This is a genomic window from Flavobacterium sp. KMS, assembly GCF_000813005.1.
In the GTDB taxonomy this organism is placed as follows: domain Bacteria; phylum Bacteroidota; class Bacteroidia; order Flavobacteriales; family Flavobacteriaceae; genus Flavobacterium.
Genome location: NZ_JSYP01000025.1, coordinates 1 through 53,934, shown reverse-complemented (window position 1 = coordinate 53,934; position 53,934 = coordinate 1). Strand labels below are relative to the sequence as shown.

Annotated in this window: 49 protein-coding genes; 27 read left to right on the top strand and 22 right to left on the bottom strand. The window is 32.2% G+C overall.

Annotation, left to right across the window (positions count from 1 at the left end; genetic code table 11):
- Positions 1 to 290: 290 nt before the first annotated feature.
- The 5 genes from OA93_RS20765 to OA93_RS20745 form a co-directional block, all read right to left on the bottom strand.
- Positions 291 to 1,460, bottom strand: a complete 1,170-nt coding sequence (locus tag OA93_RS20765; RefSeq protein WP_039115930.1) for a DUF1501 domain-containing protein — start codon at positions 1,458 to 1,460, stop codon at positions 291 to 293.
- 12 nt (positions 1,461 to 1,472) lie between these two features.
- On the bottom strand, positions 1,473 to 2,870 hold the full coding sequence (locus OA93_RS20760) for a DUF1800 domain-containing protein (protein WP_039115928.1): 1,398 nt from the start codon (positions 2,868 to 2,870) through the stop codon (positions 1,473 to 1,475).
- Positions 2,871 to 3,263: 393 nt separating this feature from the next.
- Positions 3,264 to 5,663, bottom strand: coding sequence for a ribonucleoside-diphosphate reductase subunit alpha (locus OA93_RS20755; RefSeq protein WP_039115926.1), 2,400 nt, complete (start codon positions 5,661 to 5,663; stop codon positions 3,264 to 3,266).
- Between the two features lie 281 nt (positions 5,664 to 5,944).
- The gene (locus OA93_RS20750) at positions 5,945 to 6,922 is read right to left on the bottom strand and encodes a ribonucleotide-diphosphate reductase subunit beta (RefSeq protein ID WP_039115924.1); all 978 of its coding nucleotides are present in this window, start codon (positions 6,920 to 6,922) and stop codon (positions 5,945 to 5,947) included.
- Between the two features lie 342 nt (positions 6,923 to 7,264).
- Positions 7,265 to 7,834, bottom strand: coding sequence for a DUF3109 family protein (locus OA93_RS20745; RefSeq protein ID WP_039115922.1), 570 nt, complete (start codon positions 7,832 to 7,834; stop codon positions 7,265 to 7,267).
- 374 nt (positions 7,835 to 8,208) lie between these two features.
- Between OA93_RS20745 and OA93_RS20740 the strand changes: the two genes are divergently transcribed.
- From OA93_RS20740 to OA93_RS20730, 3 genes are all read left to right on the top strand, one after another.
- Positions 8,209 to 8,787 carry a MarC family protein gene (locus OA93_RS20740; RefSeq protein WP_039115921.1) on the top strand — a complete coding sequence of 193 codons (579 nt, stop codon included), beginning with the start codon at positions 8,209 to 8,211 and terminating at the stop codon, positions 8,785 to 8,787.
- A gap of 127 nt (positions 8,788 to 8,914) precedes the next feature.
- Complete coding sequence (locus OA93_RS20735; protein ID WP_039115920.1) at positions 8,915 to 9,118, top strand: hypothetical protein; 204 nt, start codon at positions 8,915 to 8,917, stop codon at positions 9,116 to 9,118.
- A gap of 1 nt (position 9,119) precedes the next feature.
- Entirely contained in the window at positions 9,120 to 9,725 is a 606-nt protein-coding gene (locus tag OA93_RS20730; protein WP_039115919.1) for an FAD-dependent oxidoreductase, read from the top strand.
- A gap of 417 nt (positions 9,726 to 10,142) precedes the next feature.
- Here the strand turns inward: OA93_RS20730 and OA93_RS20725 are convergent, their stop codons facing one another.
- From OA93_RS20725 to OA93_RS20705, 5 genes are all read right to left on the bottom strand, one after another.
- Positions 10,143 to 10,454, bottom strand: coding sequence for a hypothetical protein (locus OA93_RS20725; RefSeq protein WP_039115918.1), 312 nt, complete (start codon positions 10,452 to 10,454; stop codon positions 10,143 to 10,145).
- A 45-nt stretch (positions 10,455 to 10,499) separates the two neighbouring features.
- Complete coding sequence (locus OA93_RS20720) at positions 10,500 to 10,865, bottom strand: nuclear transport factor 2 family protein (protein WP_039115917.1); 366 nt, start codon at positions 10,863 to 10,865, stop codon at positions 10,500 to 10,502.
- 17 nt (positions 10,866 to 10,882) lie between these two features.
- Entirely contained in the window at positions 10,883 to 12,460 is a 1,578-nt protein-coding gene (locus tag OA93_RS20715; protein ID WP_039115916.1) for a S41 family peptidase, read from the bottom strand.
- Positions 12,461 to 12,540: 80 nt separating this feature from the next.
- Positions 12,541 to 12,975, bottom strand: a complete 435-nt coding sequence (locus OA93_RS20710; RefSeq protein WP_039115914.1) for a dCMP deaminase family protein — start codon at positions 12,973 to 12,975, stop codon at positions 12,541 to 12,543.
- 3 nt (positions 12,976 to 12,978) lie between these two features.
- Complete coding sequence (locus OA93_RS20705) at positions 12,979 to 13,572, bottom strand: HupE/UreJ family protein (RefSeq protein ID WP_039115913.1); 594 nt, start codon at positions 13,570 to 13,572, stop codon at positions 12,979 to 12,981.
- A gap of 194 nt (positions 13,573 to 13,766) precedes the next feature.
- Here OA93_RS20705 and OA93_RS20700 point away from each other — a divergent pair, with 194 nt between their 5' ends.
- Positions 13,767 to 14,198 (top strand): TerB family tellurite resistance protein, encoded by a 432-nt coding sequence (locus OA93_RS20700; protein WP_035617301.1) that lies wholly within the window; start codon positions 13,767 to 13,769, stop codon positions 14,196 to 14,198.
- 171 nt (positions 14,199 to 14,369) lie between these two features.
- On the opposite strand, the gene fbp is transcribed toward OA93_RS20700, so the two are convergent.
- Positions 14,370 to 15,377 carry a class 1 fructose-bisphosphatase gene (gene fbp / locus OA93_RS20695; RefSeq protein ID WP_039115912.1) on the bottom strand — a complete coding sequence of 336 codons (1,008 nt, stop codon included), beginning with the start codon at positions 15,375 to 15,377 and terminating at the stop codon, positions 14,370 to 14,372.
- A gap of 174 nt (positions 15,378 to 15,551) precedes the next feature.
- On the opposite strand from fbp, the gene OA93_RS20690 reads away from it, so the two are divergent.
- Both OA93_RS20690 and OA93_RS20685 read left to right on the top strand, forming a co-directional pair.
- A complete protein-coding gene (locus tag OA93_RS20690; protein WP_039115911.1) occupies positions 15,552 to 16,031 on the top strand; it encodes a GNAT family N-acetyltransferase in 480 nt (159 codons plus the stop codon).
- A 33-nt stretch (positions 16,032 to 16,064) separates the two neighbouring features.
- A complete protein-coding gene (locus tag OA93_RS20685; RefSeq protein ID WP_039115910.1) occupies positions 16,065 to 17,324 on the top strand; it encodes an aspartate kinase in 1,260 nt (419 codons plus the stop codon).
- A gap of 71 nt (positions 17,325 to 17,395) precedes the next feature.
- Here OA93_RS20685 and OA93_RS20680 read toward each other — a convergent pair whose 3' ends face one another.
- Both OA93_RS20680 and OA93_RS20675 read right to left on the bottom strand, forming a co-directional pair.
- Positions 17,396 to 17,743, bottom strand: coding sequence for a helix-turn-helix transcriptional regulator (locus tag OA93_RS20680; RefSeq protein WP_039115909.1), 348 nt, complete (start codon positions 17,741 to 17,743; stop codon positions 17,396 to 17,398).
- 100 nt (positions 17,744 to 17,843) lie between these two features.
- The gene (locus OA93_RS20675) at positions 17,844 to 18,191 is read right to left on the bottom strand and encodes a helix-turn-helix transcriptional regulator (protein ID WP_039115908.1); all 348 of its coding nucleotides are present in this window, start codon (positions 18,189 to 18,191) and stop codon (positions 17,844 to 17,846) included.
- 151 nt (positions 18,192 to 18,342) lie between these two features.
- On the opposite strand from OA93_RS20675, the gene OA93_RS20670 reads away from it, so the two are divergent.
- The 7 genes from OA93_RS20670 (at position 18,343) to OA93_RS20640 (ending at position 26,276) form a co-directional block, all read left to right on the top strand.
- A complete protein-coding gene (locus OA93_RS20670) occupies positions 18,343 to 19,122 on the top strand; it encodes a hypothetical protein (RefSeq protein WP_039115907.1) in 780 nt (259 codons plus the stop codon).
- A 55-nt stretch (positions 19,123 to 19,177) separates the two neighbouring features.
- Positions 19,178 to 19,750: an SdpA family antimicrobial peptide system protein gene (locus OA93_RS20665; protein WP_039115906.1), complete on the top strand. Its 573-nt coding sequence runs from the start codon at positions 19,178 to 19,180 to the stop codon at positions 19,748 to 19,750.
- Entirely contained in the window at positions 19,743 to 20,663 is a 921-nt protein-coding gene (locus tag OA93_RS20660) for a hypothetical protein (protein WP_039115904.1), read from the top strand. The genes OA93_RS20665 and OA93_RS20660 overlap by 8 nt, the downstream gene beginning before the upstream one ends.
- Positions 20,638 to 20,865: a DUF5808 domain-containing protein gene (locus OA93_RS20655; protein WP_039115902.1), complete on the top strand. Its 228-nt coding sequence runs from the start codon at positions 20,638 to 20,640 to the stop codon at positions 20,863 to 20,865. The genes OA93_RS20660 and OA93_RS20655 overlap by 26 nt, the downstream gene beginning before the upstream one ends.
- 101 nt (positions 20,866 to 20,966) lie before the next feature.
- The gene (locus OA93_RS20650) at positions 20,967 to 24,398 is read left to right on the top strand and encodes a hypothetical protein (RefSeq protein ID WP_039115901.1); all 3,432 of its coding nucleotides are present in this window, start codon (positions 20,967 to 20,969) and stop codon (positions 24,396 to 24,398) included.
- A gap of 64 nt (positions 24,399 to 24,462) precedes the next feature.
- Positions 24,463 to 25,044: a hypothetical protein gene (locus OA93_RS20645; protein ID WP_039115899.1), complete on the top strand. Its 582-nt coding sequence runs from the start codon at positions 24,463 to 24,465 to the stop codon at positions 25,042 to 25,044.
- 164 nt (positions 25,045 to 25,208) lie between these two features.
- Complete coding sequence (locus tag OA93_RS20640) at positions 25,209 to 26,276, top strand: glycosyltransferase (RefSeq protein ID WP_039115897.1); 1,068 nt, start codon at positions 25,209 to 25,211, stop codon at positions 26,274 to 26,276.
- A gap of 29 nt (positions 26,277 to 26,305) precedes the next feature.
- Here the strand turns inward: OA93_RS20640 and OA93_RS20635 are convergent, their stop codons facing one another.
- The 3 genes from OA93_RS20635 to OA93_RS20625 form a co-directional block, all read right to left on the bottom strand.
- On the bottom strand, positions 26,306 to 27,622 hold the full coding sequence (locus OA93_RS20635; protein ID WP_039115896.1) for a porin: 1,317 nt from the start codon (positions 27,620 to 27,622) through the stop codon (positions 26,306 to 26,308).
- 170 nt (positions 27,623 to 27,792) lie between these two features.
- The gene (locus tag OA93_RS20630) at positions 27,793 to 28,872 is read right to left on the bottom strand and encodes an ATP-binding protein (RefSeq protein ID WP_039115894.1); all 1,080 of its coding nucleotides are present in this window, start codon (positions 28,870 to 28,872) and stop codon (positions 27,793 to 27,795) included.
- A gap of 73 nt (positions 28,873 to 28,945) precedes the next feature.
- Positions 28,946 to 29,629, bottom strand: coding sequence for a response regulator transcription factor (locus OA93_RS20625; protein ID WP_035617332.1), 684 nt, complete (start codon positions 29,627 to 29,629; stop codon positions 28,946 to 28,948).
- Positions 29,630 to 29,862: 233 nt separating this feature from the next.
- Here OA93_RS20625 and OA93_RS20620 point away from each other — a divergent pair, with 233 nt between their 5' ends.
- The 4 genes from OA93_RS20620 (at position 29,863) to OA93_RS20605 (ending at position 35,540) form a co-directional block, all read left to right on the top strand.
- On the top strand, positions 29,863 to 32,652 hold the full coding sequence (locus tag OA93_RS20620) for a TonB-dependent receptor (protein ID WP_039115890.1): 2,790 nt from the start codon (positions 29,863 to 29,865) through the stop codon (positions 32,650 to 32,652).
- A 181-nt stretch (positions 32,653 to 32,833) separates the two neighbouring features.
- Positions 32,834 to 34,027: a hypothetical protein gene (locus tag OA93_RS20615; protein WP_039115889.1), complete on the top strand. Its 1,194-nt coding sequence runs from the start codon at positions 32,834 to 32,836 to the stop codon at positions 34,025 to 34,027.
- Between the two features lie 107 nt (positions 34,028 to 34,134).
- Positions 34,135 to 34,473, top strand: a complete 339-nt coding sequence (locus OA93_RS20610; RefSeq protein WP_039115888.1) for a T9SS type A sorting domain-containing protein — start codon at positions 34,135 to 34,137, stop codon at positions 34,471 to 34,473.
- Between the two features lie 86 nt (positions 34,474 to 34,559).
- Positions 34,560 to 35,540 carry an acyltransferase gene (locus OA93_RS20605; protein ID WP_039115887.1) on the top strand — a complete coding sequence of 327 codons (981 nt, stop codon included), beginning with the start codon at positions 34,560 to 34,562 and terminating at the stop codon, positions 35,538 to 35,540.
- Positions 35,541 to 35,611: 71 nt separating this feature from the next.
- Here the strand turns inward: OA93_RS20605 and tyrS are convergent, their stop codons facing one another.
- On the bottom strand, positions 35,612 to 36,904 hold the full coding sequence (tyrS, locus tag OA93_RS20600; RefSeq protein WP_039115885.1) for a tyrosine--tRNA ligase: 1,293 nt from the start codon (positions 36,902 to 36,904) through the stop codon (positions 35,612 to 35,614).
- A gap of 231 nt (positions 36,905 to 37,135) precedes the next feature.
- On the opposite strand from tyrS, the gene OA93_RS20595 reads away from it, so the two are divergent.
- Positions 37,136 to 38,389: an outer membrane beta-barrel protein gene (locus OA93_RS20595; protein WP_052259551.1), complete on the top strand. Its 1,254-nt coding sequence runs from the start codon at positions 37,136 to 37,138 to the stop codon at positions 38,387 to 38,389.
- 134 nt (positions 38,390 to 38,523) lie between these two features.
- Positions 38,524 to 39,525, top strand: coding sequence for an NAD-dependent epimerase/dehydratase family protein (locus OA93_RS20590; RefSeq protein ID WP_039115884.1), 1,002 nt, complete (start codon positions 38,524 to 38,526; stop codon positions 39,523 to 39,525).
- A gap of 4 nt (positions 39,526 to 39,529) precedes the next feature.
- Here OA93_RS20590 and OA93_RS20585 read toward each other — a convergent pair whose 3' ends face one another.
- The 3 genes from OA93_RS20585 to OA93_RS20575 are packed head-to-tail and all read right to left on the bottom strand — an operon-like array spanning position 39,530 to position 42,089.
- On the bottom strand, positions 39,530 to 40,006 hold the full coding sequence (locus OA93_RS20585; RefSeq protein ID WP_052259550.1) for a DUF4296 domain-containing protein: 477 nt from the start codon (positions 40,004 to 40,006) through the stop codon (positions 39,530 to 39,532).
- A 3-nt stretch (positions 40,007 to 40,009) separates the two neighbouring features.
- The gene (locus OA93_RS20580) at positions 40,010 to 41,350 is read right to left on the bottom strand and encodes a dihydroorotase (RefSeq protein WP_039115883.1); all 1,341 of its coding nucleotides are present in this window, start codon (positions 41,348 to 41,350) and stop codon (positions 40,010 to 40,012) included.
- Positions 41,351 to 41,363: 13 nt separating this feature from the next.
- Positions 41,364 to 42,089: a polyprenol monophosphomannose synthase gene (locus OA93_RS20575; protein WP_039115882.1), complete on the bottom strand. Its 726-nt coding sequence runs from the start codon at positions 42,087 to 42,089 to the stop codon at positions 41,364 to 41,366.
- 105 nt (positions 42,090 to 42,194) lie between these two features.
- Here OA93_RS20575 and OA93_RS20570 point away from each other — a divergent pair, with 105 nt between their 5' ends.
- The 3 genes from OA93_RS20570 (at position 42,195) to OA93_RS20560 (ending at position 44,360) form a co-directional block, all read left to right on the top strand.
- Positions 42,195 to 42,863 carry a DUF4271 domain-containing protein gene (locus OA93_RS20570; protein WP_039115880.1) on the top strand — a complete coding sequence of 223 codons (669 nt, stop codon included), beginning with the start codon at positions 42,195 to 42,197 and terminating at the stop codon, positions 42,861 to 42,863.
- Between the two features lie 15 nt (positions 42,864 to 42,878).
- Positions 42,879 to 43,628 (top strand): uroporphyrinogen-III synthase, encoded by a 750-nt coding sequence (locus OA93_RS20565; RefSeq protein WP_039115878.1) that lies wholly within the window; start codon positions 42,879 to 42,881, stop codon positions 43,626 to 43,628.
- Between the two features lie 261 nt (positions 43,629 to 43,889).
- On the top strand, positions 43,890 to 44,360 hold the full coding sequence (locus OA93_RS20560; RefSeq protein WP_035617352.1) for an Lrp/AsnC ligand binding domain-containing protein: 471 nt from the start codon (positions 43,890 to 43,892) through the stop codon (positions 44,358 to 44,360).
- Between the two features lie 35 nt (positions 44,361 to 44,395).
- Here OA93_RS20560 and OA93_RS20555 read toward each other — a convergent pair whose 3' ends face one another.
- Positions 44,396 to 46,762, bottom strand: coding sequence for an MMPL family transporter (locus OA93_RS20555; RefSeq protein ID WP_039115876.1), 2,367 nt, complete (start codon positions 46,760 to 46,762; stop codon positions 44,396 to 44,398).
- 198 nt (positions 46,763 to 46,960) lie between these two features.
- On the opposite strand from OA93_RS20555, the gene OA93_RS20550 reads away from it, so the two are divergent.
- The 5 genes from OA93_RS20550 to OA93_RS20530 all read left to right on the top strand — a co-directional run bounded on the left by OA93_RS20550 (position 46,961) and on the right by OA93_RS20530 (position 53,395).
- A complete protein-coding gene (locus tag OA93_RS20550; protein WP_039115874.1) occupies positions 46,961 to 49,231 on the top strand; it encodes a cation:proton antiporter in 2,271 nt (756 codons plus the stop codon).
- Between the two features lie 3 nt (positions 49,232 to 49,234).
- Positions 49,235 to 49,564 (top strand): multidrug efflux SMR transporter, encoded by a 330-nt coding sequence (locus tag OA93_RS20545; protein WP_035617362.1) that lies wholly within the window; start codon positions 49,235 to 49,237, stop codon positions 49,562 to 49,564.
- A 4-nt stretch (positions 49,565 to 49,568) separates the two neighbouring features.
- On the top strand, positions 49,569 to 50,327 hold the full coding sequence (locus OA93_RS20540; protein ID WP_039115872.1) for a histidine kinase: 759 nt from the start codon (positions 49,569 to 49,571) through the stop codon (positions 50,325 to 50,327).
- A complete protein-coding gene (locus tag OA93_RS20535; RefSeq protein ID WP_039115869.1) occupies positions 50,293 to 51,012 on the top strand; it encodes a response regulator in 720 nt (239 codons plus the stop codon). Before OA93_RS20540 ends, OA93_RS20535 begins: the two co-directional genes overlap by 35 nt.
- Before the next feature lie 112 nt (positions 51,013 to 51,124).
- The gene (locus tag OA93_RS20530) at positions 51,125 to 53,395 is read left to right on the top strand and encodes a cation:proton antiporter (RefSeq protein WP_039115868.1); all 2,271 of its coding nucleotides are present in this window, start codon (positions 51,125 to 51,127) and stop codon (positions 53,393 to 53,395) included.
- A 329-nt stretch (positions 53,396 to 53,724) separates the two neighbouring features.
- On the opposite strand, the gene OA93_RS25530 is transcribed toward OA93_RS20530, so the two are convergent.
- On the bottom strand, positions 53,725 to 53,934 hold a 210-nt coding region (locus OA93_RS25530), incomplete at its 5' end, for a DUF2931 family protein (protein ID WP_039115866.1).

Sequence of the window (53,934 nt, the reverse complement as noted above, 5' to 3'; positions counted from 1 at the left end):
GCTTTTTTATGCAAAGGATGAGTTTTGTTTTTCACCTGTTCATATTCTTTTATTAAAAAACGATACTTTTCTAAATAGTTTCGCTCTAAAGTGGAATCTTGACTATTATTTCTCATCGTAACAAAATTTATTAAAGTTAAATTTTGTTACCGAAATATCTAACATTTACAATTTCGAGGAACGAGAAATCTCCGCAAGAAGCTCGATAAAGATTGACGATTCTGCGAATGGAGTTACTTGTGGAGATTTCTCGTTCCTCGAAATGAAATATTGTGGACAGAAAATAAAACTTACGAGAACAATCCGCCAACAGGCTTATTATTTATTCCAATTTTAGAATAATCAAAATTCATTTTTTGCTGTAATAAGGAAGCATATACACTTCTAAAATCAATTTCATATTTTAAGTCCCCGTTATCCAAATTAGACAAATCTGGATTGTTCCCTAAAATTGTTCCTTTATTATTCCCTCCTATAATAAACATCGGCGCTGCTGTTCCGTGATCTGTTCCATTTCCGTTGTCTTTTACTCTTCTTCCAAATTCCGAAAACACAACAACCGTAACATTTTGAAGTAATTGTGCCTGTTTTAAATCCTGATAAAAAGCATACAAAGCATCATTCAAATCGGATAATTTTTTCTCATGAATAGCAAGCTGATTATCATGTGTGTCAAATCCACCAAGTGAGGTATAATACACTTTTGAATTTAAATTTCCTTTTATTAATCTACCAATCCATTCTAGATTTTTAGACAATTCTGTTTTAGGATAACTTATTTCCGTTTTAGATTTTGCCAATGCTTTCTGAATTTCATCAGATCCTTCAATAACTGAATTAGCTATTTTTCGAACAAAATCTAATTGCGGATTATTCGACAATGTTACATTCTCTTCTTTATCTGATTTTACCTTAAATCGGTTTGGATCTTTAACTGTGATTGAATTGGGCTCTACTCCTTTCAAAGCCAGATTATCTATTGTGTCAAGATTAATCCCAGCCGTTGCCTGATGTTCTTTACATTGCAAATCCAAATATCGTCCCAACCATCCTTCATTTATATATTTATTAGAATCTGTTGCTGTTTGCCAAATTTCCTGACTACGAAAATGCGACCGAATTGGCTCTGGATAACCTACATTCTGAATTACTGTTAAATCTCCATTTTGCTGCATTTGAGCAAAATCTTTTAAAGAAGGATGAAACGCCATTCCTTTATTTTTTCCTATCACAACATCTTTACCCAAAGCAATTTTTGTTCTCAAATCATAATACAACGGATTATCGTACGGAATAAAAGTATTCAATCCGTCATTCCCTCCATTAAGCTGGACAAATACAACACATTGTTCCCCAATTACCAAATTATTTTGAGAGCCATAAGCATGCAAAAAATCAGGAAGCAAAAGCATTCCACCAGTAAACGTTCCTGTTATCGATATAAAATTCCTTCTGTTCATAACTTTAAACTTCTAGATTAATTGATATTCTGGCAACTTTGTAATGTAATTAAACAGTCGGATTACTGCATAATTGGCATGAGAATCCTTTGGATCAAAATCATATTTAAGTAAATCCTCCATGTCTTTTTGTACCGATTCATCTACTTTAAATAATAACCTGTTAGACAATTCGGTGATAATTGTTTTATTACTCCCACTAGAATCAAAATCAATTTTGACATCAATTTTATCAAATTCTGCCTTCGGCTTCTCACTTTCACCACTCATTGTATTCAGTACTTTTTTCGTAATACTTCTTCCGCTACAAAGTAAATCTGAGGTGTTGTTTCGTTGCAAATAAACTTGAGAAGTCAGCCATGAATTTCCGCCATCCCAACCTTTTACATTCACCTGATTATATAAATCCATTCCTTGCTGTTTCAGAAAAAACATAACCATACCGTCATCGAGATCATCAATATGCAATTCTTCTAGGAGTTGTAAAATATATACTAACGGATCTTTTATTTTGGTTCCAGAAACATCTTTACCATATTCTTCGGTAAAAATTTTAGTTAGCAACGGTTCTATTTCAAACTTCACTTTCCTAAAATAATCGCCATAATAGGTCACTAATTCTTCTGACGGATTATCATAAATAAACCATTTCAGAATTTTTCGGGTAATTAAATACGGAATACTTTTCTGCTCAAAAATTATATCAACTAAATCATCTGCTTTCCAATTTCCCGTTTTTCCAAAATACGTCTTATCGGTATCATCTTCTGCAAAGCGCCTGTAAACTGCACCATCATCTCCATAATTAAGTCCAGCCAAAGCTCTTGCTCCGTTTTTAACATCATTTTCAGAATAGTTTCTAATTCCAATTGTAAACAATTCAAGTAATTCACGACTTAGATTTTCGTTGTATTTCCCTTTTTTATTATCAACATTATCCAAGTACCTCACCATTGCATTCGATTTTATGATTTGCTTAGTGAGTTCTTTGAAGTTCCCGAAAGCATGCTCACGCAAAATCATATTGTGCTGGTAAATCCAATAATTAACTTTTACTTTTTGAGAAGTAGATACGAAGTGATTGTGCCAGAAACAAACCATGTTTTCGCGTAACGGAAATTCATCGTTTCGCATTTTGGCAATCCACCATTTTTTTAATTCAACAGCCGAATAGATTTCTTTTTTAAGAGCCTTCTTTTTAGCTTCTGAGTCAGCTGTTTTTATAGATTCGCGTAGTTCTTTAAGTTCTACAAGTGTTTTGGGATCATCGTCTAAAAAAGCAGGAAGTTGTTTGTCGAATTTTGAATCATAGGAATGCTTTAGAAATTTTTCTAATCCTAGTTTTTCAATCTTATCGGATTCTTTACCTGAAAAACCCAATCGTAACGACCAAACATTGCTTTTTTTCATAACGCAGGAATTTATTTGAGAATAAGACTTTGTTTTTAATTAAAGGTTTAAAAGGGAGGTTCTGAGATTCTTAGTTGCTAAGGCTCTAAGATTAAAAACGCTATTTATAGATTCAATATTGCCCTTGAGAAAATTGAGTATTTACTCTATATTTATTGATACACTCTACAAGTTTGCCTTTCTTCTGGCATGGAGTTATTTCGCAAAGTTTTTTCTCAATCTTGTCTTTCCTGACGATGAAGGACAAGATTAGCGAGCTACTCGTGGAGATCTCTCATTCTTCGAGATGGCAAGTTTGTGCAAAAAAAAGCAGCTATCATAATGATAACTGCTTTCTATTAACTAAGAATAAATCTTTTCTTTTTATTCTATTTTCTATCTTCTAAAAAAAGATTAAGAACCACACATTTCACAATCGTCTGGATCTCCTGCTTGTGCTTTTAGCAACATTGCTTTGTAATCCTCAACGCTTATTGATTCTGTTTCCGGAACCAAAGCTGCTGCTGGTGCATCTTCTTCTTTTTTATCGTTGTTTAATGTAAATTTAATTGCATCTACAGCCGATTTGGTACGTAGGTAATACATTCCTGTTTTTAAACCTGATTGCCAAGCGTAAAAGTGCATTGACGTCAGTTTAGAATAATTCGCATCTTGCATAAACAAGTTTAATGATTGCGATTGATCTATAAAATATCCTCTTTGGCGTGACATATCGATAATATCTTTCATCGACATTTCCCAAACAGTTTTATAAAGATCTTTTAAGTCTTGCGGGATAATATCAATGTTTTGAACTGATCCATTATGACGCATGATTTCTTGCTTCAATGTTTCGTTCCACAATCCAAGTTTTACTAAATCTTCTAGCAAGTGTTTGTTTACAACGATGAATTCACCAGATAATACACGACGAGTGTAAATATTAGATGTGTAAGGCTCGAAAGCTTCATTGTTTCCTAAGATTTGTGAAGTCGAAGCTGTTGGCATCGGAGCAACCAATAATGAGTTACGAACTCCATGTTCCATTACTTCTTTACGTAACGAAGCCCAGTCCCAACGTCCTGATAACTCTTCGTCTTTCATTCCCCACATATTGTATTGAAATTCTCCTTGTGACATTGGAGATCCAGCAAATGTAGAATATGGTCCTTCTTCCTGAGCCATTTCCATAGATGCGGTTACAGCTGCAAAGTATAATGTTTCGAAAATCTCTTGGTTTAATTTCTTAGCCTCATCACTTGTAAACGGCATACGCAACAAGATAAAAGCATCTGCTAATCCTTGCACACCAAGTCCTACCGGACGGTGACGCATATTAGAATTCTCAGCTTCTTTTACTGGATAGTAGTTTCTGTCGATTACTTTGTTTAAGTTACGTGTTACACGTTTTGTAACGTTGTAAAGCGCTTCGTGATCAAATTTTCCGTTCTCGATAAACATTGGCAACGAAATAGAAGCCAGGTTACAAACTGCGATTTCATCTTTAGATGTGAACTCCATAATCTCAGTACACAAGTTTGATGAACGAATTGTTCCTAAGTTCTTGTGGTTAGATTTACGGTTTGCTGCATCTTTGTACAACATATACGGTGTTCCGGTCTCGATTTGTGATTCAAGAATTTTCTCCCATAATTCACGAGCACGGATTGTTTTTCTTCCTTTTCCTCTAAATTCATAGTCAAGGTACATTGTTTCGAATTCTTCTCCGTAAACATCATATAATCCAGGACATTCGTTAGGGCACATTAATGTCCAAGAAGCATCTTCTTGCACACGTCTCATGAATAAATCAGAAGTCCACATGGCGAAGAATAAATCTCTCGCACGCATTTCTTCTTTTCCTGTGTTTTTCTTTAAATCCAAAAATTCAAAGATATCTGCATGCCAGGTCTCGATATAAATCGCAAAACTTCCTTTACGTTTTCCTCCTCCTTGATCTACATAACGTGCTGTATCGTTGAATACTCTCAACATAGGAACAATCCCGTTTGAAGTTCCGTTAGTTCCACGAATGTAAGAACCTGTAGCACGTACATTATGAATAGAAAGTCCGATTCCTCCAGCCGATTGAGAAATTTTTGCCGTTTGTTTCAACGTATCGTAAATTCCATCGATACTATCGTCTTGCATTGCAAGAAGGAAACAAGATGACATTTGAGGTTTTGGAGTTCCTGCATTAAATAATGTAGGCGTTGCATGGGTAAAGAATTTCTTCGACATTAAGTCGTATGTTTCCATTACCGATTTTAAATCATCAAGGTGAATACCTACAGACACACGCATTAACATATGTTGTGGTCTCTCGACAATCTTACCATTTATTTTAAGCAAATACGAACGCTCCAGGGTTTTAAAACCAAAGTAGTCGTAATTAAAATCTCTTGTGTATATGATATGCGAATCTAAAAACTCAGCATTTTCCTGAATTACTTTAAATACTTCATCCGAAAGAAGTGGTGCTTCTTGACCATTTCTTGGATTTACGTAGTTATACATATCCTTCATCGTTTCAGAGAACGATTTTTTAGTATTAGAGTGTAAGTTTGAAATTGCAATACGAGCAGCCAATTGAGCATAATCCGGATGTGCAATCGTCATTGAAGCTGCAGTTTCGGCAGCAAGATTATCTAGTTCCGAAGTCGAAACACCATCATACAATCCCTCGATAACGCGCATAGCTACCTTAACAGGATCTACAAGTTCATTTAACCCGTAACACAATTTTTTGATTCTTTCTGTAATCTTATCAAACATTACGGGCTCTTTGTGGCCATCTCTTTTTACTACATACATAAGCTTACCTTTATAATTATTATTGAAAAAATGAAAGCATAGAGGACGAGCCTCTATACTTAAACATTGCGTGTTTTTATATTAATTTGGAAATTAGTAGATTTCCAATAGTTACCCTCTCCCCAACCTGGTATATAGGCTGAAAATTAGTCAGTGATAGTGTCGAATCTACGATTTGGGGGAAATCAGATTCAACTTTTAAATTGTCTAGTTATAGAAACCTTCGTTTCTTAATTTTTTGTTTTTTGAGCGTCGTGGTAATCGCTAAAATGCTTTGTTGTCTAAAAATCTGCATCGAATGAAATTTTTTGAGCATCACTATCTGTGTTCATCACACCTGATTTTTGATACTCTGCAACACGTTTTTCAAAGAAATTGGTTTTTCCCTGAAGTGAAATCATATCCATAAAGTCAAACGGATTTGCTGAACCGTAAACACGGTCACATCCTAATTCAACAAGTAGTCTATCGGCAACAAATTCTAAATATTGTGTCATTAAGACAGCATTCATACCGATTAAACTTACTGGAAGAGATTCTGTAACAAACTCTCTTTCGATGTTTAAAGCATCAACGATAATTTCTTTAATTCTATCTTTAGGAACTTTGTTAATTAAATGGTGGTTGTGTAAATGCACTGCAAAATCGCAATGAACTCCTTCGTCACGAGAAATTAACTCGTTTGAGAAAGTTAATCCTGGCATTAATCCACGTTTTTTCAACCAATAAATAGAACAAAAAGCTCCTGAAAAGAAGATTCCTTCTACAGCTGCAAAAGCAATTAAACGCTCTGCAAATGAATCTGATTCAATCCATTTTAAAGCCCATTTTGCTTTTTTGGCAATTGCTGGAAAAACATCTAATGCATTAAATAGATCATCTTTCTCTGCTTCGTCTTTTACGTAAGTATCAATTAATAATGAATAAGTTTCACTATGAATGTTTTCCATCATAATTTGGAATCCGTAAAAAAACTTTGCTTCTGCATATTGTACTTCGTTTACAAAATTCTCAGCAAGATTTTCGTTTACGATTCCATCAGATGCAGCAAAGAATGCTAATATATGTTTGATAAAGTATCTTTCGTCGTCAGATAACTTATTATTCCAATCATTTAAGTCTTGGTGCAAATCAATTTCTTCAGCAGTCCAAAAACTAGCTTCCATTTTTTTGTACCATTCCCAGATATCATGATGTTTGATAGGAAAAATTACGAAACGGTTCTTATTTTCTTGTAAAATTGGTTCGACTTGTGACATTATAGTTGTGTTTTATTTTAAATATTTTCAATAGATTTTCATCCATTTCTGTAGACTACAAAGATTGTCATTTGTTGGCTAAAATAAAAGTCAAACTTATTCACAATCGAGTCTAGTTTTTAACAAAGGGACAAAAACAGAATAATTTTCATACAATTACTAACATTCTGAAAATTAGACAGTTAAATCTGTCCAAATTCACGTTAGCAAGCGTAAAATATAGGATTTTTGAAATAAAATGCAAGACTTTTTTATAATTTTTAAAAATCTTTTTTCAGATCATTTGCAATAATTTTTACTGCAATATCAGCATTGTTTCCTTGTAAAAAAAATGGGATGTTTTTAAGAGCGTTTCATGTCTTGTGCAACTTTATCAAGTTCCATATACCAATCTTCTCCAAACTTGCGAATTAACGCTTCTTTTACAAATTTATAGACTGGAACTTCAAGTTCCTGACCTAAAGAACAGGCAGCATCACAAATATCCCATTTGTCATAATTAACTGCTGCAAACTCGGTAAAATCTTTTACTCGGATTGGATATAAATGGCAAGAAACTGGTTTTTTCCAGGTTACGATTCCCTGATTATAGGCTTGCTCGATACCACAAAGCGCAGTTTTACCATCAAAGATTACATAGGCGCAATCTTTATTATCAATTAATGGTGTTTCCAGATCACCATCTGTACCTTTTACCCAAGTTCCTTGCGCTTCGATTGCTGCAATTCCTTCTTTGCGTAAAAACGGCTTAACTTTTGGGTATATTTCTTCTAATATCTTTGTTTCTTCTTCGCTTAGCGGAGCCCCAGCATCACCATCAACACAGCAAGCACCTTTACAAGCTGATAAATTGCAAACAAATTCTTTTTCAAGAATATCTTCCGAAACGATGGTTTTCCCTAATTGAAACATGATAATAAAATACTGAAATTTATAAAGTGCAAAGATAGGCAAAGAAAACAGATGAAATGAGATTAAATTTTTACTGCAGAATGTGTTGAAATTTAACCCCAAAGTTTTTTTTTCGTCAACAAAAGCAACGAAAAATTAAATTTTAGAAGACATATCGAAACCTTTTCAAAACCCTGCCAGCCATTTTCGCTCATGAGTTTACTAATAATCTTTGCGAATCCTTGAAGTAAAAACAAAATTTTGTTATAAAAATCATTATTTTACACAACAACACGTGTTTTTATAACAAAAATACACTATTGCTAATTTCTTATGAAAAAGCCCTAACTTTATTATCTAACTTTGCACATCTTTAAACACTAAATCAAAAAATTATGCTAGAAATTGATTTTAAGGAAATTATCACTGTCGGGATGGTGTTATTTGCAGTAATTGATATTGTGGGTTCTATCCCAATCATTGTTAATTTAAGATCAAAAGTCGGGCATATCGAATCTGAAAAAGCCTCAATAGTAGCTGGTCTTATCATGATTATTTTCCTTTTTATCGGAGAAGGTTTTCTTAAAATAATTGGTATCGATGTTCACTCTTTTGCTGTAGCAGGATCTTTTGTTTTATTCTTCTTAGCCTTAGAGATGATTCTTGGTATACATATATATCGCAACGAAGAAGCAAGCTCTGCATCAATCGTTCCATTAGCATTTCCGTTAATTGCCGGAGCAGGTACAATGACAACTTTATTATCCTTGCGTTCTCAATTTCATACTATAAATATAGTTATCGCAATTATACTGAATATTATCTTGGTATATATCGTTTTAAAATCTTCTTCTAAAATCGAAAAATTACTTGGTGAGAATGGACTTGGCGTAGTTCGTAAGACTTTTGGCGTAGTCCTTTTGGCCATTGCTGTTAAATTATTTGCAGCTAATGTTAAAGGTTTGTTTGTCTAAAATTAATTTTCATAAATTTACCCCCTCAGAAATACTTAAATACCAGAATATTCGTTTTAGGGATCCAAAAAACAACGTTTCAGTATTTATCTATTTCTCTTAATAGTTAGAAATAAATAATTGTCCTATGAAAATTTTTACTTCCATATTAGTGCTTTTAGCATTAGCTTTGATTATTTTCAATATTACTTTGCTTGACTTTCAGAATCCTTTACAAGGAGATAGCATGGTAGCTTTTATTGGAATCGCTGCTTCATTTTGCGCTGTACTAATTCTTTTAATTTTTAGAGTTTCTAAAAAAATAGAAGAAAAGATGAACGATCAACAATAATATGTTTGACGTTTTAATTATTGGCGGAGGGGTATCAAGCATGTCCTGTGCACTTGTTTTAGGATCTGCACAAAATAAACCTTTTGCTATTGACAAAAAAATTGGGGTTTTTACTCACCAAAAAAACTCTTCTCTTCAAGAAGCTCTTTTTAATAATGCTTATGGTATTGCTCCTGGAAAATTAGGTTCTGAATTATTATCTGAAAGTACCGAACATTTAAGCCAAGCGTATCCGCATATTGAGCAAATCCCAAATGAGAAAGTAATAAAAATAGAAGGTGAATATCCTGAATTTTTAATTACTACAAACAGAAGCTCTTATAAAACCAAAATGATAGTTGTAGGGATTGGTTCTGCAAATACTTTTGCTATCGAAGGCTTGATACAATATATCGAACCTCATAAAAAAGCGCTTCCCGAAAAACAACGAATTCAGTTAAAAAACATCGACCATAAAGTTGCTGAAGGTATTTATGTAATTGGTACTCTGGCTGGCTGGAGAAGCCAACTTGCAATTGCTGCAGGAAGTGGAGCTGCCGTTGCAACGGATATCTTAACGGTATGGAATAACGGCGTGCAAACTCATGTACACGACAGTACTCGATAACTTTTAAAACATCAATTTTTTTCATTTTAAACCATTAAGAAATTAAGAAGAATTAAGTTTTAGACACTTTACAAACTTAACCCGTTGGGTGCAATTACTGCGTCTATTCGCTTCGCTCGGGTCGTGAAAAAAATATTTAACGCATAGAAACATAGCTTTTATGTGTAAAAAAGAGAACAAAAAGAAATACATTCCTTTCACATAGCTAGCTATGTGCATTTAAAAACAAGTGAAACGCCTTTTTTGTGCGTACAAGACCTATGTTTCTATGTGTTAAAATTAATTGCACCCAACGGGTTAAACTTAATCTCTTAAATAGTAAAAAAAGAAAAACCATTAGACTAAGCTTAATAAACTTAATGTCTTAATGGTTCAAAAATCTTAATATTTCAACAATTTTAATGCTTTAGCATTAACTTATTTTACAGAAACAATCTCTTTTACTTTTATATGTTTCTCGGTATCAGCTTTCCAGATTTCTCCTTTTAAAGAAACCTCATCTCCTTCTTTTAGTTTCTTATAATTTTCAGGACCGCCCACATTTACAATGCTTATTGTAGCATAGTAAATTTCGTTTTTCTCCGTCTTTACTTTTGCAGTATAACCGTCTTTACCAAACTCGATAGATTCTACTTTTCCTGAAATCGTATTTTTATCTTTCATACATGCACAAGAAATTACAAAAACCATTAAGACCAACAAAAAACTTATTCTTTTTAAATTTTTCATGTTTATTATTTAACTGTGAAGTTCGCTAAGTTAAACTCATTAATTCTATTTTAATTGTATGCAGCTCCCTGCAATAACTTTTAAATTGTCATCGAATTGTTTCCAAACTCTTATATATCTAAAAACACCATCTATAGGATCATTATCATATTTCCCTTTTAGCAAAATAGTAACTCCAACAACTGCTGAATCATCAATTACATTAATAATTTGATCTGAAGCTTCCAGAACATCTATTTTAATTTTACCTGAGCGATAGGTATCTAAATCGAATTCCTTGGTAATCGTTTGCCCATCTGGTAAGTTAAACAATAAATCATCATGTAGAATCTTTTCCAGAGCTAAAACATCTGCATTTTTAATAGCAGCTAAAAGCTCAATTTCGGCATTTACAATAGTCTTTACTTCCATTTTGATAAAATTTAGCGTTATTTCTTCTGATTTAAAACAGCCTTAATCATTGCATCATTTTTAAGAATCACATCGTAATAGTAAATTTCGCCATACAATTGTCGAGCAAATTCAGCTGTAATATAACGACTAATGATTGCTTTATTTTTATCTAATTTTAAATCTAATCCGTTAATAGAAAGATATTTTTGAAACGATTTAAAATAATCATCCGTCGCATGCATTTTGGCGATAAATTCTTTATAATTCAATCCTGTGAATGCTTTTCGGTTTTTATCCAACTGCTCAAAAACAAAATGCCCTACGATACCAGTTTGTAGTAAATAAGCCGAGCCTTCGCTACCATGTTCCATTTCGATAGGTACAAAAACATCTGGCACTATACCTCCACCTCCGTAAACAATTTTACCTTTTGGTGTTTTATATTTTAATGTATCAACAACCTTAATACTGTCTTTACTATATAACTCTCCGTTATTAAAACGGGAATCTGATTCTTTAAAGTAATCTTCGTTTCCGTGGCTATATGGCTTCTGGATAGAACGACCTGTTGGTGTGTAATATCTTGCAACAGTTAATCGTACAGCAGAACCGTCATTAAAATCCATTTCGCGTTGCACCAATCCTTTTCCAAAAGAACGGCGACCAATTATATTTCCTCTATCATTATCCTGTATTGCTCCTGCCAGAATCTCACTTGCCGAAGCACTATTTTCGTTGATTAAAATAGATACTTTTCCGTTTTCAAAACTTCCGGTTCCTGTGGCATAGGTTTTCTCTGTTTGTCCATTTTTATTTTTGGTAAAAACAATCAGTTGTTTGTTTTTCAGGAATTCATCTGCAATCGCAACTGCTTCTTCCATATACCCTCCACCATTATCACGAAGGTCGATAATAAGCGACTCAATTCCATTTTGTTTTAATTTGGTTAAACCCGATTTAAACTCCGCAAAGGTGGTCTCTGCAAAACGATTGATTTTTATATATCCAGTATTTTTATCTAATAACATCGAGACATCAACACTTTTTATCGGAATAACGTCTCTCTTTATTTTGACTTTTAATTTCTTTTGTTCTGATTTTCTATAAACTGTCAGCTCTATCTCTGTTCCTTTTTCTCCTTTTAATTTAGCAAATAGACTATCTGAAGGAAGTTTTCGACCAAACAATTTTGTTTTTCCTACGTATAAAATCCTATCACCGGCTAGAATTCCTGCTTTTGCCGAAGGGCCATTTTCTACTGGTTTTATAATCGCAACGGAATCTCTATACATATAAAAATTTACACCAATGCCTACAAAATCACCTTTCATACTTTCGGCAACTTCTGCTTGTTCGCTTGGCGGGATATAAACAGAATGGGGATCTAGCTTTGATAATATATTATCTACTGTAAGGTTTACAATAGAATCGGTATCTACACTATCTACATACTCATTATTGATGAAATCAATTAATTTGTTGAGTTTGTTCTTAGAGTTGGTTTTAGCCAAAAACTGATCCTGTACCGGAGCGTTTAACATACCTCCAAGGACAGTTCCCAGAGCTAAAGTTACTCCAATAACTATTGGCAAATATTTAGGATTGAATTTCATATGTAGTTAATATTTAATTTATGAGAACAGATTATTGCTATTCTTCATAAGTAACCGTGTATCTTGAAATTACTGTAACTTTATTCTTCTTCTAACACAGGAATATGTTCTACCTCTACGCCTGCTTTTATTAAGAATTGAATACCTGCATCATCACGATATCCGTTTTGGTAAACAACTCTTTTTATCCCCGATTGATGAATTAATTTACTACATTCTTTACATGGAGAAAGCGTTATATACAACGTTGCTCCTTCGCAAGATTGAGTAGATCGCGCTACTTTTAAAATAGCATTTGCCTCGGCATGCAAAACATCCCAGCGCGTTAATCCTTCTTCATCTTCACAACAGTTCTCAAACCCAGATGGTGTACCGTTATAACCATCAGAAATAATCATGCGGTCTTTTACGATAATTGCACCAACTTGCTTGCGCTTGCAATACGACAACAAACTCCATTCTTTAGCTATTCGCAAATAGGCTTTGTCGTATCTATTTAATTTTTTCTTTTCCATTTTTTATCTGCTCCATATTTCGCTCTCAATAACCATCGGGATTACAACACCTATTATAAATGCCGACATCGCCAAAGTCCAGTCACGTTTTGAAAAACGAAAAATAGTCTGTACAATATATGAGATTATTAAAACTACAAAAACCACAATAATTTGAGCTGCCTCAATCCCTAATGCAAATTCTCCTAATGGTAATAATTTTGATGATGGACTACCTCCTAATATTGTTTTAAAATAATTAGAGAATCCTAAACCATGAATTATCCCAAAGAAAAGTGTTATAAAAAACACTAAATTAATACTCTCTGTCTTGGATGATTTTCCTGCTGTAAAAAAATTAAAAAAGGCTGTTATTAAAATAGTTATCGGAATTAAAAATTCGACAATATTTACTTTAATAGTAACGATTCCGTAAACCGAAAGCAACAATGCTAATGTATGCCCAACTGTAAAAATAGTTACAAGAAGCAAAATTCTTTTCCAATCCTTAAATGCATAAGGAATGGTTAAAGCCATTAGAAACATTACGTGGTCGTAAGCATGAATATCTAGAACGTGTTTTAATCCTATTTGAAAATAAATCCAAAAATCTGACATGGGTAATTTAATTTAAAATTGATAAAGGGTGTGTAAACTTACGATTAATTTTGAAAATGGTAGATTGCTATTCTAAAATCATTAAATAAAAATAAGTTAAAATTGTAGTTTCTCCAATTATAAAAATTATGAGAAAATTAAAATTAATAATTTAAAAATAGATTTATCTTTGTGATACAAAAAACCAATTAATTATGTCATTTTCAGATTTATTTGATAGCGAATTTAAACTAAGAAATAAAGGTCATTTTTCGGCTATTGTTCGCGTAGCTCTTGCAGACGGAAAAACAAATCAGGAAGAAAAAGCTTTTTTAGACAAGCTAGCTTCTAGATTAGAAATTTCAGACGAAGAGTATAAAGAGATTCTTGCAGATCCATTGAAGCATCCTATAAATGCGCCTTATTTGTATTCTCAACGTTTAGAGCGTTTATACGATTTGGCTCGTATGGTACACGTAGATCACCACATGGGAGATAGTCAGGAAATCATGTTAAGAAGACTTGGACTAGCACTAGGATTTACTCCAGGAAACGTAAACTACATTATTGCAAAAGCACTTTCATTAGTAGATAAAAAAGTAGATTTAGATACTTTTACTTTCGAAATGCAAAATATGAATAAATAGAAGTATTCAGTATTCAGTTTACTAACTAAGACTAAAAACTGAGACTAATATTAAAAAAGTTTGCAGTCGCAGTATTCAGTTTACAAACTGGTACTAAAAACTGAGACTGAAAACTAAAACTGGTACTAAAAAAACAAAACCCGACTATTTATTAGTCGGGTTTTATTTTTATTACTTCGCTTTAAGCATAAACTCTTCTGCTTTTTCGACCATATTATAGCTTCCGCAAAAGAACGGAACGCGTTGGTGTAATTCGGTTGGGTTAATTTCCATGATTCTATTAAAACCATCAGATGCTTTCCCTCCTGCTTGCTCTGCTACAAACGCCATTGGATTACATTCGTACAATAAACGAAGCTTTCCTTTTGGTGCTTTACTGCTCGTAGGGTATAAATAAATTCCTCCTTTAATCATATTTCGATGAAAATCAGAAACTAAACTTCCAATATATCTTGAAGTATAAGGTCTATCATCTTCTTCATGCTGGCAATATTTAATATAATCTTTTACTCCTTGAGGAAAATGAACATAATTCCCTTCATTTACAGAGTAAATATTTCCATCTTTAGAATATTTCATATTCGGGTGTGACAAATAGAATGTTCCAATTGCAGGATTCAGTGTAAACCCGTTTACACCATGACCTGTTGTGTAAACTAACATAGTCGAAGTTCCATAAATTACATATCCAGCCGCAACTTGATTAACTCCTGGTTGTAAAAAATCTTCGAGTGTAACCGGAGTTCCTATTGGTGTAATTCTTCTATAAACTGAAAAAATAGTTCCTACAGAAACATTTACATCAATATTAGAAGATCCGTCAAGAGGATCCATTAAAACTACATACTTGTTGTTATGACTATTATCACTTCCTTGAACAGTAATAAAATCATCGTTTTCTTCTGAAGCGATTCCGCAAACAATTTCACGATTAATTAAGGTTTGAATAAAAACCTCGTTTGCATACACATCTAGTTTTTGCTGATCTTCTCCTTGTATGTTTTGCTCTCCTGCTGCGCCAACGATGTCGACCAAACCAGCTTTGTTTACTTTATAATTAACGACTTTGGCCGCCAATCGTATAGAGTTGATAATTCGGGAAAGCTCTCCCGACGAATACTGAAATGCTTTTTGGTTCTCAATAATAAACTCTCCTAGTGTTTTATTGCGTTCTTCCATTATACTATATCGTTGTAGATTTTTTTTTGAAGTCACAAATATCGCCTTTTTTGTGAAATTGATTTAAAAATTATTTAGTTAGTTTGTCCGTATTGTATATTTGTTAATCAAAAGTAAAAATTGAGTTCAAAAAAACCATTATTTTAGATATAAATACATTAATAATAAGAATTTATGAATATTAGAAAAGGAAACCCTGATGATATGAAAGCTGTTTTAGGCTTGATTCAGGAACTAGCCATATTCGAGAAAGAACCAGACGCTGTTTTGATTACAGAAAGTGATTTAGTTCGTGATGGCTTTGGAGAAAACCCTCTTTTTCATGTATTTGTAGCCGAGGTAGATGCTGAAATAGTGGGGATTGCTTTGTACTATTACCGATTCTCGACCTGGAAAGGAAAAACAATACATTTAGAAGATTTGATTGTAAAAGATAAAATGCGCGGATCTGGTTTAGGTTTTGCTTTATACTCCGAAATAATGAAGCAGGCCAAAAAGGATAAAGTAAAAAGAGTTGAATGGAATGTACTCGATTGGAATACTCCTGCGGTTAAATTCTATGAAAATTCTGGGGCTAAAATTATCCAAGAATGGCGTGTTGTACAAATGGACGAAGCTGGAATAGATACTTTTTTAGAGAAAAACAAAAATTAAAAGACAATAGATAATATTAAGATATAATAAATAATGAGAGTATTCAAATTTGGTGGTGCCTCAGTGAAAGATGCTGAAGGAATTAAAAACGTTTATGACGTTTTACAAAAAGTAGGTTATGAAGATGTATTGCTTGTGGTTTCGGCCATGGGAAAAACCACAAACGCTCTTGAGGTTGTAATAAAGAATTATTTCGAAAAATCTTCTGAGTTAAGTTCATCTGTTCAAGAAGTAAAAAAATACCATAACCAGATATTATTAGATTTATTCGAAAATGAGAAACATGAAGTTTTTACTGCTGTAAAGGCATTATTTTCGGAGTTAGAATACTTTCTTGCTCATAACAAATCTCCTAATTACAACTTTGTTTATGACCAAATTGTAAGCTTTGGAGAGTTAATTTCGACTACTATCTTAAGTCATTTTATGAATTTTATGGGCATCCAAACACAATGGATTGATGTTCGTAATTTTATAAAAACCAACGCTAATTACAGAGATGCCGAAGTTGATTGGGAATTAACTCAAAAAAATATTGGTAATAATGTTAAGCGAAAAATGCTAAACATTACTCAAGGATTCTTGGGTGCCGATGAAAACAACTTCACTACTACTTTAGGTCGTGAAGGTTCAGATTATACTGCTGCAATTTTTGCTTATTGCTTAAATGCCGAAAGTGTTACCATCTGGAAAGACGTTCCCGGAGTTATGAATGCTGATCCACGTTATTTTGAAAATGCAAGTTTACTTAATCAAATTTCATATCGTGAAGCTATCGAATTAGCCTTTTACGGAGCAACAGTTATTCACCCTAAAACATTACAACCTTTACAGAAAAAAGAGATTCCGTTGTATGTAAAATCATTTATAAACCCATTGCTAAAAGGAACAAGTGTTTCTAAAGGTGTCGATTTAGAACCATATTTGCCTTGTTTTATCGTAAAAAGAAACCAACTTTTGATTTCTCTTTCATCGATAGATTTCTCTTTTATCATGGAGGAAAACATCAGCGAGATTTTTGCTTTATTCCATGAATTTAAAATTAAAGTAAATTTAATTCAAAACTCTGCGATTAGTTTTTCTGTTTGTGTAGAAGATAAATTTGAGAATTTCAATGATTTGAATGCCATCCTTTCTAAAAAGTTCAAAGTTGATTTCAGCGAAAATGTAACTTTATATACAATTCGTCATTTTGATGATAAAGCTGCCGAAACTGTCGAAGAAAACAAAGTAGTTTTACTAAAACAAGTAAGCCGCGAGACTATGCAAATAGTAACAAAGGAATCTAATTAGTTTTTCTATAAAAGTTAATTACAAAATTCAATATAATAAGAAAGGCTCCATTTTTTAAGTGGAGCCTTTCTTTATGGTTTCTGTTTTCTTTTTAAATCTTTTATTATCTGCTTCAATTCTAAAATCTCGACTTCATATTGTTTTATTATTTTTCTATAAACACTAAGTAGCGCAATTTCCGTCAAACGTTCCATAAATTTTTTATCATCAAATACTTTTGGATTTGGGTTTTCGAGAAAATAATTGAACTCTACATCTAACTCATTACAAATCTTATCTATTAACAAAAAGTCTATTTTTTTATTTTTTCCACTTTCAATATCACATAATGCTGTCAGGCTAATCCCTAATCGGTTTGATAATTCAAATTGTGATAACTTTTTAATTTTCCTTAACTCCATAATTTTAGCACCAACCATAGAAATTTTATTTAAGTGTTACTAAATTGTTTTTATAAAAATTAATTGTAATTCGTAAAAAACCATAAAAAATTTCGTTAATAAATGAATTTCTTTGTATTTACTCTCCTTCATTCCTTTTTAGATCTTTAATTATTTTTTTCAACTCTTTTATTCGTGCTTCATATTGTTCTATTATTTTATCTGACAATTGATTGATAATAAAACTTTCATTTAAATTATTACTCTCTTCCTTGTTCAGTCGACTTTCATTCATCATCAATTCGGCTGGGGTTATTTCGAAAAATTTACATATTTTACTAATATGGCTCGCCCAAGAACTACTCTCTCCTCTTTCTATCCTCGCATACGCAGACTGAGATATACACAAACAATCTGCCGCTTGCTCTTGCGACATATTCTTGCTTTTACGTAGCTGTTTTAGCTTATTTCCTACGATTACATTCATAATTTAACTTTTATACCGATTCAAACATAAGAAATATTTTACAACAATATAAATTCAGGGTAGAAATAACCGATTTTCGCATAAGAGTCGTTTGAAATCACGTGTAGATTTGTCATCAAATAAGTTATTACTAATCATTAAACTATGCATTATGAAAAAAATTAGAGAATTCGTTATAAGGCACCACATTTTTACTTTAGTTGCTTTTGTATTTATTTTTTTTAGTTGTACTAAGGATGAAATAGGTCGTGAAAGTAAGATGTCAAATATTGATAAAAACAATGCGACTAATTCTTTTACTGACGAAGATGTGTTTAAAGGGATTATGTTTCTTGAAGGTCCTCTAGCTAATAAATTAGATGATTTTAAAGATTTAAATTTTCGAACATTTATTAATGACAAAGCTCAAATGGATGAAATGTTAGTCCTTCAAAATAAAATTATAGAAACCATTAAGGAATCCAATCCAGAGTTTTTATCAAACTTTAGAGCAAAAATAGGATCAGGCGATTTTTATCAAGTAAAATATGGTATTGTAGATGCTGCTAATAAAATATCAGATGCTGCCTTTGGATTATTAAATGAAAGTAAAAAAGGAGGCACCGAGAATGACATGAATAAATTTATCAGTTTATTCACTTCAAAATATAAAATTAATGAACAATCTACAAAAGAAGAATTGCTTAATGCTATTCAGAGTATGAAATCAGACAAAAACACCAATAAAGTCGTATATCCAGCGCCTTACTATTCCGTTGCTGTTTGGTTATTAGCCGCAGCTGCAGCCGTCATCGTAATTGTCTTGTTTTTGCAAGAAGCACCACTACCACCATCACCTGATTTTTATGAGGATCCTGGTTACATAGATTCTGAGGGATACTTAATTGAAAAATTCCAGTCAGATGTCACTATAGAATTTACTGGTATTTAATTAAATATGGCAAGTTATTATCAAAGTGACTTGCCTATTTTAATAATTCACAACCATGAATAAAACATCGAAACCATCACTGATAGCGTTTTATAGTTCAGTTAGTATTGTTCTTGTAATATTTTTTACTATTCTTTCCATTTATTTTGGAAACAATCCTCTTAATAATAGTTATACTGCTAAATCAAAATTTATTTCTGCATTCCCACAAGGCTGGGCTTTTTTTACAAAAAGTGCAAAAGAACCAGAATTCTATATTTTTGAATGTTTTAATGGTAAAATTGAAATGAAAAATTTAAGAAATTTTTCTAATGATTATTACTATGGCCTTTCAAGACACAATAGAATATTGACTATAGAAGCAAGTACAATTTTAAATAAAATAAAGTCAGATTCAATAACTGGTTACAGATTAACAGCGAAAATAGCAGAAAATATAACTGAAAAAATAAATTTGGACACATTGAAATTTAATAAAATTAGTGTGTTTAAAAAAAATGTTCCCGATTTTAAAGGTAAATATTTATTTGTTAGTAAACATGCATTGCCTTGGTCATTATTAAATCAAAAACCTGATTATCCCTCATCCTTTATTGTATACGCTATAAATATTCACCAAGATGAATAAATTTATCTCTCATTTAGAACAAAAAATCATTTTTGATAATCGATTGATTTTTGTCAGATCTTTGCTAGCTTTTGGGGCTTTACTTACTATATGCTTTAACGATATAGATGAAGTAACAAATATGAATCTATTAATTCATAATGAAACCTCTTTTAAATTAGACGTTTTTCTTCAACATATTAGTCTTTTCAACTTGTTTAGTTCCTCGTTTGCAAAAACAATTTCAATTTCAATTTTATTAATAGTTTTTACTGGTTATTTCCCACAGCTATTTTCTTTATTGCAAACTTGGGTGCATGTTAGCATTTGTAATTCTTTTATTGCAATTGAAGGAGGTGACCAAATAGCATCCAATTTAAGTATGTTACTTATCCCTATTTGTATTTTTGACAATCGAATCAATCAGTGGAGCAATAATAAATTAATTATAACAAAAAGTAGAAAAGCAATAAATGTGTTTTTTAATACTTATTACTTTTTGATATTATTACAGGTGGCTATTATATATTTGCATGCTGGAGTGGGGAAAATATTTAATGATGAATGGAAAGATGGTACTTGTATTTATTATTGGTTTACTAATAATATTTTTGGAGCCCCTCTATGGCTGCAAAAAATATTATCCATTATTACACTTAGTCCATTTACTCCCCTAATAAGTTGGTCTGTAATAATTCTTGAATTAGGATTATTTGCCTGTATTTTAGCTACAGATAAACTGATTAAAAAATTGTTCTTGACTTTAGGTGTTTTTTTTCATTTAAGTATTGTGCTGACCCACGGTTTAATTACGTTTTTCTTTCCTATGACTGCAGCCCTTATTCTTTATCTAGATAATGAAAATAGTATTTATCAATATTTTGAAATGAAAATTAAAGCAATAAATTATGGAAAGAAACAAGAAACCAAGTAAAGAAACCAAAGACAACTGGCATAATGATTCTAACAATTGGATTTGGGGAATTTTTTATTACAACAAAGAAGATAAGAGAATGTTTCCTCCCAAAAGAAATAAGCTAATGGGATGGACAACTAATTTTGCAAATCCTAATTCTGTATTCATATTAATTATTATAATTGCAATACTATGTGTCTTGGGAAAATACATAAAGTAGTTTTCTTAAATTCAATTACATTTGATAGTAAAACTAAAATTCCAGTCGCAACATTTCACAATTATAAATACTACTTTTGACGTTTTGGAGTTAAAGTATTTATGTTTAAAAAATTACTCTTTTGGATTGTAATTCTTTTTTGTTCTGGACTTCATGCCCAGGAAATAAACACGCACTATAAAACCAAAAAAATTGGTGTCTCCAGAGATACTGTTCACCTTGAAAACGTTAGTATCAATTCGAGTTTTTTCAAATTATACGACAACAATAAACAACCTATTGATAGCAGTTTCTACAAAGTAAATTTCCAGAAAGGAACATTACTTTTAAACGAAAAAATGATTTCGAATACTGATTCCCTAACAGTTGAGTATTTAAAACTTCCAGATATTTTAACCAAAGAGTATAAAATTTATGATTCTGACCGAATCGTAAGTAATGGTGTAACCTCTGAATCTCTATATCAAATACAACCTAAAACCAATAAAACTGTAACTCCTTTTGACGGATTAAATACTTCAGGGAGTATTACCCGAGGGATTACCATTGGTAACAACCAAAACACAGTTTTAAACTCTAATCTTGACTTACAGATTACAGGAAAAATATCTGAAAAAGTAAGTCTTCGTGCATCATTACAAGACAATAATATTCCGTTGCAAGATGGTGGTTACTCCCAAAAACTAGATCAATTCGATAATATATTTATTGAGCTTTTTAGTAATGATTGGGCATTACGCGCGGGAGATATTTTTCTTGAAAATAAAAAAACACAGTTCCTAAATTTCGACAAAAAGGTTCAAGGTCTTGCCGTTAATTTTAATTTTGGTGATGAAGATAGCAAAACCAATGTATTTGCTTCTGCCGCATTGGTAAGAGGGCAATATGCAAAAAGTAACATTACTGGGCAGGAAGGAAATCAAGGTCCTTATAAATTAACAGGTCAGAATGGTGAGTTATACATATTGGTAATTTCGGGTTCTGAGCGGGTATATGTAAATGGTGTTTTATTAAAACGAGGTGAAAACAAAGATTATACTATCGATTATAATGCTGGCGAAATCACTTTTACATCTCTTTTTACCATTACCTCGGAGATGCGTATAAGTGTTGAGTACCAATATACAAATCAAAATTATACTCGATTTGTAACGTATGCCGGAGTTACTCATGAAAATAAAAAATGGAGTTTTGGAGGGTATCTATACTCTGAAAATGACTTAAAAAACCAACCGTTACAACAAAATCTAACCAAAGAACAGGTAGAAATATTAAGTAATGCGGGAGATGATACAAATGCCATGATTGCTCCTTCGGCTTACGTTGATTCTTATTCGGACAATAAAATTCTTTACCGAAAAATAATGATAAACGGAACGGAAGTTTATGAATTCTCCAACGATCCAAAAGAAGAATTATACAATGTAAGATTCAATTTAATTGGTGCAAAGTCTGCCAATTACATTCTTAGAAACGTAAATACAATTGATCGAATTTATGAATATGTTGCTCCTATAAATGGTATTCCGCAAGGAAATTATGCTCCAATTATTAAACTCGTTGCTCCAATAAAACTGCAAGTAGCTACTTTTTTGGGTAAATATAATCCAACCGAAAAAACAAGTTTTGATTTTGAAGTTGGTGTTAGTAACAATGATGCTAATTTATTTTCGAGCATACAAGATGGAAACAATAAAGGAATTGCATCCAAAATAAATGCTAAGCAACGTTTATTTACCAGAAGTTGGAATCTGGATGCATTTGTAAATTATCAATTTATTCAGGACAATTTTAAATCGGTAGAACGCCTTTATAACATCGAGTTTGATAGGGATTGGAATCTTCCTGCAAATCGATTTGGGAATCAGAGTTTATTAATTTCGGGATTAAATTTTGATTTATTTCCTCAAAAAAAGACCTCAGATATAGGATTACTAACCTATCAATTTGAAAACTTAGATTTTACCGAAAATTATTCTGGAAGCCGACATACCGTTAATGGTCTTTTTAAAGTAAAAAACTGGCTGATTCAAAACCAAGGTAGTTTACTAAATAGTAACAGCACAATATCGACTTCTAAGTTTTTAAGAAACCAAACTCAAGCCCGTTATCATTTTAATAAAAACTGGGTTGGTGGTACAGTACAGCTTGAAGATAATCAAGAAAAGAATAAAGAAACCAATCAGTTTTCGGCTTTAAGCCAAAGATTTAATGAATATGGTTTATTTATAGGTCGTGGTGATAGTACCAAGGTTTTTGTAGAATTAGGCTTTTTAAAACGAAGCAATGATAGTTTACAAAACGGACTATTACAACGTGTAAACAACTCACAGACTTATTATTTAAGATCTAAATTAATCCAGACTACCAAAAGTGATTTATCTGTATATGCGAGCTATAGAGTATTGAATTTTGAAGATGTGACTAAAAAAAGAGAACCATCACTAAATTCCAGAATTCTTTATAATGATCGTTTTTTCAATCAATTTATCCAAACTACTACTGCCTACGAAACCAGTTCGGGAACAATGCCGCAACAAGATTATACCTATGTAGAAGTTCCTGCAGGACAAGGAGTTTACACCTGGAACGATTACAACAATAATGGAATTCAGGAATTACAGGAATTTGAGGTAGCTGCATTTATTGATCAGGCAAAATACATTCGTATCTTTTTACCTAACCGGATTTATATTAAAACAAATCAAAATAAGTTTTCTCAATCGGTAACATTAAACCCAAACCAATGGTTAAATGAAACTGGAATAAAAAAGGTTATATCTTATTTTTATAACCAGACCTCGTTTATATTAGATAGAAAAGTAAAAAGTGATGGTGATCGTTTTGAACTTAATCCTTTTAATTCTTCAGATGAAAATGTGCTGGGGCTAAATTCCAGTTTCAGAAACAGTTTATTTTATAATCGTGGTAAACAAAAACATTCTACAACTTATACCTATTTACAAAACAAAAGCAGAAACTTACTTACAATAGGATCGCAACAGGCTAAAAATAGTTCGCATCAATTACAATATTCTCATTTGTATGATAAAAGTTGGTTATTCGGATTTTTTACCAAAACCATACAAACTGATCTTATCTCTGAAAGTTTCCCAGAAAAAAACTATAAGCTAACAGGTTATCAACTTGCTCCAAAAATTAGTTATTTGTTTTCTAAAAGTACAAGTTTAGATTTCTTCTATGAAATTCAGAACAAAGACAATCAAATTGGAGAGGAAGAAACGTTAGAACAAAGCCGATTAGGAACATCTTTTTCTTATGCTGGTGATAAAAAAATCACATTAAATGGTGAGTTTTCATTTTATAAGAATAAATTTACAGGCAATGAATTTTCATCTGTAGGTTTTCAAATGTTAGAAGGTTTACAAACAGGACAAAATTTGGTATGGAGATTGCTATTGCAAAAAAACATCACTCAGTTTTTGGATGTTAATGTAAACTATCAAGGAAGAAAAGGCGAAACCGGACCAACTATCCATACAGGAAATGTTCAGCTAAGAGCTTATTTTTGATACATTTTCGAAAACATTACAATAAATTGATTAATTTTATTATAAAATTTAACACTTAAAAAACATGAAAAAATTATTATTACTTTGTTTTATGTTAGTTTTCTCAAGTAATTTTTACGCACAAGAAACTGCTGTAAAGACGACTAAAACCAAAGCTAAATCAGAAGCAACTAAAGAAAAAAAGACTGCTACTAAAAAGGCTACCGACACAAAAACTGCTACAGAGAAAAAAGCAACTAAAGAAAAAACATCAGCAACTAAAAGTGTAGAAGATAAAGCTACAAAAACTAAAAGCGATGCTAAGGCAAAAACCACTAAAGCAGAAGAGTCAACTACAAAAAAAGCTGCCAAAGTAAAAACTGATGCTAAGACTGCAACTGATGATGCTACTAAAAAAGTAACTAAAGCTAAAGCAGATACAAAAACTGCTACTGAAAAAGTAGATAAAGCTAAAGCAGATACTAAAGCAACAACTAAAAGCACTGCTAAAACTGCTACAAAAACAGTTAAAGAAACTAATGAAAAAGCACCTAAAGTAGCAGATAAAGTTACCGGAGAATATAATGGCAAAAAAGTATATACGGGACCTAGAGGTGGTAAATACTACATTAATTCTAACGGAAACAAAACTTATATTCAAGACTAATCAATTTTTCCTGATACAATTAAAAAGGCTAGACTTCTTATAGCGTCTAGCCTTTTTGCTTTTACTAAAATAATAACTTAATATTTTAGTAATCATTTATAAATAAGGAAAAGACTTACTGTTTGTAACTTTCGCAGGGTTAACTTAACATAACCCAATTCTATATGAATTTAGATTCAACTAATAAAACTATTTTAATTGCTCCATTAAATTGGGGTTTAGGTCACGCCACAAGATGCATCCCGATAATTAAAGCATTACAGGAAAACAATTACATCCCAATAATTGCCTCTGATGGTATTGCTTTAGAGCTATTACGAAAAGAATTCCCATATATCCAAACACTCGAATTACCTTCTTACCAAATAGAATATGCCAAGAATGGCAAAAACTTTAAGTGGAAATTAATCAAAAATTGTCCTAAAATGATTGAAGCCATTTTGGACGAAAAAAAAATGGTAAAATCCTGGATTAAAAAATATGGTATCGACGGGATTATTTCTGATAATCGTTTGGGTGTTTACAGTGATAAGATACCATCGGTTTTTATTACGCATCAATTAAATGTAATGACTGGAAACACGACTTGGTTTACCAGCAAATGTCATCAATATTTTATAAAGAAATATACTGAATGTTGGGTTCCCGACATAAAAAAGAATCCTAATTTAACTGGAGAATTAGGCCATTTAAAAACAAAAAAAATCAAGTTAAGATACATAGGTCCTATGAGCCGAATGCGCAAGAAGGAAACGCCTAAAGTATATGATTTAATGGTTATCTTATCTGGACCAGAACCTCAACGTGGTTACCTCGAAGAGAAATTAAAACAAGAAGTTATTCGCTACGACGGAAAAGTAGTTTTTGTGAAAGGCATTGTCGAAAAAGACCAAAAAAAGGAAATCATCGATAATGTTACGTATTACAATTTCATGAATACACGCCAGCTAGAACAAACTTTTAACGAAAGTGAACAAATTTTATGTCGCTCAGGCTATACAACCGTAATGGATTTGGTAAAACTAGAAAAGAAAGCTTTTTTTATACCAACTCCTGGTCAATATGAGCAATTATATCTTGCTGAGAAACTACAGGAAGAAGGCCTTGTTCCTTACGCATTACAAGATGATTTTAAGATTGAGGATATTGCGAAAATTAAAGAATACAAAGGATTACCTCAATATAAAAAGAAAGCAAAATGGAGTTCATTATTTTCTGTTTTCGAAAAATAATAAACTCCATCCTATATGTTTTTTATGTTTTAGAAATTAAATTGAGCTTGTAATCTCAGTAAATTTCCTTGTTGGCGATTAATTGGTAATGCGCTATCTTCAAAAGTTCTATCGGCAATAACATATTCGGCAGTAAACTCTAATGCTTTTAGGGGCTGCCACTCTATTCCAATTTCATAATCTCTAACTACATAACTTCTGGCATCTTTTTCATATTTTTTTCCTCCGTCATAATATTGAAATTTTGCAAAAGGATATAATAGTTGTTTTCCTAAATCTAACTTATAATTTAATAAAACATAACCTCCATTTATATTTGTAACATCGACACTATTAGTAGTCTTGTCATAACGAGGTCCTTTACCTATGTTATACTCCGTTTGTATCCCAAAAGGTCTAGGGTATAATACAAAAGTTGCTCCTACTCGCTGATCTTTTACATATTGTTTGTTATCTATAGCAACTCCAGTTGAAATTTCGTTGGTAAATGCCCATTTCCCTGAATAAGCCTGGATTCCTGGTTCAATAATCTGGCTTCCTATTACGAAAGGATAAGTTACTCTCGCTACAACATTTAAGTCTCTGTTGCTATCTAACTTATTTGCGATTTGCCCGTTGTAAACTCCAAAAGCAAAAACACCATAATCGCCAGAACCTTTGTAACCATCTTTAACTAACATTTCGAAACGTTCTCTTATTTTGCTAGGTGCCCAATAAAAAAACACTCCTAAGTCACGTTCATTTAATATAGCACTATTCATCGCATCATTTCTATCCAAAGCAAGTCGAACAGAACTAGATTGCATGTTCTCAAAACCATAAGGAATTTTACTTTGTCCTACACGAACACGGTATTCTCTTTTTGGATCAAATGAGAAATCAAAAAATATGTCTCTAATTTGAACAAAATTATTGATTCCTGTACTTGGTGAACTTGCAAAATCGGGTTGGAAATAAAAATATATATTTGGGTGTATTTGACCAGAAAATACTAATCGTGCACGTCTTATAAAAAACCCATTATTAGATTTTGCATCTGGTTCTGTAGATGTTGTTCCCCAAGATCTATCACACTGTTCGCATGAAACTTTATCATTGGTAGAAAACAAACCATTATATCTTATCTGAACATAACCTCGTAATGAGATTTTATCATACCAATGATCTTTTTCTTCTTTTTGAAGAATAGGTTCAATCTTTGGTGCTGTTATTATTGCAGTTTCTTTTGCCTTATTAATAGAGTCTAAAATACGAACTACCTCTTTCTTTATCTCATCTTTGTTTACCTCTTGTGCATGCGTTAAGCCCGCCGCTAAAGATAAAGCTACCACTAAAAATTTTCTCATCTTATTTTTTTAAACTCCTCGTTCAGAGTGCAAAAATCACCCATCAAAGTTAACATAACGTTACCAAGATGTTATTATTATGAAAATTTAATATTAAGGGAGAATCGACAACTTTAAATCGAGGTTAAATCATGAGAATTTTATGCTGATCTGAGATGCTCTAATTACAATTACTTAACTTCAAGATTAGTGCTTTTATGGGCTTTTTCGAGAGTAAATGAAAACTCAGAACCTATCCCAAACTCACTCTCAACATATACTTTTTCTTTATGGGCTTCGATAATATGTTTTACAATAGCAAGTCCTAAACCAGAACCACCTTCTGATCTGGCTCCACTTTTATCTACTCTATAAAAACGTTCAAAAAGTCTTGGTATATTTTGTTTCTCTACTCCTTCTCCATTATCACTAATACGAATAAGTACTTTTTTCTTTGTAAGATTCACAACTCCTACCTCTGTAGTTCCACCTTGCTTACCATATTTAATTGAATTCACAATCAAATTCTCTAGTATCTGTTGAATTCTGTCTTTATCTCCTTTCACCAAAATCGGCTGAAGAATTTTCTTTTCATAAGTTAACTTAATCTTCTTTTTATCAGCTTTCATTTCTAATAAATCAAAAACATTCTGAATAAGTTCGACAATATCAAAATCGGTGATTATCAAGTTTAAATCGCCTGTTTCTAATTTAGTGATCATGTCTAAATCTTCGACAATATAAATTAATCTTTCTACTCCTTTTTCGGCACGTTTAAGATATTTTTTTCTGATGGTTTTGTCTTCCATTGCTCCATCTAATAAAGTCGAAATATATCCCTGAACTGTAAACAAAGGTGTTTTAAGTTCGTGCGAAACATTACCTAGAAATTCTCGACGGTATTCTTCACGAATCTCGAGCATTTCGATTTCTAACTTTTTATCGGTTGCAAATTTTTTGACTTCACGCGAAAGCGTTTCCATATCCGTAGTGATCGGCTGGTTGATAAGTGTACTGGATTCCAATAACGAAACCTCATCGTAGATTTTCTTTACTCTGCGATAAATAAAACGTTCTACTCGGTATTGTAAAACCATAAACGAGAACGCATATACCGACACAAGAAAGACAAGACTAAATGGTAATAAATGTTCTGTTCTATTTTTGAAGAATAATAAAACTAGAATTACTACAAATCCTGTAGCAAAGAGACTTATATATAGTGCTGACTTTACAGCAAACTTATAGGTTTTTTTAAAACTTATTTTCATTTAGTTCATGGATAGCTTCTACAAAGATAATTCTGATTTCTTTGCATTATGCTTTTGGTTGGTAATCTTTATTTTAAACCTCGAATTTGTAACCTACTCCTTTGATGGTTTTAAATAAATCTTCTCCAATTTTTTCTCTTAATTTTCGAATGTGTACATCAATCGTTCTTCCGCCTACAACTACTTCATTACCCCAAACTTTATCAAGTATTTCATCACGTTTAAATACTTTTCCTGGTTTTGAAGCCAATAAATAGAATAATTCAAATTCTTTTCTAGGCAAAGCGATTTCTATATTATCTTTTACGATTTTATATTCTTCACGATTAATTTCGATTCCACCTACGTTTAATGTATCACTACTAACTTCTTGTTCTTTTAAACGTCTCAATAATGCTTTTACCTTACTTACTAGTAATTTTGGTTTAATAGGCTTAGTGATATAATCATCCGCTCCAGCGTCAAAACCAGCTACTTGTGAGTAATCTTCACTTCTTGCAGTTAGGAATGTAATGATAACGTTATTTAGTTCTGGTATTTTTCGGATGTGTTCACAAGCTTCCATACCATCCATTTCAGCCATCATAACATCCATTATTATAAGATCTGGCAATTCCTTTTGTGCTTTTGCAATTGCATCTTTTCCGTTTGAGGCTGTAATTATTTGATACCCTTCTTGAGATAGGTTATATCCAACAATTTCTAAAATATCCGGTTCATCATCTACTAGTAAAATCTTAGTTTGTGTTTTTTTCATAAAATAGCAAAAAATTGGGTTATCTCATTGATACTTATACGATATAATATTCAATGATTGTAGTTGCGAGTGTAAAGGTAATAATAAATCAACTGTTAAAAAGTAGTGTTAACCGTAATTTAATCTCATAACAATTTCATAATATATTAGAGACAAAACAATAACAAGCAGCTAACACGAACTTTACAAAGCCGTCTTTTATTTGCAAAAAAATAAACAAACAACAAACGAAAATGAAATTCAACTTAAAATTTCTATTTATTACATTATTTATTTGTGCTGTTTCTATGGCTCAGACCAAAGGTACAATTTCTGGGGTTTTAACAGACAAACAAACTAATAATGAAGCACTACCATTTGCAAATGTCCTTATTAAAGGAACAAACAACAGTGCAAATACCGACATCGATGGTAAATATTCGATAAACATAGCTCCTGGTAGCTATACTGTAATTTATAGTTTCTTGGGGTATGAAACTATAGAAGCTCTAGTAATTGTTAAAGCAAATGAAACTACAACTATCAACCAGGCATTATCATCTGGGAGTTACACTCTAAAAGATGTTGTTGTAAAAGCTTCATCTGTAAACAGAGAAAAAGAAACTGCTTTATTATTAGATCAAAAAAATGCAGTTGTTATTAAACAAAGTATTGGTGCTCAGGAAATGTCACGAAAAGGGGTTAGTGACGTAGAAGATGGACTTACTAAAGTTACAGGAATTACAAAAGTAGATGGCCGTGGATTATTTATTAGAGGTTTGGAAGATCGTTACAATAATTTATTGGTTAATGATTTACAAACTCCATCAAACAGCCCTTTCAAAAAAATTATTCCATTAGATTTATTTCCAACTGATATAGTAGGAGTTTTAAATATTTACAAAACATTCAATCCAAATATCTCTGGTGATTTTGCAGGTGCAACAATTAATATTGAAACCACTCAGCCAAAAAACATCACAAAATTAAATATTGGATTTGGCTATACTACAAACAACAATCTAAAGAAGTTCTTACTTTCTGATGATGCAAATTCAACTAAAGGAACTTTTGGACTTCTTGGTAATGAAAGAGCACTTCCGTCAGCTTTTGGTTCTGTACCAAGCGGAACAAAGTTATCTCCTGATCAATACCATAGTGCCTACGGAGATAAAAACTGGGATGTTGATCAAACTGCAAGCCCTTTAAATTCAAGTATTGGTTTTTTACATTCACAAAAATTTAATCTTGAAAAAGAAAAAAGCATAAGTTACATCATGTCATTTAACTTTGATAATAAATACATTTTTAGAGAGGGAGTTGACAGAACTTTCAATCTTGGACAAGGTAATTACGACAATAACTTATACAACACACAATACGCTTACCAAACTACTTTTTCTGGTTTAGCAGGTTTAAAATACAAAACAAACAGATTAAACTTAAACTTCAATACGCTTTTTATCCAAGCCACAGAAAGTAAAATTCAAGATCAAGTAGGATACACCAACAGTTTAGCCAATATTACAAACAACCTTATCAGATTAAATCAATTTGAAGAGTCTAAGTATTGGAATACTCAATTATTTGGAGATTACAAATTAACCGAAGATGGAAAACAAACCATTAAAGCTGGAGGTTCATATGTAAAAACTGGTTTTCAACAACCTGACAGAAAATTTATCACTGGTCTAAAAGTTAATGATACTGACATCAATATGTCTTATGGTGGAAATAATTTAAATCGCCAGTATTTAGATGTAAACGGAAACTTTTACTTCTCTGCTCTTGCAGAATACAGCATTAAATTTGGAAACAAAGAAAGATTAAACAACTTAACTGTAGGATATAACAATTTCATAAATGACATGGAATCTAGTTACCGTTTCTTTTCTGGAAGAAGAAATATCGAAAAAAATTACACTGCAGATTTAGGAACAATTAGTAAAGAAATCAATCAGGATATCGATAATGGAATCGTTTATGTTCAGGAAGAATCTAATGGAGATTATAAAGTAAAACTAAATCAATTTGTTAACGCTGGTTACTTTAATTTGTTTTGGACTTTTGGAGAAAAATGGGATTTAAATGCAGGATTAAGAGCCGAAAACTCAACTCGTGAAATTAAATACAGAGAACAAGGAGATCCTTTTGGAAGCCCATACCGTAAGAAAACTGATGATAAGTTAGATTTCCTTCCTTCATTAAACACTAAATATGCTTTAACTGAAAAAAGTAATTTACGTGGTTCATTAAGTAAAACTATAACAAGACCAGTTGCAATGGAATTACTTCCAATAAATTACATTAACGCGGATGCAACTTCTGAAAGCGGGAATTCAAATTTATTAAACAGTAACAATTACAATGTAGATTTTAAGTACGAATTATTTCCTAACAACAAAGAATTATTTGCTATTGGCGCATTTGGAAAATTAATCGAAAACCCTATTGAAAGAGTTTTTAAACCAACAGCTAATAGTGGTGGTCAAATAACAACATTCAAAAACTCTGAGCAAGCTGTAATTTACGGTGCCGAAATCGAAATGATTTTGCAATTAAGCAGAGTTAGCGAATCTCTTTCGAACTTTACTTTCGGATTCAACACTTCTATAATGAGTACCGATGTGAAAATTGACTTAACAAAACAAGGTAACGAGTTAGAAAACAGCACAAATCGTAAACTTCAAGGAGCTTCAAACTGGATTATCAATACCGATTTGAAATATGACTTTACATTAAATACCGCTTGGAAAAACTCAATGACATTAGTTTATAACGTTTACGGCGACAGAATCTTTGCAGTTGGTTCATCAGGAATGGATCATATCTATGAAAAATCATTCAGTAAATTAGATTTTGTTTGGACAAGCACACTATCAAAAAACATTGAATTAAAATTTAGTGCCGAAAATTTAATAAACCCATATTATAGAAAAGAATTAGGAAAAAACAGCACAATAGATATTACCGAAGATTCATTAGTTCTTCGTGAATACAAAAAAGGAGTTGGCTTCTCAGTTAATATAGGATATACATTTTAATCAAAATAAGAAAAGAGCTTTACAGCTCTTTTCTTATTTTAAGTACGTAACATAAAATTTACATCTAGCTAATTGTTATATAATACTTTAGTAACATTTAGCTAACTAGGTTTGAAAAGCACGATAGTACTTTTGAATCAACAAAATAACACAAAAAAAATAATTCTAAAAAACCATTAAAATGAAAAAATTAGTCTTAAGTCTTTCTTTATTAAGCTTGATTTTCGCAAGTTGTTCTTCTAGCGATGATGATGTTGCAACACCTCCAGCAGCTGGTTCAGGAGAAATAACAGCAGAAAATGTTACTGCTTCTAAAACTTTTGTAAAAGGAACATATACCCTAAGTGGTACAGTAAGAATAAAAAGCGGTATAACTTTAACTTTCGAAGCTGGATCAGTAATTACTGCCGATGTTTCTAATGGTTCAGATGCCTTGTTAGTAGAAAAAGGTGGTATTTTAAATATTGCTGGTACAGCTGCAGAACCAGTTGTCTTTACAGAGAAATCTAAGACTGCAGGTTCATGGGGAGGAATTATTATGTTTGGTGATGCTCCGATTGTTTCAGGAAAAACTGCTGACGGAACACCAATTACTACTGCAACTTCAGAAGATGGAACAAATATTGTTTATGGTGGTTCAAACCCAACTCATAGCAGTGGTTCATTAAAATATGTACGTGTAGAATATGCTGGTAAAAAAATCCTTGACGGAAACTCAGAAATGAATGGATTCTCATTCTACGCTGTAGGTTCGGGAACAGTTCTAGAAAACTTAGTAGCTTACAAAGGAGCTGATGATGGTTTTGAATTTTACGGTGGAACTGTAAGTGCTAAAAACTTAATTTCATACGGAAATACAGATGATTCTTTTGACTGGCAAGATGGATGGCAAGGGCAAGCAAACACTAACTGGTACGCATATCAAACTGGTGCAGGAAATTTCGGAATGGAAATCGAATCAAAAAGTGTTAACAACTCATTCTTCCCTAAAGTTTCTAACATTACTTTAAGAAGAGCTCCAGGAACAGTAACTGAAGCTGGAAATCCAACAGAAATTGATGCAATTCAATTCAAAAAAGATGGAAATGGTGAATATACAAATGTTGTAATTTCTGGATATACTTCAACAGGAGCTGTTGCTGTTAGAATTCAAGAAGCGGCTACAAACACAAATCAAGTTGCTGGTGGTAAAATCAAAATGCTAAACGTAAAAGTTGCTGATGCTACAACTCCTCTTACAGGAACAGGTGCAGCTGGATTTACAGTAGCGTTCCCTGCAGGAAACTTTACAACAAGTACAACAGCAACTGGAGCTGCTTTAACTCCTGGTGCTTGGGCAATTGTTGATGGTGTAAACTTATTAGAGAAGCTATAATCACTTCACACATAAAATGTTAAAAACATCCTAAATTTATAGGATGTTTTTTTTTGGCGTAGTTTTTGAAAACTTTTTTGTATATTTACTAATACTAAATTTAAGTGATGGCAAAAAACTACTTTTATATTACATTCTTATTGGCTTTTTTCTTTACTGTAAGTGTCTCGGCACAAGACAGTAAACAACTGCCAAAACCGCAAGACGGCACTGTTATAGAGGGCTTAAGTTTGTACCCAAACCCTGTGAGTAACGGTAAAGTATACATTTCGTCTAAAAATGATTTAGAAAAAGAGATAACCATTTTTGACGTACTGGGGAAAAAAGTCCTACAGACACAAATAAGTTCTAAAGAGCTTAATGTTTCTAATCTTTCGCCAGGTGTTTATATCATAAAAATAAACGAAGAGAACGCAACTGCAACTAGAAAGCTAATTGTCAGGTAATTTTTAAAAATAAAAACATAAAAAAGCTCCAAAGTAATATTGGAGCTTTTTCTTTTAAATAAATTACCTTTGCAAAAAAAAAGATCTTGATTACAACAACCGATATATTTACGATTTCCAATCAAAAGCAATTTGAAAAAATAGCGTTGAAAGTGTTTCGCTTTCAATACGAAAACAACGTAGTATATCGAACATTCTGTGATTATCTTAAAACAGATCCACAAAAAGTAAAGTCCCTTACTCAAATTCCTTTCTTGCCAATTCAGTTTTTTAAGAGCCATAATGTGGTCTCAAATTCTAATCCTGCACAGGTTACTTTTACCAGTAGCGGTACAACAGGAATGATTACTAGCAAGCATATTGTAACCGATGTTTCTTTGTACGAGGAAAGCTATCGCAAAGGATTTTCAGAATTTTATGGCAACATCGAAGATTATGCTGTACTAGCACTTTTACCTTCTTATCTAGAACGCGAAGGATCTTCTTTAATATACATGGTCGAAGATTTAATTAAATTATCAAACCATCCAGAAAGTGGGTTTTATTTACACAACCACGAAGAACTTACCCAAAAACTAATCGAATTAGACCAATCAGGACAAAATACTATCTTAATTGGTGTAACATATGCTTTATTAGATTTAATCGAAAAAAACACCTTTAAACTACAAAACACCATCATAATGGAAACTGGTGGAATGAAAGGCAAACGCAAAGAAATGATTCGCGAAGAATTACACAAAGAATTATGTGAAGGCTTTGGTGTATCTGCAATACATTCTGAGTATGGTATGACCGAATTATTATCGCAAGCTTATTCTTTAGGCGAAGGAATTTTTGAATGTCCATCGTGGATACAAGTGCTTATTCGTGATACCGAAGATGCTTTAACTTACGTAAAAGAAGGAAAAACTGGTGGTATAAACGTAATCGACTTAGCCAATATTAATTCCTGCTCCTTTATCGCTACGCAAGATTTGGGCAAAAAATATCCCAACAACTCTTTCGAGGTATTGGGACGTTTTGATAACTCTGATATTAGAGGTTGTAATTTGATGGTTTTGTAAAAAAGTTGATTTGTTTATTTGTTAAATCGGTTAACCGAAACTTACGATTAAACAAATTACCTGCTAAACAATTAAACCACTCTTATCACAAAATAATTTTTCTTTCCGCTTTGCAATAATACAAACTGATTGTTTATTAAATCTTTATTAGAAAGAACAAATTCCTCTGTTATTTTTTCTCTGTTAACCGAAATAGAATTAGCAGTTAGAGCACGTCTAGCTTCACCATTCGACTTAAAAAATCCTGTTTTCTCATTCAGAACATTTATAATCTCTAATCCGTTTTCAAGGTCGGCTTTAGCAATTTCTGCTTGAGGCACACCGTCAAAAACATCTAAGAAAGTCGCTTCATCTAATTGCTTTAAATCATCTGAAGTTGAATTTCCGAATAAGATACCCGAAGCTTTAATTGCATTTTCTAAATCCGCAGCAGAATGTACCATTACAGTAATTTCTTCAGCCAATCTTTTTTGCAAAATACGCAAATGTGGTGTTTCTCTATGTTCTATTGTCAATGATTCAATTTCTTCTTTTGACAAGAAAGTGAAAATTTTGATATATTTTTCAGCATCAACATCCGAAGTGTTTAACCAATATTGGTAAAACTTGTACGGAGAGGTTCTTGCTGCATCCAGCCAGATATTTCCGCCTTCAGATTTTCCGAATTTTGTTCCGTCAGCTTTTGTAATTAACGGACAAGTTAAAGCATACGCTTTTCCACTTTCCATTCTTCTTACCAATTCTGTTCCCGTGGTGATATTCCCCCATTGGTCACTTCCTCCCATTTGCAGGGTACATTGTTTGTTCTTATACAAATGCAAAAAGTCATATCCTTGAACTAACTGATAAGTAAACTCTGTAAACGACATTCCTTCGGAAGCTTCTGAAGACAATCTTTTCTTTACAGAATCTTTTGCCATCATATAGTTTACCGTAATATGTTTACCTACATCACGAATAAAATCAAGGAATGAGAATTCTTTCATCCAATCGTAGTTGTTCACCAATTCAGCAGCATTAGCCGCATCTGAAGTAAAGTCTAAAAATCGAGACAATTGCCCTTTTATAGCTTCCTGATTATGACGTAACGTTGTTTCGTCAAGTAAATTTCTTTCATTCGATTTTCCCGATGGATCACCAATCATACCTGTTGCCCCACCAACTAACGCCAATGGTTTGTGTCCTGATAACTGAAAATGCTTCAATAACATCACTCCAACCAAGTGCCCTATATGCAATGAATCCGCAGTTGGATCAATTCCCACATATGCCACTCTCATTTGTTCCATCAAATGTTCTTCAGTACCTGGCATAACGTCGTGAAGCATTCCTCTCCAAGTTACTTCTTCAATAAAATTTTTCATTTCTTTTAAAATAATTTTTACAAATATAATTAATTCTGTTAGGAGTAAATACTATAAAACACTCCTGTTACAAAAGATTTTCATTTCTGTCCTGCAAAATATTAACCATTAAATTCAAACTATAAAAACTATCTTCATCTATACCCAGCTAAACAGTTCATGCTTTAACCTTTAATATGCAGCAAAAGCAACATATAATGGCTACATTCGCAAAAAAACTAACAAATTACCATGAAAAAACCATTACTGATTACTATTTTATTTTTATTCTTTTTTACTTTTTCTTATGCGCAAATATCTTTTGAAAAAGGATATTATATTTTAAACGATGGAAGTCGCATAGAATGTTTCATAAGAAACATAGACTGGAAAAACAACCCAACAGATTTTAAATACAAAACACAACTTAGTGACAACGACTTTAAAACCGAAACCATTGCAAACGTTCAAGAGTTCGGGATCGACAATGAAACCACATTTAAAAAATTTAAAATTAAAATAGATCGTACAAGCGACGAACCTAATAAGTTATTAGCTGACAGAAACCCTGTTTTTAAAGAAGAAGTAATTTTTTTAAAAGTTCTTATAAAAGGCGATGCTACTTTGTATAGTTACACCGATCAAAACCTTAATAGATATTTTTACGAAACAAAAACGATTCCTGTGGAGCAACTTGTTTATACAAAATATTATCAGATTGATTCTAACGGCTCCCCAACAATACTAGCCGAAAATAATGAATATAAACAACAACTGTTTCAAAATGTAAAGGCCGAAAACACAACCGAAAAAGAAATTATAAAACTTAATTACAATAAATCAGATCTTACTAAGTATTTCATAAAATACAATAACATCAAACCTAATTTAGCTAAAGAAGAAAGAAAAGTAAACAAAGGAATTTTTCTAGTTAAAATAACGCCTAGCGCAAGCATTGCATCATTATCTACTGAAAATGATTACTTTCTTCGCGATAACGTACAACTAGATAATAAAATTAACTTCAAGTTTGGTGTCGAGGCAGAGTACATCCTTCCATACAACAAAAACAAATGGAGTATTTTTATAAATCCTGCTTATCAAACATACCAAGATGATAAAACATATAATGTTCCTAGTGGATTTATAATAAGCCCGGAAACCCCTAACAATGCAAAAGTAAAATACACTTCTATACAAATCCCTATCGGAATAAGACATTATATGTTTTTAAATCAAAGCTCTAAAATTTTTATAAACGTAGCTTATGCATTTGATGCAGGAAGCAAAACAAACATCACTTACACAGATGTTACAAATAAAACTACAAGAGAATATGAAAGTGGTTCTGGAAGTAATTTTGCTTTCGGCCTTGGTTATAACTTTAAAAATAAATTTAGCTTCGAAGCAAGATTAAATACCAAAAAAGAATTAATGCGCGATTATCTAACTTATTCTGCAAAATATAGCTCAATAGATTTTGTTTTAGGATACACAATTTTCTAATAAACAAAACATTTGATCCTATAAACAAATAAGGCATATTGAAAAGATACTTTTTAATATGCCTTATTTATTATCTGTACCCTGAATCGTACGAAATTTGTATGTAGATAAATCGAAAGTATTATCTTTACAAAATGGTTTTAGTAACAGGAGGAACAGGTTTAGTTGGCGCACATTTATTGCTTCATTTAATTGAAAATGGAGACAACGTTCGGGCAATTTACCGAAACGCAAATAAAATAGAAAAAACAAAATCAGTTTTTGATTTATATAAAAAATCACATTTATTCGAATCAATACAATGGATAGAAGCTGATATCCTCGATGTTCCCTCATTAGAAATTGCTTTTGCAGATATTGAGTATGTATATCATTGTGCAGCCTTAATCTCTTTTGACCCAAAGGACGAAGACTTAGTACGAAAAACCAATATCGAAGGCACTGCAAACATTGTAAATTTTTGTATCGCAAAGCAAATAAAAAAATTATGTTTTGTAAGTTCAATAGCTGCTCTTGGAGACCTTGCAGCCCATGAAACTATTATAACCGAAGAAACGGAATGGAATCCTGAAAAACCACATAGCGATTATGCAATATCTAAATATGGTGCCGAAATGGAAGTTTGGCGTAGTTGGCAAGAAGGCCTTGATGTTGTTATTATAAATCCTGGGGTAATTATGGGTCCTATCCCAAAATCTAAAAGTGATGAACAAGGAAGCGCAGAACTTTATACAAAAGTAGCCAATGGGCTTTCATTCTACACGCTGGGAAGTACCGGATTTGTTGCTGTAGATGATGTTGTTAGAATCGCCGTAACATTAATGAAAAGCGAGATAAAAAATGAGCGATTTACTTTAATTGCAGATAATATCGTTTTTCGAGATGTTTTAAATACTATTGCTGATGCATTAAAAGTAAAAAGACCTACAATTCATGCAAGTCCTTTACTTATGAAAATTATATGGAGAATCGATTGGTTTCTATCTACATTTTTCCTGAAGAAAAGACAGATTACAAAAGCGACTACAAAGTCGTCTTACACAAAAGATTTATATTCGAATGAAAAAATAAAAACCACTTTAAAAACTGACTTCATAAATATCCATCAATATATTAAAGAGGTTTCTACTTTATAAAAAGTTAATTACTCTGTTTCATTTCTATTTTAGGCGAAACCGGCTTTACTTTTATCAATTCTTCTTTAGGTTTTTTAATAGTGTCTTTTTTAACAGCTTTGCCGTTTTTTTCAAGCAACTTCTTTTTCTTTTCTTCAATTTTGATTAAAGAATCTACCTTCTTTTTATTTTTTTCTATACGCGCACTAATCTCATCAAACATGTCTTTGTAATCATTATAATTTGCAGCGTAATACATATTACTCTTTACAAATTGCAAACTATCTACTTTATATTTTTTCAATATAAATCTGGTAGGATTAGTATCGCTAGAATCAAGAGACATTGGATTCTGGTATTTTATTGCTTCTAATAATGATAAGTCATACATAATATCTATCATCTTATCTCTTTCAACAAGTCGTTCTGGCTTTGGAACCAGTTCTTTCTTGCATCCTACAGCAAACATTAATACCGAAATAATTATGACTATTTTTTTCATATCTTATCTATCAAATAATAATCTTTTTCCAGCGTGAACGTTTTTCACTTTAAATGCATTGTAAACCAATTGACCATTTACAAAAGTGTGAGTAATTCTTGATTTAAATGTATATCCCTCAAATGGAGACCACTTACATTTTGCCAAAATATTATCTGTATTTACACTCCAAGGCAAACCAGGATTTACAATTACCAAATCGGCATAATAACCTTCTCTAATAAAACCTCTTTTTTCAATCTTAAAAATTTTAGCAGGATTGTGACACATTTTTTCAATGATTTTCTCAACGCTAATTTTTCCTTGATGATGCGCTTCAAACATAGCTACAACGGCATGCTGAACCAAAGGACCTCCAGAAGGAGCTTTTAAATAGGATTGTTTCTTTTCTTCTTTAGTATGTGGCGCATGATCTGTAGCAATTACATCTATTCGTCCATCTAGCAATGCTTCCCAAAGAGCTTTTCGGTCATCGGCAGTTTTTACAGCAGGATTCCATTTTATAAAATTACCCTTAGTTTTATAGTCTTCATCTGTAAACCATAAATGATGCACACAAACCTCGGCAGTAATTTTCTTTTCTTCTAAAGGGATTTTGTTTGTAAACAATTCCATTTCTTTAGCAGTCGAAAGATGAAAAATATGCAAACGAGCTCCAGTTTTCTTCGCCAAAGCAATAGCCTTAGATGAAGAAATATAACACGCTTCGGCACTACGAATTAAATGATGTACCGTTACAGGAACATCTTCACCATACTCTGCCTTATATTTTTCTAAATTATTCTGAATTGTTGTTTCATCCTCACAATGTACTGCAATAAGCATTGGTGTACTAGAGAATATTTTTTCGAGTGTAGCTTCATTATCTACTAACATATTTCCCGTTGAAGAACCTAGAAATATCTTAATTCCTGCTACATTTTTTGGATTTGTTTTTAAAACTTCTTCCAAGTTATCATTCGTAGCTCCCATCATAAACGAATAATTCGCATATGATTTCTTTGCAGCTATCTGGTATTTTTCTTCTAATATTTCCTGAGTTACTGCATTAGGAACCGTGTTAGGCTGCTCGATAAACGAAGTGATCCCTCCAGCAACAGCTGCCTTAGACTCTGATTCGATATCTCCCTTATGTGTTAAACCTGGTTCTCTAAAATGTACCTGATCATCTATAGCTCCCGGCATTAAGTAACTTCCTTCGGCATCAATAACAACACAATTAGAAGACTTTAGACTTATACTATCTGAGATCTCTACAATTATATCATTTTCGATTAGCAAATCGCCTTCAAAAATTGACCCTTCGTTTACAATTTTAGCATTTTTTATTAAAATCCTATTCATCCTTAATATTGGTTTATAATGAATTGACTAATTTTTTTAGTCGAAGTGAGATAACTCCAAAAATTGCCTCTTTTATAATAGCATTACTCATTTTAGAAACTCCTTTTGTTCTATCAGTAAAAATAATAGGAACCTCGGTAATTTCAAATTTCTTGCAATACGTTCTATATTTCATTTCAATCTGAAAAGCATAACCAACAAATTTTATTCTGTTAAGATTAATAGCCTCCAAGACTTCTCTTTTATAACATACAAATCCAGCTGTGGCATCATGTATTTTCATACCTGTTATGAATTTTACATACACCGAAGCAAAATATGACATCAATACACGGCTTAATGGCCAGTTTACAACATTTACCCCTGTTACATATCTAGATCCAATAGCCAAATCTGCTCCACCAAAATGGCAAGCATCAAAAAGTTTTTCGAGATCATTTGGGTTATGCGAAAAATCGGCATCCATTTCGAATATATAATTATACTTTCGATCCAGAGCCCATTTAAAACCATGAACATAAGCAGTTCCTAAGCCTGCTTTTTTGGCTCTGTTTTCTAAAAACAATTTCCCTTCAAACTCCTCTTGAAGCATGACAACTTTATCTGCAGTACGATCTGGAGAGTTATCATCGACAATAAGAAGGTGAAAAGATTTATGTTGAGAAAGCACAGCTCTTATAATGCTTTCAATGTTTTCAATTTCGTTGTAAGTGGGAATTATGACAATACAATCATTCATTTTTCTGAGTAATTTCAACGCAAAAGTAAACTTTTTATAGCATTTCATTCATAATAAAGTTATAATAAAAGTATTGATATAAAAAATTACTAATTTTGCATCGCTATGATTGAACAACTTCATCCAAGAATTACTGAAAACAAAGACTGGGCAACACTTTTGTTTGTGTTATGCTTTGCGGTTATTGCTATAACAAAGTCTATCTATGAGAGCCGTTTTGGAGACTTTACAAAATTGATTTTCTCTGATAAATATGCAAAAATATATAGAGATAGCAGCCACATAAAAAGCGGTTTTACAATTGCCTTATTTTTTTTACAAATTATTTCTTTTGCATTCTTTATACAACTTACCTTAAGTAGTTTTGGACATGCATCAAAAACTGATTGGACTCTTTATATCCAAATTGTAACCTTGCTGGGATTTTTTATTTTATCAAAGTATTTAATAGAAAAGATTGTTGCTACTTCTTTTAATATTGAAGAATTTATCGAGCACTTTAACTTACAAAAAGTAACTTATAGAGCTTATATCGGTATTTTAATCCTTCCAGTTAATGCAATTTTGTTCTATTATGACGATATTTCAAAAAATGTACCGCTAACAATACTAGCTATTTCACTATGTATTAGCCTGTTCTCTTATTTTATTTCAATTAAAAACTATCAAAACGTAATATTGAGTAAGTTATTTTATTTTATTTTATATCTTTGCACTCTTGAAATAGCCCCTTATTATTTTATGTATTATTGGTTTACCAAAGGGAGTGCTTAGAAAATATTACAACTTATGAAAGTGAAAACAATTTTGGTGTCACAGCCTGAACCTAAAGTGGAAAACTCCCCTTATTTTGAGCTCCAACAGAAACACAAAATAAAAATTGATTTCAGACCTTTCATTCACGTGGAAGGAGTTAACGCTAAAGAGATTCGACTTCAAAAAATCGATCTTAATCATTACACTGCAATCATTTTAACAAGCAGAAACGCTGTTGATCATTTTTTTAGAGTAGCAGAAGAAATGCGTTATAAAGTTCCTGAAGGATTAAAATATTTTTGTCAATCGGAAGCCGTTGCTTTTTACCTACAAAAATACGTAGTGTACAGAAAACGTAAAATTTATGTTGGTGCTAAAGATTTTGCAGATTTATCTCCATTAATCAAAAAGTACAAAGACGAAAAATTCTTACTACCTGCTTCTGATCAATTAAACGCTGATGCTCCTATTACTTTAAACAACTTAAAAGTTGATTGGACTCAAGCAATTTTTTACAAAACAGTAATGAGTGATTTATCTGACTTAGCAGATGTTTATTATGACATTTTAGCTTTTTTCAGCCCAACGGGAATAAAATCATTATTTAAAAACTTTCCTGACTTCAAACAAAACGAAACTAGGATAGCTGTTTTTGGAAGCACAACTCAAAAAGAGGCTTTAGATTATGGTTTAAGAATAGATATTCTTGCTCCAACTCCTGAAACTCCATCAATGACAATGGCATTAGAAAAATATATTGCTGAAGCAAATAAAGGAAAATAATCCTTTTATCTAAATAAATAAAAAAGCTGCGAATTTCGCGGCTTTTTTTTATGCCCAAATCCCAACTTCAAGTAATACAAAACCTTACATCACTTATAGATTTGAAATTTTTGTTTTATCTCAACTTCCACCCCAATTCATCTTTGTCAAAGTTTTAAACTTTGACAAAGATTTCGATTTCAGAACTTAATTAAAGTTTTATCATTAAATTTGATTTCTATTTTAAACCAAAACACTAAAATTAGTTTCAAATCACAACACATGAAAATCAACTCACTCGTTATAGAAATAGATGGTATCGATAAAGAAATTTTACGCCACTTAATGGAGGATGCACGAAAACCAATATTACAGATTGCTAATAAAATCGGAATTTCGGGTGCAGCAATTCACCAGCGATTACGCAAACTAGAGCAATCGGGAGTGATATCAGGTTCAAAATTCACCGTTAACAATAAAGTTCTAGGATATAATACAATGGCGTTTGTAGGCGTATATCTTGATAAAGCTGCGCGAAATCCAGAAGCTGTAAGAGAATTAAAAAAAATACCCGAAGTTTTAGAATGTCACTATACAACAGGAAACTGGTCGATATTAATTAAAATAATATGTCGTGACAACGAACATTTAATGCAGTTACTAAACACCAAAATCCAGGCAATTGAAGGCGTATCCAGAACAGAAACCTTCATCTCGTTAGACCAACAAATCGACAGACAAATTCAGCTATAATTACCTGAATATATCATCTATAAAAAAAGGAGAGATTAAATCTCTCCTTCTATATTATCTTCTTTTTTTGCCTTCTTCTTTTCAAATGTCAAGACCAATGCTGGTAAGACTAATAAATTTGCAAACATTGCAAATAGCAACGTACAAGATATTAATCCTCCTAACGCAATTGTTCCGCTAAAACTAGACAATGTAAAAGTCGCGAATCCGAAAATTAATACAATCGAAGTGTAAAACGTACTAATTCCTGTTTCCCTTAAAGCACTAAATACTGATTTCTTGATCTTCCCGTTACTTTGCAATAAATCATGACGGTATTTTGCCATAAACTGAATCGCATTATCTACCGAAATACCAAAAGCAATACTAAATACCAATATTGTTGATGGCTTAAGCGGAATACCAAAATACCCCATTAATCCTGATGTAATACAAAGTGGTAAAATATTAGTAATTACTGATGCCATTACCATTTTTCCTGATCTAAACAAATAAGTCATAAGTGCTGCAATTACTAAAATCGCAAAAATTAAAGACTCTATAAGATTATCTACCAAATATGAAGTTCCTTTTTGGAACACTAAAGCTTTCCCTGTTAAGGTAACCTCATAACGTTCTTTTGGAAAAATCTCTTCTATTTTCTTTTTCAACTTCCCTTCTACTCGAGCCATTTCCTGAGTTCCAATATCTTTCATAAAAGTTGTGATTCGAGCGTATTGTCCAGTCGAATCTACATAACTTTTCATCAAATTATCTTTACTGTTTTTCGTAGCATTTTTAGCATACGACAAAATAAATGTTTGCTCTTGCGAAGTTGGCAACTCATAATATTCTGGGTTACCATTATAAAATGCCTGTTTAGAGTATTTAACTAAATTTACTATCGAAACTGGTTTTGATAATTCTGGAATCGTAGCAATTGTTTCTTGCAACTCATCCATTTTTTTCATGGTCGATAATTTCATAACACCTTTTTTATGCTTGGTGTTAATCATAATCTCCAACGGCATCACACCGTTGAACTCTTTTTCATAAAAAAGAATATCCTTAAAAAACGATGCGCTTTTTGGCATTTCACCAATTAAACTACCCGAAACTTTAATTTGAGAAACTCCTATCACACTAAAAAGAAGTGCTAAACCGTAGATTGTATAAATTACTTTTCGTTTATTTTTTACAACATTCTCAACCCAATCCAGTAAAGACGAAATGTAATTTTTACTTAAGTGATACAAATGTTTTTCTTTTGGCAAAGGCATAAAACTATACACAATTGGTACTATTACAAGTGTAAGCAAGTAAACCGATATAACATTGATAGAAGTCACTAATCCGAACTCAAATAGCAAGTCGTTACCCGTAATCATAAACGTTGCAAAACCTACAGCAGTTGTTAAGTTCGTCATTAAAGTCGAAACTCCAATTTTAGAAATAATACGTTGTAAAGCTTTTGCCTGATTGTTATGAATCTTTATTTCCTGCTGGTATTTATTGATTAGGAAAATACAATTTGTTATTCCGATTACGATAATCAATGGCGGAATTACAGCAGTTAAAATTGTGATTTTGTAATGAAACAATCCTAATGTCCCAAACGACCACATTACCCCAATTAACAAAATACAGATTGATATAAACGTAGCTCTGAAAGAACGGAAAAACAAAAAGAAAATCAATGAAGTAATAAGCAATGCTGCACCAATGAAAAGCCCAATTTCACCTTTCATATTCTCCGCATTAATTGTTCGGATATATGGCATTCCCGAAACGCGAAGATCTATTCCTGTAGTTTTTTCAAACTTCTCGATTCTAGGAACCAATTCTTCCAGAATAAATGTTTTTCGAGCTGCAGTATTTACTATTTTCTTATTCAGATAAACAGCTGAACGAATACTCCCTGATTGCTTATTAAACAATAAACCTTCGTAAAAAGGCAAATTATTAAAAAGGTCAAATTTTATTTTTTTAAGATATTCCGGATTTACTGCTTGATTTTGATCTATAAAAGGAACAAGTACAAATTTTTCTGCAACAGTATCTTTTTCCAGCTTCTTTAAATCATTTAGCGAAACAACTAAATCCACCGCTTTAGAACCCTTTAACCCTGTCATTAACTCATTCCAGGCAGCATAATTTTTTGGCGTAAAAAAAGTTTCGTCTTTAAATCCGATAACGATAAGATTTCCCTCTTCACCAAATTTATTTAAAAAGTCTTGATATTGCTGGTTTACAATATGTTTTTTAGGAAGTAAATTGGCTTCCGTATAAGTCATTCCAAGATTTCTCCATTGCAAGCCAAGAAAAACAGTTATGGCTGCAATAATCCCTAAAATCAGGATTCTATTTTTAAGTATAATTCTGGCAATAGATTCCCAGAAACCTACATTTGATTTCTTTTTCATAAAAGTATTAAAAATGGATGCAAATGTAGTGAAAAACACAGGAAAGGATAAAATTTGAGTACACTTTTATACTATTATTTCTATAAATTATAGTCATTTTTTTACAATAAGTTAATTGAAATTGATGCGATTTCTTAGCTACCTTTTCTCATATTTGTATTATTTTTGAGAAAATAATTACATTATTTAAAATATAGGATGAAGAACTACAAAAACGCATTGTTTTATATAGGGGTAACCGGAGGTTTTACAGCTTTAATTTACTGGATCATTACTAAAGGTAAATACTTAGAGGCAAATAAAACAATAGAAGTTGTAGGTACAGGAAAAGGTTCTTGGCAAGATTTTATTTCTTCGATGCAATCTAATTTTCAAGACCCACTAGCCATATTATTAGCCCAAATTATAACAATTATTTTTGTCGCCCGTTTTTTTGGGTGGATTTTCAAACGTATTGGGCAACCATCTGTAATAGGCGAAATTATTGCCGGTATTGCTCTTGGACCATCCTTATTAGGCTTGTATTTTCCTGAATTTGCAATGGCCTTATTTCCTGTCGAATCCTTAGGGAACTTAAAATTTTTAAGTCAGATTGGTTTAATACTTTTCATGTTTGTTATTGGGATGGAACTCGACTTAAACGCATTAAAAAACAAGGCAAATGAAGCCGTTGTAATAAGTCACGCCAGTATCGTAATTCCTTTTGCATTAGGTATTGGGCTCGCTTATTTTGTTTACAACCAATTTGCTCCCGAAGGTGTAAAATTCCTATCCTTTAGTTTATTTATGGGAATAGCTATGAGTATTACTGCCTTTCCTGTTTTAGCAAGAATCGTTCAGGAACGAGGTATTCATAAAACCAAATTAGGCACAATCGTTATCACTTGTGCTGCTGCCGATGATATTACTGCCTGGTGTTTACTTGCTGTAGTAATTGCTATTGTAAAAGCTGGAAGTTTTGTTAGCTCGATATACATCATTTCCCTAGCTGTTATTTATGTTTTGGCAATGTTATATATTGTAAAACCATTCTTAAAAAGAATAGGGGATTTATACGGAGCAAAATCGAATATAGACAAACCTGTCGTGGCAATTTTTGTACTTACTCTTATTGTATCTTCATACGCAACCGAAGTTATTGGTATTCATGCCCTTTTTGGTGCATTTATGACTGGAGCAATCATGCCTGATGTTCCTAAATTCCGAACCATGTTTATCGAGAAAGTCGAAGATGTATCCGTAATTTTATTACTACCTCTTTTCTTCGTTTTTACTGGTTTAAAAACCGAAATCGGGCTTATAAACGATCCTTATTTATGGACTGTAACCGGAATGATTATATTAGTTGCAGTTGTTGGGAAATTTTTTGGGAGCGCACTTGCAGCTAAATTCGTAGGACAAAGCTGGAAAGACAGCTTAACCATTGGAGCCCTAATGAACACAAGGGGATTAATGGAATTGGTCGTGTTAAATATAGGATTAGAGCTCAAAGTACTAACTCCCGAAGTATTTACAATGATGGTTATCATGGCATTGGTAACTACTTTTATGACTGGACCCGCACTGGATTTAATCGATTTTGTGTTTAAAACCAAAGAAACCCCAGTTCTCGAAGAACCATCAATTAGCAATAAATACCGAATCTTAATTTCGTTTGGAAATAACGAAAGAGGAAAATCTCTTTTGCGATTGGCACATAGCATGGTCAAGAAACAGCAGGATAACTCCCAAGTTACAGCAATGCACTTATCTTTAAGCGACGAGATGCATGCTTTTAATATCGAAGATAAAGAGAAAGATAGTTTTATCCCGCTTGTCGAAGAATCAAAAATTCTTAAACAAGAAATCACCACTATTTTTAAAGCAACTATAGACATTGAAAGTGACATTGCCGACATTGCCAATCAAGGCAATTATGACCTGTTACTGGTTGGTCTAGGACAATCTATTTTTGAAGGAACATTGTTAGGGAAAGTAATTGGTTTTACAACCCGAATCATTAACCCAGATAGACTTATAGATAAATTTATTGGGAAAGAAGGATTGTTTCAGAATTCTCCTTTTGACGAAAGAACCCGATTGATTGTTTCGAAAACTAAAATGCCTTTAGGAATCTTAATCGACAAAGAATTACAAAATGTAAATCAAGTATTTATACCAATCTTTAGTGTCGAAGATACGTTCTTGATAGACTATGCTCAGAAGCTAATTTTCAATAACAATTCACACATCATGATTCTGGATGTAAACGGAAACATAGAGTCTAATTTTGTAATTAAGAGTGCTATTAGTACCTTAGAGCAAAAATTCCCTAAGAACATATCTATGATGAGCGACCGCATCATCAAAAAGGAATTTCTAGATAAACAAGATCTAATGATTATTAGTCTTGAAAGCTGGAAAGCATTAGTCGACTCCAGAAGCACTTGGTTAAGTAACGTGCCTTCTGTATTAATTATTAAACCCTAAAAAATGAATTGGATTTTACTTATAATAGCTGGTCTATTTGAAGTAGGTTTTGCCTCTTGTCTTGGCAAAGCCAAAGAAACATCTGGAATGGTATCTACCTACTGGATGATTGGATTTTTTGTATGCCTTACCATAAGTATGGTTTTATTATTTAAAGCAACTCAGGTTTTACCTATAGGAACGGCTTATGCTGTCTGGACAGGAATTGGAGCTGTGGGAACTGTTTTGGTTGGAATTTTTATCTTTAAAGAACCAGCTACATTTTGGAGAATATTTTTCTTATCAACATTAATAGCTTCGATTATTGGGTTAAAATTTGTTTCTAGCCATTAATAACATGCAAACAAGCAATACTATAACTAATTCTCTACTAGCAATAATTCTTTTGCTAGTAGTTTTAATTGGTTATATCGTTTATCAGTTAATTCAATCCAGAAAAGCAAAAGAGATAGCCGAAAAGAATTTTTATTTACTTGAGATGAAAGTAAATGATTTGCAATTGGAAACATTAGAATCTAAACTGAATCCACATCTTTTCAAGAACATTCTTAATTCGATTCAATCACATGCGTATCAAACATATTTTGCTCTGGATAAACTAGCAAATGTGTTAGATTATATTCTTTACGAAAGCAAAAAAAAGCTAGTAACACCAAAAGAAGAAATCGAGTTTGCACTGAATCTTATCGAAATCAATAAAATAAAGATCAGTCCACTTTTTGAATTAAAAGTAAAAACTATTATTGGCGAAGACGAAAAATTGTACGACCAACCTTTACTCGCGCCGTTAATTTCTATCGATTTAATCGAAAACGCATTTAAACACGCCGACATACAAAATGCCGATGCTTTTATTTCAGTAATATTCGAATTTAAGGATAACCATTTCTCTCTGACCGTTTCTAATAAAATATCAGATAAAAAAGTATTAAAAAAAGAACGAAGCGGTATCGGGAACACTACATTGGAACAACGATTAAAAATTATCTACAAAAATCAATTCAAACTTGATAAATTTGTAGAGAACGATATTTACATTGCTCATTTAAAAATTAATCTACTTGAATACAAAACTCAAATGCTTACTACTGGATGATGAGTTACCTGGTTTAACTTATCTAAAGATGCTTTGTGAGCAAATTCCAGCATTAGAGATTGTAAAAACTTTTAATAATCCCGAAAAATTACTAGCCGAAATTCCTAATCTCGATTTCGATTTATTAATCTCGGATATCGAAATGCCAGGAATTGACGGATTGAGTCTTGCCAGTTTACTAGAGAATAAATTAATTATTTTTTGTACCGCTTACAAAGATTATGCAGCCGAAGCTTTTAATATTGATGCAGTAGATTATATTACAAAGCCCGTAAAAATAGAACGTTTGCAAAAAGCAATTTCCAAAGCGCTTGAGCAATTCAATAAACCTGAGGCTACAAAAAAATTCATGCACTTAAATACCGACAAAGGCAAAACCTTGTTGTATTTTAACCAAATTCAATACATAAAAACAGCCACAACAGATAGTCGGGACAAAACGGTGCTACTTACAGATGGTAGTTTGCTTACGTTAAAAAACATTAATTTTGATACCCTTTTAAAGCAATTACCTGATGCCCATTTTTGTCGGGTTAATAAAAAGGAAATCATAGCTATGAATGCCATACAATTCTTTAATCACAACGAAATTGTACTGCTTCATCAGAGAAAAAATGGGGAGAATATTACTCTTTCTTTAAGCGAAACGTACCGATCTGACTTTTTACTTAAAGTAAAAATATAAGTTATTACAAAGTTTTTCCGTCTTATTACATCTAACAGGAATTAGCTCTAGATTTTCTTTTTTCCTTAAAAGTCACTTCTCATATTTGCACAATAAATCAAAATGACGTGATATGAAAAACATCAAAAACTCATTATTTTATCTCATAATTATTGGCGGATTTTCGACTTTAATCTATTTGGTAATCTCAAAAGGAAAAGCATTAGAAATAGGAAGAGATATCGTTGTAAAAAAAACAGAAAGTAGCCATTGGAATGACTTCATTTCGGCAATGATCGAAAATCTACAACATCCGCTTGCTATTTTGCTTGCCCAGATTATTACAATTATTTTGGTAGCACGTTTCTTTGGGTGGGTTTTTAGAAAAATTGGTCAACCATCGGTAATTGGAGAAATGGTTGCTGGTATTGTTTTAGGACCATCCCTTATCGGAATGTATTTCCCTGAATTTTCAGCCACTTTATTCCCAAAAGAATCCTTAGGAAACCTACAATTTTTAAGTCAGATTGGTTTAATACTTTTCATGTTCGTAATTGGTATGGAACTAGATTTAAAAGTACTTAAAAACAAAGCACATGAATCTGTTGTAATTAGTCATGCAAGTATTGTAATTCCATTTGCATTAGGACTAACATTGGCTTATTTCATTTATCATACTTTTGCCCCAGTAGGAGTTGAATTTTCTTCTTTCGGTCTCTTTATGGGTATTGCCATGAGTATTACGGCATTTCCCGTTTTAGCTCGAATTGTTCAGGAACGAGGCTTGCAAAAAACCAAACTTGGTACCATTGCCATAACTTGTGCTGCTGCCGATGATATTACTGCCTGGTGTATTCTTGCCGTAGTAATTGCTATTGTAAAAGCAGGTTCATTTACTAGTTCATTATATGTAATAGGATTAGCTATTTTGTATGTAATTGTGATGCTAAAAATAGTTCGACCGTTTTTAAAACGTGTAGGTGATTTAAATTCAACTCGTGAAAGTTTAAACAAACCAGTAGTTGCCATTTTCTTTTTAACGCTTTTATTTTCTTCTTACGCTTCAGAGCTAATTGGAATCCATGCTTTATTTGGTGCATTTTTAGCAGGAGCAATCATGCCAGAAAACAATAAATTCCGTAACATTTTCATCGAAAAAGTTGAAGATGTATCTGTAATACTTTTACTTCCTTTATTCTTTGTTTTCACAGGATTACGTACTCAGATAGGCTTATTAAATGATCCTTATTTATGGAAGGTTACAGGAGTAATTATTGCTGTGGCTGTAGTTGGTAAATTCTTCGGAAGTGCTCTTGCAGCTAAATTTGTGGGACAAAACTGGAAAGATAGTTTAGCCATCGGTGCCTTAATGAATACTCGTGGTTTAATGGAGCTGGTAGTGCTAAACATAGGATATGATTTAGGCGTTTTATCTACCGAAATTTTTACCATGATGGTAATTATGGCATTGGTTACTACATTTATGACTGGACCAGCTTTAGACTTTATCAATTTTATCTTTAAAGATAAAAAGACGACTATTCCAGAAGAAATAGGAAACAAAAGCAAATACAAAATTTTATTTTCATTTGATACTCCCGAAAAAGGAAAAACATTATTACGAATTGCAAATAGCCTGACTAAAAAACAACCTGATAATACTATTGTAACAGCAATGCATTTATCGTTAAGCTCTGAGTTACACTCGTTTGAAGTAAAAGATTATGAAAGAGAAATGCTTTTACCCGTTATTTCAGAATCTGAGGTTTTAAACCAAAACATGATTAGTCTTTTTAAAGTATCTAATGATATTGATGCAGATATAACTGAAACGGCAAACCAAGGCGAATACGATTTATTATTAGTTAGTTTAGGACAATCTATTTTCGACGGAACGTTGCTAGGTAAAATCCTTGGTTTCACAACCAGAATCGTAAATCCAGACCGTTTAATTGATAAATTCACAGGAAAGGAAGGATTGTTTGAAAATTCTCCTTTTGATGAAAGAACAAGACACGTTATCGCTAAAAGCAAAATGCCAGTCGGAATTTTTATCGACAAAGAATTAGAAGAAATAAATCAGGTTTTCATGCCTATTTTTAGCAAAGAAGATGCATTCCTTATCGAATATGCTAAAAAATTAATTAACAACAATGGTTCCCAAATTACGATTCTGGATGCGAGCGGAGAATTAAAAAGCACCCGGGATATGCAGGAATCTATTCGATCTATTGAACAAATTGCCCCAAATCATATCATGCTAATGTCTGATAGAACTATTAAAAAAGAGTTTTTAGAGAATCAAGATTTAATGATTATTAGTTTAGACAGCTGGAAAAAACTAATCGAATCTCAAAGCACATGGCTTAATAATACGCCATCGGTTTTAATTCTTAAACCTTAATAGTTTTAAAGGTCATGAAAGGGAACAGAAGTCAATTCTGTTCCCTTTGTTTTTTCTATGCATTAGGTAAAATTCTTGCTGTGTATCTTCATCAGGGTTTCTATAAAATCCATCTACACTTACAAAAGCTTCTTTAGCTTGATAATGAAGTACTTACACGCTTCTATTTTTACCTGTAACCCATAATACTACTGTACCACCAGGAGCCAGACCAACAGTAATTTTTTTATAAGTTATATGAGACCATATCCCTGCTCTATCCTTATCCATATAACCTTCCTTAAACAATGTCGGTATCTTGTTTTGAGTAGCTTGATCTATTGAAGTTTCTATTTTCCAGAATTTTTTTCAGCATAACTTATCCAGACAAGTGATAATAAGGTTGGCATAGTATTTCCTCCCGACATAGCATTCCCATCATAACTCCATCCGCTTTGATTAAGTCCTGTACTTACAAATGCGGCAATCATCTTTTTATCATTACTTAAATACCCTTTATGTATATCAATTGGATAATGAAAAGGAGCTGTTACAGTAAC

Bases quoted from the DNA above. Each gene is read 5' to 3' on its own strand.
- OA93_RS20755 (WP_039115926.1), bottom strand. From the start codon at position 5,663: ATGTATGTAGTAAAAAGAGATGGCCACAAAGAGCCCGTAATGTTTGAT.
- OA93_RS20710 (WP_039115914.1), bottom strand. From the start codon at position 12,975: ATGGAAAAGAAAAAATTAAATAGATACGACAAAGCCTATTTGCGAATA.
- OA93_RS20635 (WP_039115896.1), bottom strand. From the start codon at position 27,622: ATGAGAAAATTTTTAGTGGTAGCTTTATCTTTAGCGGCGGGCTTAACG.
- OA93_RS20585 (WP_052259550.1), bottom strand. From the start codon at position 40,006: ATGAAAAAAATAGTCATAATTATTTCGGTATTAATGTTTGCTGTAGGA.
- OA93_RS20665 (WP_039115906.1), top strand. From the start codon at position 19,178: ATGAATAAAACATCGAAACCATCACTGATAGCGTTTTATAGTTCAGTT.
- OA93_RS20735 (WP_039115920.1), top strand. From the start codon at position 8,915: ATGAAAATTTTTACTTCCATATTAGTGCTTTTAGCATTAGCTTTGATT.
- OA93_RS20580 (WP_039115883.1), bottom strand. From the start codon at position 41,350: ATGAATAGGATTTTAATAAAAAATGCTAAAATTGTAAACGAAGGGTCA.
- OA93_RS20590 (WP_039115884.1), top strand. From the start codon at position 38,524: ATGGTTTTAGTAACAGGAGGAACAGGTTTAGTTGGCGCACATTTATTG.
- fbp (WP_039115912.1), bottom strand. From the start codon at position 15,377: ATGGAAGAACGCAATAAAACACTAGGAGAGTTTATTATTGAGAACCAA.
- OA93_RS20685 (WP_039115910.1), top strand. From the start codon at position 16,065: ATGAGAGTATTCAAATTTGGTGGTGCCTCAGTGAAAGATGCTGAAGGA.
- OA93_RS20570 (WP_039115880.1), top strand. From the start codon at position 42,195: ATGATTGAACAACTTCATCCAAGAATTACTGAAAACAAAGACTGGGCA.
- OA93_RS20610 (WP_039115888.1), top strand. From the start codon at position 34,135: ATGGCAAAAAACTACTTTTATATTACATTCTTATTGGCTTTTTTCTTT.
- OA93_RS20670 (WP_039115907.1), top strand. From the start codon at position 18,343: ATGAAAAAAATTAGAGAATTCGTTATAAGGCACCACATTTTTACTTTA.
- OA93_RS20720 (WP_039115917.1), bottom strand. From the start codon at position 10,865: ATGGAAGTAAAGACTATTGTAAATGCCGAAATTGAGCTTTTAGCTGCT.
- OA93_RS20700 (WP_035617301.1), top strand. From the start codon at position 13,767: ATGTCATTTTCAGATTTATTTGATAGCGAATTTAAACTAAGAAATAAA.
- OA93_RS20640 (WP_039115897.1), top strand. From the start codon at position 25,209: ATGAATTTAGATTCAACTAATAAAACTATTTTAATTGCTCCATTAAAT.
- OA93_RS20625 (WP_035617332.1), bottom strand. From the start codon at position 29,629: ATGAAAAAAACACAAACTAAGATTTTACTAGTAGATGATGAACCGGAT.
- OA93_RS20650 (WP_039115901.1), top strand. From the start codon at position 20,967: ATGTTTAAAAAATTACTCTTTTGGATTGTAATTCTTTTTTGTTCTGGA.
- OA93_RS20575 (WP_039115882.1), bottom strand. From the start codon at position 42,089: ATGAATGATTGTATTGTCATAATTCCCACTTACAACGAAATTGAAAAC.
- OA93_RS20740 (WP_039115921.1), top strand. From the start codon at position 8,209: ATGCTAGAAATTGATTTTAAGGAAATTATCACTGTCGGGATGGTGTTA.
- OA93_RS20705 (WP_039115913.1), bottom strand. From the start codon at position 13,572: ATGTCAGATTTTTGGATTTATTTTCAAATAGGATTAAAACACGTTCTA.
- OA93_RS20680 (WP_039115909.1), bottom strand. From the start codon at position 17,743: ATGGTTGGTGCTAAAATTATGGAGTTAAGGAAAATTAAAAAGTTATCA.
- OA93_RS20545 (WP_035617362.1), top strand. From the start codon at position 49,235: ATGAATTGGATTTTACTTATAATAGCTGGTCTATTTGAAGTAGGTTTT.
- OA93_RS20760 (WP_039115928.1), bottom strand. From the start codon at position 2,870: ATGAAAAAAAGCAATGTTTGGTCGTTACGATTGGGTTTTTCAGGTAAA.
- OA93_RS20540 (WP_039115872.1), top strand. From the start codon at position 49,569: ATGCAAACAAGCAATACTATAACTAATTCTCTACTAGCAATAATTCTT.
- OA93_RS20715 (WP_039115916.1), bottom strand. From the start codon at position 12,460: ATGAAATTCAATCCTAAATATTTGCCAATAGTTATTGGAGTAACTTTA.
- OA93_RS20750 (WP_039115924.1), bottom strand. From the start codon at position 6,922: ATGTCACAAGTCGAACCAATTTTACAAGAAAATAAGAACCGTTTCGTA.
- OA93_RS20655 (WP_039115902.1), top strand. From the start codon at position 20,638: ATGGAAAGAAACAAGAAACCAAGTAAAGAAACCAAAGACAACTGGCAT.
- OA93_RS20730 (WP_039115919.1), top strand. From the start codon at position 9,120: ATGTTTGACGTTTTAATTATTGGCGGAGGGGTATCAAGCATGTCCTGT.
- OA93_RS20630 (WP_039115894.1), bottom strand. From the start codon at position 28,872: ATGAAAATAAGTTTTAAAAAAACCTATAAGTTTGCTGTAAAGTCAGCA.
- OA93_RS20690 (WP_039115911.1), top strand. From the start codon at position 15,552: ATGAATATTAGAAAAGGAAACCCTGATGATATGAAAGCTGTTTTAGGC.
- OA93_RS20675 (WP_039115908.1), bottom strand. From the start codon at position 18,191: ATGAATGTAATCGTAGGAAATAAGCTAAAACAGCTACGTAAAAGCAAG.
- OA93_RS20620 (WP_039115890.1), top strand. From the start codon at position 29,863: ATGAAATTCAACTTAAAATTTCTATTTATTACATTATTTATTTGTGCT.
- OA93_RS20745 (WP_039115922.1), bottom strand. From the start codon at position 7,834: ATGTTTCAATTAGGGAAAACCATCGTTTCGGAAGATATTCTTGAAAAA.
- OA93_RS20615 (WP_039115889.1), top strand. From the start codon at position 32,834: ATGAAAAAATTAGTCTTAAGTCTTTCTTTATTAAGCTTGATTTTCGCA.
- OA93_RS20660 (WP_039115904.1), top strand. From the start codon at position 19,743: ATGAATAAATTTATCTCTCATTTAGAACAAAAAATCATTTTTGATAAT.
- OA93_RS20725 (WP_039115918.1), bottom strand. From the start codon at position 10,454: ATGAAAAATTTAAAAAGAATAAGTTTTTTGTTGGTCTTAATGGTTTTT.
- OA93_RS20530 (WP_039115868.1), top strand. From the start codon at position 51,125: ATGAAAAACATCAAAAACTCATTATTTTATCTCATAATTATTGGCGGA.
- OA93_RS20595 (WP_052259551.1), top strand. From the start codon at position 37,136: ATGAAAAAACCATTACTGATTACTATTTTATTTTTATTCTTTTTTACT.
- OA93_RS20645 (WP_039115899.1), top strand. From the start codon at position 24,463: ATGAAAAAATTATTATTACTTTGTTTTATGTTAGTTTTCTCAAGTAAT.
- OA93_RS20550 (WP_039115874.1), top strand. From the start codon at position 46,961: ATGAAGAACTACAAAAACGCATTGTTTTATATAGGGGTAACCGGAGGT.
- OA93_RS20555 (WP_039115876.1), bottom strand. From the start codon at position 46,762: ATGAAAAAGAAATCAAATGTAGGTTTCTGGGAATCTATTGCCAGAATT.
- OA93_RS20565 (WP_039115878.1), top strand. From the start codon at position 42,879: ATGAAAGTGAAAACAATTTTGGTGTCACAGCCTGAACCTAAAGTGGAA.
- tyrS (WP_039115885.1), bottom strand. From the start codon at position 36,904: ATGAAAAATTTTATTGAAGAAGTAACTTGGAGAGGAATGCTTCACGAC.
- OA93_RS20560 (WP_035617352.1), top strand. From the start codon at position 43,890: ATGAAAATCAACTCACTCGTTATAGAAATAGATGGTATCGATAAAGAA.
- OA93_RS20765 (WP_039115930.1), bottom strand. From the start codon at position 1,460: ATGAACAGAAGGAATTTTATATCGATAACAGGAACGTTTACTGGTGGA.